Below are 57,671 nucleotides of genomic sequence, written 5' to 3'. Positions count from 1 at the left end.
CCAGATGCAGGTTCAGGGCGTTGCGGTAGGCCAGGTTCAGCGAGGACCTGCGCATGGGCACCTGGCCCACAACCGCCTCGGGTGCGCCCCCACGCAGCCCCAACGGCGCGTGTGGTTCCCACAGGCCGTCGGCGTTCAACCGCACCGGCAGATGCGCGGCGCTGTCAGGCCGGGGGTCGCGCAGCCGCCAGGTACGCTGCGCGCGATCCACGCTGACCTCGTAGGTGTGCCCTCCCTGCTCGATGTAGTCGCGGCCCGCGTTGTGGACCACTCCATTATCGGCCGCACGGATTCCGCTCAGGCTCACCGGCTGCGAGTAGCGTTCGGCCAGCTGCCGCAGCGGATCGGGGCCCTGCGGCAACACCGGGACCTGCAGTGCCGGGACCAGGCGGGCGCCTTCATGGTCCGCAAGCGCGGCCATCCGCGCAGTGCCCAGCGGCGCGGACAGCGCCAGGCCCAGCACCCCGACGGCCGCTGTGCGGGCGCCAGCCTCACGTGCCTCCTGCGTCTGGCCCGTGACTGCCTCGTGCACGCCCACACCGAGCTCGACGAGCCCGCCGACCGCCACCACGGGCAGCAGCGCCGGAATGAACACGCTGGCCAGGCCCACCGCGTCTTCGAGCTGCTCCAGGCGCGGCATCCAGCGTTGCCGGAACGCTTCCCATGGCGAGGTCATCAGCGTCTGCGCGTCGCGCCGCGAACGCTCGCGGAATCGGCGCACCAGCGCGACCGACGCCTCACCCTCGATGGGGCTGGTCAGGCGTCCATCATGGAACATCGCGCGTGCGCCACCGCCCAGCGCCGAATGCACACCATTGGAGACCCAACCGTCCTGGAGATCGGCCAGATCGAATGCCGATTCCAGCCACGCCTGCCCCGTGTTGCTGGCGGCCAGCCGTTGCACCCATCCCATCAGATCCGCATCACTTGAGAATTCATGGAACCGGCCGCCACGGTGCGGCACGAACAGCAGCACTTCGGGCCCCTGCGCGTCACTGATGTGCAACAGGGTCGAGGCCGTGCCGTGGATGTTCAACCACCCCGCCTGCGTACCATTGCGGGGCGTCGGGGTGTAGGCCGGATCCTGCGACTGCCGGGCATCCATGTCGCCGAACAGGCCCAGTGCCAGCTGCGTGCCGCGCAGCGACAACGAGCCCGCCGCATACAGTTGCCAGCACGAATGCAGGTAGTTCCCGCGCAGGATCGTCCGTACCCGGTCTTCATGCCGCCTCCAGAACGCCTCGAGTCTTGCCAGGTAGGCACTCTGTACATCCAGCCCGCGCACGACCGCCAGCAGCTGCGCCGGCAGCAGGTCGGCCACTTCGTTGCCTTCATCGAAGAAGTCTGCGTTGTCGCTGCGATACAGCCCCAGTCGTTCCATCGGGACATCGTCCAGGCCCTGCCCGCGGGACATGGCACATTCGGCGAATGTGATGGCGGACTGGCGCTGGGCGTGCGTATGGCGCCAGCCGCTGGCCGTCTGGTTGCTGGCGGTGCCCGCGCTGAAGAGCACGACGTAGGCCCCTTCGCTGTCAACGGCGGTGCCGTAGCGCTGCAGGATTTCACCCTCCAGGCACTGCCGCACGAAATGGCCCAGGCTCGGAAAGCTGCCTGCAAGCAGACTGCGCCCGGCAGTAAGCGCATGCAACCAACGCGCCCCCTCCATGCCCAGGTTACGCAGCGCTCCCGGGGTGTCGGCCGGAAACCGGGCCAGCCAGTGCGCAGCGCCCCGAGCTGCGATATCTGCCGGCGTCAGGGTAGCCAGCTCTGCCGCGGCGGCCAGTAGCGGGAGCGGCACCGGTGTCCGGGCCGACGTCAGCAGCCGCTCCAGCCCGTTGAAGTGGCGACGCACACGGTCCGGGCTGCGTGGTGCGGGCGGGCGCAGCTGCGCATGGCGCAGATCGAGAGAATGCCTGAACAACGTCCAGCGAAAATCGCCGTCGAGCATGTGCGCGGGCACCACCGGCAGGTGCCCGCGCTGCCATAGCGCATGCTCGTTGACTGCCACCCGCAGCGGGAGTTGCTGGCGCACTTCCGTGGCCAGCCGCTGCAGTGCGGCGCGGCGGGACGGGAATGCCTCCACCGCGGGGAAGCGGTTGTCGCTGATGAGCAGCACCTGCGACGTCACCGGCGCCGCCACGTCCGCCGCTGAAACCAGCAGTATCCCGTGCAGCGGCACCATGCGGCCGCTGGCATTGGCCGCCAATGCGTGCACTTCGATCTGCCGCCCCGGCATCGCCAGCGCACGGCCATTGGCGGGCTCGACCATGTCAAACCGCGCCGGGAAATCGACCAGGACCTGTACCAGCGCAAGGGCGTCATCGCTCAGCCGGCCGGCGGCATTCAACAGCGTTGCGGCACCGGAAAGGCGGCGACTCACCGCAGCCAGATAGTGCTGCGAGGCTGTACTGGGTTGACCGTGCCAAGCCGCTTCCACCACGTCGTCGAACCGGCGTCGGAACCCGGCCATGTAGTCCCGTCCCGCGACGGTATCGGTGAACTGCGCCAAGGTCAGTTCCCGGCACTCCTGGGCCGGAAAATAGGTATCCGGCGTACCCCGGTAATACAGCCCCGCGAACTCCGGATCGGGCGGGACGCTCGACAACGCGGCGCTTGCCAGGGTGCGCGAGCTGAGCAGGCCGCTGCGGACACGCTGGTGCAGCGCCTCCTGGCCCACACGGGGGTACAGCACGGTGCGGGGAGGCCGCAGCTGGCGCGCTTCCCACGCTTTCCAGGTTTCGCTGACCTGGAAGGTATTCAGCCGGATCTTCGACGGATCGATGGAGTGCCCGGTAACCGACTGCAGATCGGTGGCGACCTGTTCGGCCAGGTAGGCATCGAGATGCGGTAGCGCAGCCCACGCCTGCATCAGGTGCCGCTCGGAGACGGCAATATCCCGCGTAGCCGCACGCAGGCGCGCATGTTGCGCGCTGGCGTTGTCACCCATCGCCTGGACCCAGGTCAGCAGTCGCGAGCGCAGCAGGCCACCCTCCGCGTTTCCGCCACCCGAGAACGGCAGCGCGGCGGGCTCCGGGGCGCGGAGCGCGGCCTCGATCAACACTGCACTGGCATGCTGCAGCTGTTCGTGCCGCCGCTGCCCTGCATGGTCGGCCGGCGGCACCAGCATGGTTTCCGCAGCGCGGCGCATCCGGGGTGGGGCTGGGGTTTCGTCGCTGCCAGCACCCACACCGAGCGTTGCCACCACCGCACCGCCGATCTGGTTCGCCTGAAGCTGGTCGCCGATGGCAGACACCAGCACCTCCGGGCGCTCCCGTCGTGGACCCTGCACACACTGCCAGATCGCATGCCACAGAGACTCCCCGCCGTCGCGTGCGATGACACTGTCGAGCAGCCGGGTTGCGTCCTGCACTTCCAGAGGCAGCGGATCGCGGGGGAGCTGGCCCGCCGCCCAGCGCCAGCCCAGGGCCACCAGGCCTGCGCCACCGCCTACCAACCCCGCCGCCAGCGCCAGCAGGCCACGACCGCCGTGCGACGCTGCGCCCGATGTCGCGGCCGCGGTGGCGCCGGGTGGCTGCAGCAGCGGCACTGCAGCGGCGCCGCAAGGGCCGGGAGCGGCCACGCCACGCGCCGCCCGCGGCCCGGTGCTCAGCGTCCGCAGGCCGGGTATCACAGACAATGCGTACAGGAGCGCTTCACCCAGCGCCTGGGCACACCCCGGCAGTCGACCGGGACCAGGTGCGGCACGGTGGGCAACCGCCAACAGCCGTTGAGCCAAGGCATCACCGGGGCCGCCAGAGGTCGCCAACAGCGGTGCGGCCGAAGCGCCTGCCAGCGTCTCCAGTGACGACAGCACCGCCGCCCGCCCGGCGTCCGATATCACTGCGCGGTGTTCGGCATCCACGGCATCGAAGAGCGCGGGCAAGGCCATGCGCGGATCAATGCACGCCGCATCCCGATCGGCCACGGCGGCCATTTCTGAAATAGCACGCTCCAGCCGATCGACCGCGAGGCCGGGGACCCAGCACGCCACCTGCTCCCGGGCCATCGCGCATCGCGCAGCACCCGACCCGACCTGCAGGCTCCGCGCCACCTCGCGGCAATCGTGCACGCCGCGGCTGCGCTGCTCGTCCAACAGTGCATTCCACTCGCTGACGGACAGGTCATGCGGTCGATACAGTGCATCGCGCATCGCGCGCAACAAGGTATTGGTCATCGCAGCGGCATGGGTCAGGTGTGCGCGCATCGGCATGCAGGCAACTTCCCAGGCCGCGCGCGGCAGAACCAGCAGTCCAGCCAGGCATTGGCGCCACGCAGCAACCTGCGCACGTGGCAAGCCTCGTGGCAACAGGCGCGCCAGGGCATCGTCCACCAGCGGCTGTGCCATGGGCCCGGCCAACGCCGTGCGGTGGAAGGTTGGCGCAAGCGACAGGAAAAAATGCGCATCCAGCGGCCCGCGGCGCAATGCGGCCGCCAGTGCATCCAGTTCCCGCTGCGGCACATCCGACAGCCACAGAGCACATCCCTGCACCGCCGGACACCTGTTCTGGATCTGCTGCAGTGATGGCGCCGCTGCGCTGCGCAGATCAGCGCCGGGTATCGATTGTCGAGGCTCGCGCACGACCGGGTCGGAGGCAGGAAGAATCGGGTTCACCGTGGTCCTGTGGGCAGACGACAGGCGGTACCCTAGCCTGATAGCACGTCAATGCAACCCCGCCCCCGTGGTCACTGGCGGACAGGGCAGTGCGCGATGCCGATTGCGACCGTGCGGCAATCGTGGGGTGGTGCGCAACCTCACGGAACATGCTCGAAAAGGGATGTCCAGCCTCGGATTGCGGCCTGTGCGTGGAGGCGTCCTGTGTTCACTTGACGGAGGTGGAACTTGACCGTTTCATCAGTACCCTCGAAACCACCATACAGTTCCGCCAGTGTCTCCTGGACGCGCTGCGTCGCCACCGGGCTGTCGAGCCTGCTGAGATAGCGCGATGTGAGCAGGTGGGTGAGCGTCTGGTCGAAGCGCACTGCGTTGGAATGTGAAAAGAACCCCTTGTTCGGGTCGAAGAAAAAAAGCAGCCGTTCCCCGTTGTCGGCAACACGCACGGCGCAGGCCATGCTGTGGCGTGAACCACTGAGGATGAACTCGGCGCTCCCGGAGGTGGTGGCCAGCAGCCTGGCCAACTCTGTAATGCCGATCAGCGACGGGGCCGACAGCGAGCCGGGCAGCAGGCCCGCCCCCTGTGCATCGCGCAGTACCTCACGCACATTTGCTGCCAACGCACTTGCGGGACGGTGGATGGCACGGCGCAGCTGGTCCAGCAGCTGCGTCTCCTCCCCCTGGGCCAGCGCCACCGCCATGATGCGCGACAGCGCCGTGCACATGCCTGCGCCGCCGTCGGCGAGCAGTACCTGGGAAGCCGGAACGAAGTGGCCGCCGGCCTCCTCGATCGTCTTCTGCAGCGCGGCAGCGGAGCGTATGTGGCGCTCCGAGCGCAGCAGGTTGTCCAGCCTCGCGATCACCACCGACAACGCCCCCTGCTGTACCGGGTCCAGGTCGCCGGACACGAACAGCGCCTTCATCCGCTCCACCGACGCCGCATCGCCCACCGTCTCGGGCAGCACCACCCGCTGCCAGTGGTCCTTTCCCCATTTGAAGTCCAATGCGCCACTGCTCAGCGGGGCTCCCCGCAGCTGGTCTTCGCGGGCGGCCAGGGCGCCCCGATAGCGTCCTTCGGCCGACCCCGCAGGCCCGGCCCGGTTCGGCGCACCACCGCGCAGCCCGACGTCGCTGTGCGGCTCCCACCATCCCGCTGCGTTCAACCGCACCGGCTGATGATGGAAGCCGCCCGCCGGGTGCCGCAGCCGCCAGGTGCCGTGGGGATGATCGAAGAACACCTCGTAGGTTCTGCCGGCCTGTTCGATGTACTGCTTGCCCAGGTGATGGTGCACGCCGTTATCGGCCGCGCGTGGGCCGGCCACTTCCACCGGCTGTGCAAAACGTTCTGCAACGTGCTCCAGCGGGTCGCTCGCACCATCCAGCAGCGGCGCCTGCACTGCGGGCTGCAGGCGCGCCCCGTCGCTTGCGGCAAGCGAGGCGACGCGTGCGGTACCCAACGGCGCGGAGAGCACCACCCCGAGCAGGCCGCTGGCCGCTGCCACGGCACCCGCCCGCCGCGCCTGGTCGGTGTGCGCGTCGAGCGCCTCATCCAGGCCCAGCGCGAATTCCGCCGCCGAGCCCATGAACACCACGGGCAGCAGTGTCGGCATGACCAGACTGGCGATCCCCGCAGCCTCGTTGAAGCGCGCCAGGCGTTCAATCCAGCGGTGCCGGAACGACTCCCAGGGCGAGGTCAACAGCGTGATTGCATCGCGGCGCGACCGGTCACGCAGCCTGTGGACCAATGCCAGCGACGGATCCCCGGTGATCGGCGAACTCAGTGGCCCACTGCCGAACATGGCCACGGCACCGCCGCCGAGCGAACGGTGCACGCCGTCCGAAAACCAGCCCTGCTGGAGGTCGGCAAGGTCGAAGGCCGCTTCGATCCCGGCGCGGCCGTCCTCCTGTGCCGCGGTCTGCTCGAGCCAGCGCATCATCGCAGCGTCATGGGCAAATTCGTGGAAGCGGTGCGCATCACTGGCCCAGTAAAGGACCACCTCCGGCCCCCGGGCATCGGACAGATGCAGCATTGTGGAACTCACGCCATGAATCTGCAGCCAGCCTGCGCGTGCGCCGCCGACAGGCTGCAATGCATGCGCAGAATCCTGCGCCCTGGCGGCGTCGAGTTGACCGAAGCCTGCCAACGCCAGCTGCAGGCCCCGGCTCGACAGGGAACCTTCTGCATACTGCTGCCAACAGGAAAACAGGTACGAGCCGCGGACCACCGACAGCAGTTCGCTCTGCTGGGTCGTCCAGAACGCGTCCAGCGCCTGCAGATACTCGCGCTGCAGATCCAGCTCCCGGACAATCGCCAGCAGCTGGCTCGCCTCCAGGTCGGCCACCTCGTTGTTCTCATCGAACACCACGCTTTCGGGCGTGGTGTAAAGGCCCATGAAGGTGGCATTGCGGTCGATGAAAGCATCGCCGCGCGTCATCGCAAGGTAAGCGAAGCTCGCCGAACGCACCCGTTGCAGCGTACTGTGCACCCACCCGCTGCGGGTCTGAGGGCTGGGCACACCGCCATTGAATTCGACGATGTAGCAGCTCCGGCTGCTCAGCACCACCTGGTGTCGGCGCAGGATTTCCTGGTCAAGGCGCTGCTCGATGAACGCTGCCAGGCGGGGATAGCGTGCGTCCAGGAGCCCGCGCCCGGCCGCGAGGGCATGCAGCCAGCGTGCATCGTCGACCCCGGCATTGCGCAGGGTTCCTGGTCCGCCGGGTGGCAACCGCGCTGACCAGTGCACCCGATCACTGCCGGCCAGCGCTACGGGATCGCGTGCCGCCAACTCGGCGGCAGCGGCCATCACCGGCATCGACACCGGCAGGTGCAGCTGCGCCAGCTCGCGCTCCAGCGCGTTGAAGGCGTGTCGCCGGGCCGGCGCCGGACGGTCCCTGCGCTCATCCAGCTGGGCCATACGCAACTGCAACGCCTGCCGGAACAGCACGGCGCGGAAATCGCCCTCGATGACGTCCCCCTGTTCGATCGGCACCGCGCCCTGTCGCCACTGCGCGTGCTCTCCAGCCGGTACCCATTCGGACAGGCGCCGCGCCACCTCCGTGGTCAGCTGGCACAACGCGGCCTCCGCCGAAACGAACGGTTGCAGCGCAGGTGTCCGCGATGGGCTCAATACCAGCACCGGCGACCGGCCATCGTCAGGAGATCGCGCGGCATGGACCAGCAGGACGCCGTGGAGTGTCACCGGAGCACCCCCATCGACCGTACCCGTCAGCAGCCGTACGTGGACGCGCCCGTGGGACGCCCCTGCAGGGCGGCCTGGATCCGTTCCAGCCTGCTGCCCGGGCCCTTGCATCAGCAGGTCCGCCACAAGGGCTATTTCCTGGACGCCCAGCTGGCCGACGGCCTCGAGCAGCACCGCCGTCGCCGACAGCCGACGCGAGATCGCGTCCATGTACCGGTTGCGCACGGCCGTGGCCTGCCCGGCTGCGTCCCCGGCGGCGAAAGCACGATAGTGCGCTGCGAAAGCCGTCAGGTAATCGCGCCCGGCCACCGCCTGGTTGAACTGGGCAACGTGAGCGTCGCGCATTCCTGCTCAGGAAAATAGATCTCCTGCGCCGCGTTGTAGTACAGCCCGGAACGCTCGACATCGGCCTCCTGCGGCAACAGTGCGGCGCCAACCAGCGTATGCGCGCTCACCAGTTCGCTTCGCACGCGCATGTCAGGCGACACACGGTGCCCCGGGCGACGGAACGCCGCGCCTGGCGCGCGGAATTGCCTGGCCTCCCACGTTGCACGCGTTTCGCTCTGCGCGAAGGTGTTGAGATAGATCTGGCCGGGATCCAACCATTGTCCAGTGACGTTGCGGATGTCCGACGCCACGGACCGGGCCAGATGCCGGTCGAGCTGGGGCAACTCATCGCGTACCTGTTGCAGCGCCTGGTCGGAAAGCACCAGGTCGCGCCAGGCCGCCCGCAGTGCTGCATGCTGGACGGTAGCGTTCTCCCCGCTGGACCGCAGCCAGGCGAGCATCCGGGTCCGGACCGCGGCCAGCAGTGAGGGGTCGCCCTGGCCGAGCACTATTGCATCGAACGCGGCGGCAGGCGGCGGCGCCTGCCGTGCAGCCCTTGCCAACCGCAGGCTCGCCGCATGCAGGTCGAGGACCTCATGTGGTTGCAGCGTCGGCGGCACGGCCACCGCACGGCGCTGCCGTGTCGCGAAGGACGACGTATTTGATGGCCCCGCCCCGCTATGCGGATCGAACAGCAGGGCCACCTCGCGGGCGACGTCGTTGGCAAGCAATGTGGCGCTGACCGCTGCTGCCAGGGTTTCTGGATCGTCGCCTGGCGCTGCCTGGACCTGCTCCCACATCGAACGCCACACGGTGGCCGTGCCGTCGACCGTCACCAGCGTGTCGAGCAGCGCGATGGCTGCCCGGGTGCAGTCGCCTGGCGTTGCGGTGCCGGTGTCGGCTGGCGCGGATATCCAATGCCAGCCGGAGGCGGCCAGCGCCAGACCGCTCCCCACCAATCCACCCGCCAACGCCAGCAGGCCGCGCCCGCCGCGCGGCGGCGCAGCCGAGGCGACCGAAGGCAACATTCCCCCGCTGCCGGATCGCACGGCTGGGCCGACCACGGCGGGAAGATGTCCGGGTGTGATCGGACTCCACACACTATCCTGCGCAGCGCATGCGACTGACACTCCCCGGGCGCAGAGCGCCTGCATGCCAGTGCTCACCGATGCCGCGAACAGCAATGCCTCGGCCACGGCCTGGCGCAGGCCCGGTGCTGGTGGATCCCAGCGACCGGCGCGGTCTGCCACCGACAACAACCACTGCCCCAGATCGTCGCCGTCCCCGCCGCCGGTGCGCAGCAACGGTTCGACAGCGCCGCCAGCGAGCCTTTCCAAGTGGCCGAGAATATCGGCCCGCTGGGCGTCGGACACCCGCGCGCAGCGGTCTTCATCCAGCGCGTTGAACAGTGCCGGCAGTGCTGTACGTACATCAATGGCGGTGCCATCGCGGGCTGCCAGTGCCGTCGCACGTGCCAACGCGCTTTCGACTTCAGCCTGCGGCAGCCCCGGCAGCCAACCTCGCAGCTGCTGCAGCACGCGCGCACGCTGTGTTGCCGTCGGGGTGCGCTGCAGCGCGCAGGCTACCGTCCGACAGTCCATGCTCGCGGTCGGCCGCGCCGCCAGCGCGGCGTCCCAAGCGCGGCGCGGCATGTCCACGGGCCGATACAGGGCCTCGCGCACCGCCGCGAGCAGCGCATTGCGCCGGGCCACCGCGGCCGACAACTGCCCACGCAGACCGACGCACTCGACCTCCCAGGCGACCCGCGGCAGGGTCAGCAGCCCGGTCAGGCAGGTGCGCCACGCGGCGCGTTGTGCCCGCGTCAGTCCTGCTGGAAGCAGATGTCCCAAGGCGTCATCCACCAATGGCTGCGCCATGGGGGAGGCCAACACGGTACGGTGGAAACCGGGCTCCAGGGTCAGAAAGAAGTGCGCATCCAACGGCCCCTTCCGCAATGCCGCCGACAGCGCGTCCAGTTCCTGCTGCGGCACGCCTGACAGCCACTGGGTGCGGGCGGGAGCAACCCGCGCACCGTTGTCTACCGACACCGGCGCCGGGGTGGCCACCCTCCATGAACCCTGCCGGTCCGGCAGGCGCCGGAATGGACGATCAACATCGCCGGCAACACGTGGTGGGGTCAGGTTGGTCATGGTCCTGTAAGCCGGCGACTACCGACCGGACCCTACCCTGATCATCCACAAAAACCACCCATGCCATTGCACAGCCTGTGCCATGCCGGCCCGGGCAACGCCGAACACGACACTGCGTGCGATGCAGCCGGCGTGTTACCGCAGGCCTGCGCCCAGCTCGTACCAATCAATCCGGCGGGTGATCCACATCGCCGTGGCCAGCACCGCGAACAGCAGCAGCGAGCCCATCAGCAACGCGTTGTTCTCCGACACCAGCAGTCCATACAGCGCGCCATACAACACGGTGAGCATGCCGGCGAAGCCCAGGCCACGCACCCAGCTGCGCAGCACACCGGACAGATACACCGCCTGCAGTCCGATACAGGCAACCGCCGACACCACGTATGCGACCCAGAACGGGATGTGCTCGGACAGGCTCAGCAGCAGCAGGAAGAAGATCGCCAGCGCCAGGCCGACCATCAGGTACTGCAGCGGGTGGATGCGCAGGCGCTTGATCAGTTCGAACAGGATGAAGCCCACGAAGGTGAGTACGATGAACAGGATGCCGTATTTGCTGGCGCGGTCGGCCTGGGTGTAGATGTCGACCGGATTGACCAGCTCCACGCTTACCGTTTCCGGCTCCACGTCGCGGTTGTCGCGCAGCTGGCGCTGCGCTTCGGACGCCAGCGAGGACACTGCCCATTCCGCATCGAACCCCTTCTCGCCCACCTTGCGTTCGTTGGGCAGGAAGCTGCCACCGAACAGCGGGTGCGGCCAGGGCGAGCGGATCGCGATGCGGCTGTCATCGCCTACCGGCACCACCGCCAGCGAGCGCGTTCCATCCAGCACCAGTGACAGCTCGACCTTGCTGGACGCGAGCATGCCGCCGCTGCTCTCGGCAAAGCCCTGCAGCGGCACGTGCAGGCCCTTGCCGATGCCGGTGACATCTCCGATGCCGGGTTGCAGGGTAAGCGCCTCGCCGTCCACCTTCAGGTCGGGCGAGCCGACCAGGCCGCGCACATCCGCAATACCCACGGCCAGGTACGGTGTCCCGTACACCCGCCCCGCCTTCACTGGATAGTCGTCGTCGCTGAACTCGGCGCTGACCGTTGCCTTCCAGGTATAGACCGGGACGCGGAACAGCCCGACCCGGCGTTCGTCCGGCTGCATGCCGCCATCGACCACCAGCTTCGACGGCATCTGCAGCCAGTAGCTCTGCTCGACCTGCGTTTCGATCTTCTTGGTACCTGCCGCGTCGATCACTTCGACCTGGCGGGTGTCGGTCCACGGCACCACCCGGATCGGCCCGGTCAGGGTCTGCGCGCCGGCCCGGCTCTGCGCCACGCGCAGGTAAGCCTGGTCGCGGTACGCCTCGCGTTCGCTGATCACGCCCTTGATCATCATCAGCGGAATCAGCAGCAACAGGATCAGTCCGCCCACGATGGCGAACCGCAACAGCATCTTCAGGGATTTCATCACCCGTCCTCGGTTGGGAAGGGTGCCAGCTTCAGCACGGCCGGTGTGCGGGGTTTGTGCTCTATTTGAAGCGGATGTGAAGTGACGCCATGGCCCCACCGCCTTCGCGGTTGCACAACTCTGCCCGGCCGCCGTGCAGGCGCGCCACCTCCTGCACGAACGACAGCCCCAACCCGGAGCTTCGCTGGCCGGTGGCCGGCCGCGCCAGCGAATAAAAACGTTCAAACACCCGTCCCAGCGCGTATTCCGGCACCCCGCTGCCACGGTCGGCCACGCGCAGCACCACGCCGTCGCCCTCGCGCGATGCGCCGAGCTGGATCCGGCTGCCCGGGCTGGAGAATGCCACTGCGTTCTCCAGCAGATTGTTCAGGGCCTGCCGCAGCAGATACGCGTCGCCCTGGATCTCCAGGCCGTCGGCCACTTCGATGTCCACCGCGACCGCAGCGGCCTGCGCGCGCACCGCCACCGCATCGGCGGCGGCCTGCAGCAGCGGTGCCAGCGCGATGCGTTCGCGCTTCTGCAGCCAGCCGTGCTGTTCCACTTCGGCCAGCGCCAGCAGCTTGTCGATGGTTTCAGTCAGGCGCTGTTCCTGGCCCTGGATGCTTCGCGCGAAATGGACCCGGTCGGCATCGGGCAGCGGCTCCTGAAGCAGCTCGGCCGCGCCGCGGATCGCCGCCAGGGGGCTCTTCATTTCATGGGTCAGCGATTGTACGTACTGCTCTACATAGGCCTTGCCTTCCAGCTTGCGGCGCATGGTCTCCAGCGCCTGGCCCAGGTCCCCGATCTCGTCGCGGCGCGGCTTGGGCGGTGGTACCGGCTCACCGGCACTGACCGCCCTGGCGTAGCGGTTGAGCCGGTTCACGCCGTGCATGAGCCAGGCGGTCATCAGCAGCCCGACCAGCGCCGACAGCCCGATCAACCAGGCCCCACGCTGCAGGATGGCGCGCTGGCTGGCGGCGATGAACGGATCGATGCTGCGGTTGGGCTGGGCCAGGCTGAGCACGCCGATCAACCTGGTCGGATCGGCCGGGTCATGGATCGGCGCGGCCACGTGCATCACCGAATGCACCTCATCGCCGGGGGTTTCCGGGCTGGAGCGCGCGCCATACTCACCGCGCAGGGTGCGGTAGACATCGTTCCAGCGCGAGTTGTCGCGGCCGATGTCCTGCCCGGTGGAGTCGTACACCACGATGCCGCGCGCATCGGTGATGGTCACGCGGTAGTCGAGACTGCGCTTCGGAAAGCGCCACACCATCGCCTTGGGATCGCGCCGCTGCGCCCGGGCCAGGTTGGCCACGAACGGGCCCGTGCGGATCTGGCCGGCCTTGAGGTCGGCGGCTGCCATTTCCGCCAGCACATTGGCCGCATCCACCAGCGTGGACTCCATCGCCTGGCGCACCCCGGGCTTCACTTCATTGACGAAGACCCGCATCACGAAGAATGCGGCGATGCCCACGATCAGGAAAAAGCCCAGGAACAGTTTGAGGCCCAGCCGCACGCTACACCTCCAGCGCGTAACCCACGCCGCGATGGGTGCGGATCGGGTCGGGATCTGCCCCGGCGGCACGCAGCTTGGCGCGCAGGGTCTTGACGTGGGTATCCACGGTGCGATCGGCGCTGTCGGCGTCGGTGTCCCAGCCGCGATCCATCAGCTGGGCCCGGCTGAGGATCGCACCGGGGCGCTGCAGCAGCGCGGCCATCAGCGCGTATTCGTAGCGGGTCAGATCAAGCAGCCGCTCGCCAAAACGGATGCGGCGACCCTCGCGATCGATCGCGAAACTGCCGTGCTGCTGCCAGCCCGGCTCGGTGGCGCCCGGTGCCGACGCGCGGCGCAACCGCGCCCGCACCCGCGCCACCAGCTCGCGTGGCGAGAACGGCTTGGCCACGTAGTCGTCAGCACCGAGTTCCAGGCCCAGCACCCGGTCGAACTCGTCGTTGCGGGCGGTAAGGAAGATCACCGGCACGTCGCTGAAGGTGCGCAGCGTGCGGCACACCTCGAAACCGCTCATGTCAGGCAGCCCAACGTCCAGCACTACCACGTCCACCGGTTCCTGGCGCAGCAGCTGCAGCGCGTGCCCGCCCAGCAGGCAATGGCGCGCCCCGTAGCCTTCGCTGCGCAGCGCGTAGAGCACGGTATCGGCGATGGCGGCTTCGTCTTCGACGACCAGTACGTTGTGCAGGGGGCGGTTCATGCACGCAGCATAGCCGCTGGGGCCGCCGCCCCGTACACTGCGCCGATGAATTACCGCCACGCCTTCCATGCCGGCAACCACGCCGATGTGCTCAAGCATATCGTCCAGCTTGCCCTGCTCGACACCTTCAAGCGCAAGGACAGCCCGTTCTTCGTGCTGGACACCCATGGCGGCGCCGGCCGCTACCTGCTGGCCAGCGAGGAGAGCCGCAAGACCCTGGAGGCCGAGGACGGGGTGATGCGGCTGATGGCCCAGCCCAGCCTGCCGGCGGTGGTCGAGCGCTACCTCAAGGCGGTGCAGGCCGACAATCCGGTCGGCGCGATGATCAGCTACCCCGGTTCGCCACTGCTCAGCGCACAGACCCTGCGCGCGCAGGACCGCATGGCGGTGTGCGAACTGCAGGATGCCGAAGCCGCCTCGCTCAAGACCCTGTTCGCCCACGACAGCCGGGTGGCCGTGCTTCACGCCGACGGCTACGCCCAGAACAGGGCACTGCTGCCGCCGAAGGCCAATGGGGTGAAAATCGGCCGGGGCCTGGTCCTGATCGACCCCCCCTACGAGGGGCAGGATGCCGAGTACCAACGCATCCTCGCCTCGGTCAGCGAGATCCTGGCGCGCTGGCCGCAGGCCAGCTTCGCCATCTGGTTCCCGATCAAGCAGCGCCGCACCATCCTGCACTTCCTGCGCAAGGCCTGTGCGCTGCCGGTGAAGTCGGTGCTTACAGTAGAACTACTGGTTCGGCCCGATGACTCTCCCCTTCGGCTCAATGGCAGTGGCATGCTGTTGCTCAACCCGCCCTGGCAGTTCGACCAGGTGCTGGCCCCGGCCATGCCTGCGCTGAAGCAGTACCTGGGCGAAGCGGGTGCCAGTACCCGCCTGCAGTGGCTCAAGCAGGCCGAGTAACGCCACGACCGCCCGCTGAACGGCGTGAGTGTTTCGTTCACGGAATGCGCCCCCCGGGATGCGAGAATCCGAAGACCACCAAGGAACCACCGGTATGGCTACCCGTAACCGCATGCCGCCCTGGCACGAAATTTTCAAGGCTCCCAGCGGCCATGAGCTGCTGATCCGTCCCATCCGTCCCGAAGACGGTCCGCCCCTGAAGGAGGCGTTCAGTCTGTTCGGGCCGGAAGAAGTCCGTGATCGGCTGACGCAGTCCGTTGATGTGCTTTCAGACGAGGCGGCCTATCGGCTGACCCATCCCAACGTCAAGACCGAGATCACGCTGGTAGCGGCCGAGAATCTGGCGGCCGGTGATGCGGTGGTGGGGGCGATTGCCCGCGCATCCATCAATCCCGGCACCCGCGAAGCGGAGTACGCCATCCTGATCAGCCGCTTCCTGGTGGGTCAGGGCCTGGGACGGCAGTTGATGCGCAAGCTGGTGAAGTGGGGCCGTGGCAAGTACCTGGATCGTCTGTATGGCGACGTGCTGGAAGTGAACGAGCCCATGAAGCAATTGGCCGCGTCGCTGGGCTTCAAGGCAGTACCGCATCCGCAGGGGACGCCCGGGCTGGTCCGCATGGTGCTGGAACTCGGGTCCTGAGCGCCAGGACCTGTCCCTACCGACGGGTCCTATCCAGGCGAGGCGTGGCGGGTGTCCTTCAATGCCGCATCGGCTGAATCGGCCGTACTCCCCTGCCACCCGCAATAGGCCAGCAGCGACAGCGGCAACAGCGGCAACAGCCAGCGCCATCGGCGGATGTTCCTGGCCGGCGCCGCATCACGATCCTGCACCGCCGCAGGCTCCGCCTGCGCGCATGTGCGGGCCAAGGGCTCCAGGTCGGCGGGCATGGCCGTCGGCAGCCTGCCGCCGGGGGTTACCGCCCGAACCAGCTGCGGAACGGCTGCAGCCATGACCCCGGCAAGCACGGATTCCGGCAGCCCGGTTCTTTCCGCAATGACTCGCATATCGGCTACGCCCAAGGCGTGCCTCATTTCGTTGCCGTTGGTGTAACGCATGTTCGGATGGCCCCCCATCCAGGAATCGAACACGTCGCCAAGGCCAATGGCGCAGAACCTGTCCCGAAACGCCATGAAGCCTCCCGGCTCGGCGAACATGAAGCCGGCAAGCACGCCAATGAGCGTTCCGGCCTTGTCGCCCAGCCCCGATACCCGCGTTACATTCTCGATCAAGGTCCCGACAGGTGACATCAGGATCATCTCCGTTGGTAGGTAGCTGCGGCGCAGGTGGCCCGCCCCATCGCCCCCTGCAATGACGGGGGAGACATTGCGCAGATAACGATGTGACGGGCCGCAGGTCTGCTCTGGATGCGCGGCTTTCGATCACCGCGCAGAAATACGCGATACCGGGCACCGCTCCCGGTACCGCGTACCCTTACTGCAACCGCTCGTCAGTCCAGCAGCGCTTTCGCCAGCGCCTGGCTGAACGCCGGTAGATCCTTGGTGTGTCGCGTGGTGATGACCAGATCGTCGACGACCACCTCGCAATCCCTCCATGTCCCGCCCGCTGCATCCACCAGTGCCTGGTGCCTGGGGTCGGACGTGGCCTGGCGATCCTTCATCAGTTCGGCAGCGATCAGCACCGGCACCCCCTGGCTGGTCGCGCCGACCGGCTTGCCGGACTTCTCGAACGTGCGCAGGAACTCGAGCACCGGCTTCAGCGTTGCGATCTCCGCGCCGCCACTGACCACCACCGCGTGGTAATCCTCGGGATCGGCAACGGCCACTGCCTTGTCCACCTTGTAGGTTTCCTTCGTGTCGGTGACCAGGACATCGGGACTGGATGCGATGACGCTGATCTGCGCGCCCATCCGTCGCAACTCCTGCATGGGCTTGGCCAGGTGCGAATGCTCCACGCCCTGGCCTGCGATGAAGGCAACGTGTTTGCCGCTGAGGCGGTTCTGCATTGAGGAGGACCTCCGCTTGTGGTGGAGGCGTCATGTTGGTGACGCATACATGATGCTTTTGTCACTGCGATGTCGCGTTTCTGTAATGACGTCATCACCTCGATTTCCACATCACACTCACGCAGCATGTCGCTATCGGCGGCTTTTCCCGAGTTTCAGCACCCGCCCCTCAATTGGCTGACGTTTTTGACGAGTTCGCACCGTTGGGATAGTGTGATATTCATGCCACTTACCCACATTCGTAGCTTCTGATTTCAATCGCTGCTCCAAATCCGATCGACAAATTCGATGATTGACGGGCGGACCCGGCCCCAGCGCGCAGGGCGGGGCCGCGCTGAACAGTCCGTCCGCGACGGCAAAGGCGCCCATCGCGACAGGCTCTGGTAAAATCAGCGGTTCATGTCACCCACTCCCTATCCCGCACCGCCGCTGCCCCGTTCCGGCCAGCTCCGCGCCTGGTGGCGCGCTCCCGCATCGCCTACGGCGCTGGCGTGGTACATCGCCCGCGCTGCGGAAGCGCATGACGGGCCATTGCTGGTCATCGCGCGCGACAACCATGGCGCCAACCAGATCGAGTCGGATCTGCGCACCCTGCTGGGCAGCGCATCGGCGCTGCCGGTGGTGGCGTTCCCGGATTGGGAAACCCTGCCCTACGATGCGTTCAGCCCGCATCCGGACATCATTTCGCAGCGCCTGGCTGCCCTGCACCAGCTGCCGACGCTTCGCCAAGGCATCGTGGTGGTACCCGTACAGACCCTGCTGCAACAGCTGGCGCCGCTCAAGTACATCATCGGCGGCAGCTTTGACCTGAAGGTCGGCCAGCGACTGGACCTCGATGCGGAAAAGCGCCGCCTCGAAGCCGCCGCCTACCGGAACGTGCCGCAGGTGATGGATCCGGGCGATTTCGCCGTACGTGGCGGCCTGCTCGATGTGTTCCCGATGGGTGCCGATGCCCCGTTGCGGATCGAGCTGCTCGATGAGGACATCGATTCGATCCGCGCCTTCGACCCGGAGAGCCAGCGCTCGCTGGACAAGGTGGACGCGGTGCGCATGCTGCCCGGCCGCGAGGTGCCGCTGGACGAACTGAGCGTGTCGCGGGTGCTGGCCACCCTGCGCGAGCGCTTCGACGTGGATACCCGGCGCAGCGCGCTGTACCAGGATCTCAAGTCCGGGCTGGCGCCGGCCGGCGTGGAGTACTACCTGCCCTTGTTCTTCGACGGCACCGCCACCCTGTTCGACTACCTGCAGCCCAACGCGTTGCCGGTGATCGCGCCGGGCGTGGGTGAGGCGGCCGCCTCGTTCTGGGCGCAGACCGGGAACCGATTCGAACAGCGCCGCCACGACCTGGAGCGGCCACTGCTGGCGCCCACCGAGCTGTACCTCAGCCCGGAAGCCTTGAGCGCGCGCCTGAACTCACTACCGCGTATCGAGGTGTGGAGCGCCGACCACCCGCGCATCGACGAAGCAAAGCCGCTTGGCGACCAGCCGCTGCCGCCGCTGCCGGTGGCCGCGCGTGACGCGCCGACCGGGGAAGCGCTGAAGTCGTTCCTGGGCCACTACCCGGGCCGGGTGCTGATCGCGGCCGATTCGCCGGGCCGCCGTGAAGCGTTGCTGGAAGTACTGCTGTCGGCGGAGCTGAAACCGCCGGTGGTGGCCGACCTGCCCACCTTCCTGGCCGATGCGGGCCAGCGGTTTGCCATCACCGTGGCGCCGTTGGAAGACGGCTTCGCACTGGATCTGCCGCAATTGGCGGTCCTGACCGAACGGCAGCTGTTCCCCGAGCGCGCCGGCACCACCCGGCGCAGTCGCCGTGTCGGGCGCGAGCCCGAAGCGATCATCCGCGACCTGGGTGAGCTGACCGAAGGCGCACCCATCGTCCATGAAGACCACGGCGTGGGCCGCTACCGGGGATTGATCGTGCTCGATGCCGGCGGCATGCCCGGCGAGTTCCTGGAAATCGAATATGCCAAGGGCGACCGGTTGTACGTGCCGGTGGCCCAGCTGCACCTGATCAGCCGCTACTCCGGTGCCTCGCCGGAAACCGCACCGCTGCATTCGCTGGGTGGCGAACAGTGGAGCAAGGCCAAGCGCCGCGCAGCCGAGAAGGTCCGCGACGTGGCGGCCGAACTGCTCGAGATCCAGGCCCGGCGCCGAGCACGCGCCGGCCTGGCGCTGCACGTGGACCGGGCAATGTACGAGCCGTTCGCGGCCGGCTTCCCGTTCGAAGAGACCGGCGACCAGCTCGCCGCCATCGACGCCACCCTGCGCGACCTGGCCAGCAGCCAGCCGATGGACCGTGTGGTCTGCGGCGACGTTGGCTTCGGCAAGACCGAGGTGGCCGTGCGTGCCGCGTTCGCCGCCGCCAGCGCCGGCAAGCAGGTTGCGGTACTGGTGCCCACTACCCTGCTGGCCGAACAGCACTACCGCAATTTCCGCGACCGTTTCGCCGATTGGCCGCTCAAGGTGGAAGTGCTGTCGCGCTTCAAGAGCACCAAGGAAATCAAGGCCGAACTGGAGAAGGTGGCGGCCGGTACCATCGACGTCATCATCGGTACCCACCGCCTGCTGCAGCCGGACGTGAAGTTCAAGGACCTGGGCCTGGTGGTGGTGGATGAGGAGCAACGCTTCGGCGTGCGCCAGAAGGAAGCGCTTAAGGCGATGCGTGCCAACGTGCACCTGCTGACCCTGACCGCAACCCCGATTCCGCGCACGCTCAACATGGCCATGGCCGGCCTGCGCGACCTGTCGATCATCGCCACCCCGCCGCCGAACCGGCTGGCGGTGCAGACCTTCATCACCGCCTGGGACAACGCACTGCTGCGCGAAGCGTTCCAGCGCGAACTGGCGCGTGGCGGCCAGCTCTACTTCCTGCACAACGACGTGGAGAGCATCGGCCGCATGCAGCGCGACCTGGCCGAGCTGGTGCCTGAAGCGCGCATCGGCATTGCCCATGGGCAGATGCCCGAACGCGAGCTGGAACGAGTGATGCTGGATTTCCAGAAGCAGCGCTACAACGTGCTGCTGTCGACCACGATCATCGAATCGGGCATCGACATCCCCAACGCCAACACCATCATCATCAATCGTGCCGACCGTTTCGGCCTGGCCCAGCTGCATCAGCTGCGCGGTCGCGTCGGCCGGTCGCATCACCGCGCCTATGCGTACCTGGTGGTCCCGGACAAGCGCTCGATGACCCCCGATGCCGAAAAGCGCCTGGAAGCCATCGCTTCGATGGACGAACTCGGCGCCGGCTTCACCCTGGCCACCCACGACCTTGAGATCCGTGGTGCCGGCGAACTGCTGGGCGAGGACCAGAGCGGGCAGATGGCCGAAGTGGGCTTCAGCCTGTACACCGAACTGCTCGAACGCGCGGTGCGCAGCATCCGCCTGGGCAAGCTGCCCGACCTGGATGCGGGTGAGGAAGCGCGCGGTGCCGAGGTCGAACTGCATGTGCCGGCACTGATCCCGGACGACTACCTGCCCGACGTGCACACCCGCCTGACGTTGTACAAACGCATCAGCAGTGCACGCGACAACACGGCGTTGCGCGAACTGCAGGTGGAGATGATCGACCGCTTCGGGCTGCTGCCCGATGCCGCCAAGCACCTGTTCGCAGTGGCGGAGCTTAAACTGCAGTGCAATGCGCTGGGCATCCGCAAGCTGGAACTGGGCGAGAACGGCGGCCGCATCGTGTTCGAGGCCAAGCCCTCCATCGACCCGATGGCGGTGATCCAGATGATCCAGAAGCAGCCCAAGCTCTACACCATGGACGGCCCGGACAAGCTGCGGATCAAACACCCGCTGCCGTTGCCCGAAGACCGTTTCAACGCGGCCAAGGCACTTCTGGCAACCCTGGCGCCGAACTGACGGCCGGCGCTACGTAGACGGCCCGGCATCGCTGCCGGGCCGTTTTCGTTACCAGATCACCACACGCTTGTCGTCCGGGCGCACCATCGCGTCGCCCGGCTTGCAGTCGAACGCCTGCGCGAACGCCGGCATGTTCGACGGCGCACCATTGGCACGGAAGTTCGCCGGCGCATGCGGGTCGGTGTTCAGGCGCACGCGCAGTTCGCCATCGGTGAAGTTGCGGCGCCACACCGTGGCCCAGTTCATGAAGAAGCGCTGGTCCTGGCTGTAGCCATCCACGGCGACATTGGCCTTCGGGTTCTCCTTCAAGGCCATCTGCAATGCATCGTAGGCGACGGTCAGGCCGCCCAGGTCGCCGATATTCTCACCCAGGGTGAGTTTGCCCTTGACGTTCACGCCCGGCAGCGATTCGTAGCCATCGAACTGTGCCACCAGCTGGTCGGTGCGGCCAGTGAAGGCCTTGCGGTCGCTGTCGGTCCACCAGTTGTCGAAGTTGCCGTTGGCGGCAAACTGGCTGCCCGAATCATCGTAACCGTGCATCATTTCGTGGCCGATCACCGCACCGATGCCACCGTAGTTCAGTGCCGGGTCGGCCTTGGCGTCGAAGAACGGCGCCTGCAGGATCGCGGCCGGGAACACGATTTCGTTCTTGGTCGCGTTGTAATAGGCATTGACCGTCTGCGGGGTCATGCCCCACTCGGTCTTGTCGACCGGCTTGCCGATCTTGTTGAGCATGTAGCGGTAATTGAACGCGCGCGCGGCCTGCATGTTGCCCAGGTAGCTGTCAGCGTTGGTCTCCAAGCCCGACCAGTCGCGCCACTTGTCCGGGTAGCCGATCTTCGGGGTGAAGCTGGCCCACTTCTCCAGCGCCTTTTTGCGGGTGTCTTCGCCCATCCACTCCAGCTTCTCCAGGCGTGCCTTGAGTGCCACCGAGAGGTTCTCCACCAGGTGCTGCATCTGTTCCTTGGATTCGGCCGGGAACACAGCGTCAACATAAAGCTGGCCCAGGCCTTCGCCGATGGAGGTGTTGACCGACTCCAGAACGCGCTTCCAGCGCGGCTGCATTTCCTTCTGGCCACGCAGGGTGGTGCCGTAGAAATCGAAGTTGGCCTTCTCGAACGCGCTGCTCAGGTACGGCGCGGCGTCATCGACGGTATGGAAGCGCAGGTAGGCCTGCCAGGTCGACGCCGGCACCTCGGTGAGCATCTTGTCCACTTCGCTGAAGAAGCCCGGCTGGGCCAGCGAGAACTTCTGTGCGGCCGGCACCTTGAGGGTGTCGAACAGCGCGGTCCAGCTGAAGTTCGGGGTCAGCTTGTCCGCTTCCGCAGCGCTGACCGGGTTGTAGCGCTTGGCCGGGTCGCGCAGTTCGATGCGCGACAGCGAGGCCTTCGCCAGGCGGGTTTCGAAGTCCATCACCGACTGCGCCTGGGTCTTGGCCTGCGCGGCATCCACGCCGGACAGCGTCAGCGCCTGCGCGATGTAGGCCACATAGGCCTCACGGATCTTGGCCTGCGATTCGTCGAAATAATAGCCCTTCTCCGGCAGGCCCAGGCCGCCCTGGCCGACATAGGCGATGACGTTGGCCGAATCCTTGTAATCGGCATTGGCCGACAGCGAGAACAGCACGCCCTGGCCCTGTGCCTGGCTGTCGCGCAGATACTGGGTGATGGCGGCGGTGTCGTTCAGCGCGGCGATCTTGTCCAGCTGCGGCTGCAGCGGCGCGATGCCGGTCGCTTCGATCTTGGCTTCATCCGAGCCGGTCTTCCAGATATCGCCGATCTTGGCTTCCACCGAGCCAGCCTCGGCCTCGCTGGCGGCCGCCTGCTGGACCAGCGCGTGCTGCACTTCCAGCGAGCGCTCGCGCAGGATCTCGAAGCTGCCCCAGGTGGTCTGGTCGTTCGGCACCGGGTTGGCCTTGAGCCAGCTGCTGTTGACGAACCCGTTGAGGTCGGTACACGCAGCGATGGCCGGATCCAGGCCCGCGCTGTTGAGCGAGATCAGCGGCGTCTTGATCTGCGACAGATCGAACGCCGGCTTGGCATCGGCCACGGCGGCAGCCGGCGCGGTATCGGTCTTGCCACAGGCCGCCAGCGACGCGGCGATGGCAACGGTCAGGCCCAGCGGGACCAGCTTGGAAAACTTCATTCGTTTCTCCGGCTACAGATGGATGCATCGCCACAGGGCAAGCAATGGAGGAGGGTACCGTGATCATCGTCTCAGTAGACCCGTCAAAGGTCATGCCTGACCGGCGAAGTAACGTGACCGCGTAAGCACTCATGGGTGCGGGGCATTGGAACTCTGACAATTCCTATATCCGAGAATTGATCGGGCGCCGAACATTCACATCACCCGGCCCCGCTGCCATATCCAAGAAAAATAAGAGAATGAGCATCATAGAGGAGGCCGCTAAGCGCGGCGAACAGACCCTGGTCATCACAGTCCACAAGGCACTTGCTGGCGACCTTATCCACATCAACACGCCGTGCAAGAAAAGCATATTGGTGGACTGCGGCCATCATAAGGACGAAAGGATTCTCGATGACGTCATCAGTGCAAATGCATCGATTCACGCGATCATTCTCACGCATCAGCATCTCGATCACTTTGCTACGGCAGCCAAGTTCATCACGGCAAGTGCCACATCCCCGCAGCTGTTGCACTCTGGCATCTCATTTCCAACTGGTCATATACCAAGGACCAGCCTCAGCACGTGCCCGCACTACGACGGTCTCGAACAGTCACTCTGGCTGCAATACTCCGCACTCATTCAGGATCACAAGCGATGGTCCTCCGTAAGCGGCCTTAGTGGCGTGACCGTACACAACGCCATTCCGGAAGCAGATTTCCCAAACCCGACGGACCAGACATATCACGCCCTGAACAGGACAGCCACGCCGGTGGTTCTCGAGTTTCATGCACATAGGATTTTGATTGGAAGCGACATTGAGGGCGACCAGCTAGCAGCCATCGCGGAGAGGACGAAAGGCCCAATAACATTGTTCATTGGCAGCTCGCACGGAAGACCATCTCATAACCCCGACGTCGCACTTTCTACTCTCAAACCAAGGCACATATGCCTGACCGACTCTTTTGAAGGATCCGACTTCACCCATCATTTCAAGGCTTCCCAGCCAGATAGCGACGTGCGGAGCGTGAATATCGACGGAACCCAGCGCTACACGTTTCTATCCGGGGGAGCTTTGATCCGCGAGTCACTGCGAGGTGAGACTTGAAACCACAAATTGCACTGCTTGGAACCAGCTCCATTGGGGCGGGTGACGTGGAGCGAGCGACAGACATTCTGCACCAAGTCGGGCGCGTAGCCTCACACTACAACGCAAGTGTGCTAACAGGCACAGGCGGCGGAATCTCAACACTTGCAGCAGACATACTCTCCCGCCACGGCGTAGCCGTTATCGGCGTGTCTCCGTCAGCAAGTGCCGAGAAGCACGAGACAGAGACCAACGAAGATTCATCTATATATGGGAGCATGATATTCACCGGCATGGGATTCAAAGGCCGAAATGTCACCTTGGTTCGATCAGCTGACGTCGTCGTCGCAATCGGCGGCCAGACCGGAACTGTGAATGAGCTGACAATCGCCTGGGATGAAGGCAAGGTGGTTGCGCTTGGCGCCGACACAGATTTCCTTGGATGCGCCCCAACGGCGTTCCTGGAACTATCCAAGCAAGTCATCAAGAAGTCGCCGAGTGCTGCACTGTACTATTCCAACAGTGTTTCAACATCACTTGGCTCCGCCCTAAAGCATCATCTCGACAAACCTACACCGATTACTAGAATGTCGGTCGAGCAGCTATTCTCGGCCGCCGGCGCCATTCACCACGGCCACTTCGAGATAAAGTCCGGCCATCACACCACAGAGTTCTGGGAAAAGGCGATTCTACTGGAGAACGGTCAAATAGTAGCCGAGCTGGCAAGACGCCTCGCGGTGATAGTCAGAAGGCTAAAGCCGGACATCCTGGTGGGCCCACCCATTGGCGGCGCAATCCTCGCGCATGCACTCGGTGCGAAGACTCAAACTCGATCACTCTTCTTTGACAAGAATGATTCAGGACTGCCGGTTCTCGCGCGCTCGTACAGAATTGCAAAAGGCGCCAGAGTATTGATCGTAGACGACATTGTCTCGGCTGGCAGCACTATTGCGGCTGCAGAATCGGAGCTTGGGCGACTTGGGCTTCACTGTCTCGGCTCAGCTGTGCTCGTCGACCGACGAGGTGGCTCGCCCGTGTCTGATGTCACTCCAACCCGCCATCCCGTACATGCCCTGCTAACCAAGCGCACTCCTCAGAACGTGTCTGAAGCAGAGTGCGTCAACTGCGCAAAGGGCGACCGGGCAACAGCGAGCAAAGATACCCCGGTAATACTTACATGACTTCACAGCAGGATGATGAAAAGTGGATGCTGATGGCGCTCCTCGAAGGAAGGAGGGCACAAGGAAAATCGTATCCGAACCCACCGGTCGGCGCGGTACTAGTGAAGGACGGCAAGCTACTTTCGACCGGTCACACACAGAGCAACGGTAGCCACCATGCAGAGATTGATTGCATTCGCGCCTGCTTGAAGGAACCTCATGGCGCCACCCTGTACGTCAGCCTAGAGCCTTGCAGCCATGTGGGCCGAACAGGAAGATGCACGGATGCCATCAAACAGAGCCGCATCGACAGAGTGGTCGTTGGCCTCACAGATCCTAATCCACGTGTAGCGGGATCAGGAATTCGGCAACTTAGGATTGATGGCATCAAGGTGGATTCCGGAATCCTTGCTGAGCAATGCTCGATCGACCTTGAAGAGTATCTATGGAGAGCTCGGAATGGATTCGAAAAGGGCTTCTCCGAACACTCAGCGCAACAATGGAACATCCAATCATCGTCGTGGATGCAGCATCTTTCGACGGACAGGTGGGCACAGACTGTTATCCACCAGGATAGCCTGAGGGTCGAGCTCGGAGATTTGAACGGACTCGAAGTTCTGGACTTCGGAGGCGGCCACGGCGACATATCTGCTGTGCTTTGCGAAATGGGAGCAATCGTTACCTATACAGACCAGTCACAAGCAATGCTGGAGGCCGCTGCACGAAGGAATGCTGAGCAAAGACGCTTCAGAGTTCTTACCGCGGCTGAATTCAATCAACAGAAGCGGGCGGCTCGATACGACGTGATCGTAGCGAGCATGGTTCTGCACGACGTAGAGTACCTTGAACCACTCCTCCGCGAACTCAGTTCCCGCATGAAGCCGGGCGCTAGACTCTATGCAACAGCGCTACATCCCTGCTTCAAGTCAACCCATAGCAAATGGATCACTGGCAATGAAATGGAAGGCCAGATTATCGACCGTTATGGAAACTACGGCATCAATATGCAAGCGATAAGAGGCGGAGGCCCATCAGGCATTCCAACGCTAAACGTCCATAGGCGCCTTTCCGACTACATCAATTCCTTCCTAAGCTGCGGGCTGTCGATTGAAAGAATATTCGAACCGGACGGCCGTCATCATCCTGACTATTGCAGGAGCACTTTGAGCAATTCCGATCACTGGTTCAGAAAGTCGCCCGTACTTGGAATAGTCTGCCGGGCACCCTAACGGATGGCTAGAACTAAGGGAAGCTACACCACAATATCTTCTGCACCTTCCTCTGCACGCACCCAGCGAGGGCGCGAGGGCGCTTCTGATTCGCGGCTTTGGCCAGTCTACTTTGCGGCCCTCCTCGACCAGTGCGCACTTCTCATAGCAATTCCAGTTCTCCCACTAGCCTTCCTTGAGATTGGCTATTCAGCCACGGAAGCGGCATGGTTCACGGGAATTGCGGTGTCGGCCTTTGCTTGCAGTCAGCTGATCAGCTCCCCCATAAGCGGTTACTTGGCGGACCATCAACCGCGCGAGAAGGTCCTGGCCGGGTGCGGACTCATCATGGCGGCAGGCCTGATCGCATCGTGTCTGGCGTCAACGGCACTCACCGTTATTCTAGGACGGGTCGCTAGCGGGTTAGGTGCCGGCAGCCGGGGAATTATGGCAACCGTTGTGGGACAGGCAGCGGCTCCTGCGGCGCGACATGCGGCCTTCTCTCGATTGACCGCGTGCACCAGCGCAGCGTACATAGTTGCGCCGATGCTCGGAGGGATTCTTTCAGTACTCAGTTGGCGCCTACCGTTCCTGGCCGCCGGAATTCTCGCATTGCTCAGCTCTGGCCTTTGCCTCTTCGCCATTCCGCGACAGATCACGTGCGGCGCCGTCGAAGCTCCACATCAGACACAGAACCCACGAATGGGAGCGCTGCTCCCAATCGTGCTGATCTCCTTCTTCTGTAGCTTCGCGAACATATCCTTTCCGACGACGCTCACGATGATCAATAGTCTTCGCTTCGGGTGGTCAGCAATGGACACTGGAATTCTTTTCACTGCACTTGGCTTGGCGAGTCTATTCTTCCAACTGATCATAGTACCCAGGCTTTCTCGCAGAATTCCGCTTCAACACCTTCTGCCCATCTCACTCGGAGCAGGAATCATCGGACTGCTGATTTACGCCATGGCAGGATCAACGGCAACGTTCTATTCGGGAGTACCCATGATGGCTGCCCTTGCGATTGCTCCGGCTTGCGTACACGCTTTACTTTCGGCGTCTGCCCGACCGGAGGCTCAAGCGCGCGCACAATCCCTGGTAACAACTGGAGCTGCGCTGGCTGCGCTGGCAGCTCCATATCCCTTCTCTGCAGTGCTTGCTTGGCAGATTTCGCGCGATCCGCGACTCACCGACCTACCTGCGCTCCCGTTTCTTATGGCCGGGTTCTGCCTCACTTTGGCAATCGGGGTTTATGCTTGGAAAGTGAGAAAAATTACTTACTAGAGAGAACCAAGGACGAAAGCGATCAATGTCGGCCAGAATTTCCTGGCCCACCGGCCCGCAGACCTTGGTTCAAAGAGCGAAGGCCTGCTTGCCCCGGCCATGGCCCTCTATTTAGCTTTTCCTTGATTCGCTACGGCCTCAGCGGCCTTGCGCGCGGCTTCCGGGTCGCCCAGGTAGCGGAACGACTGCACCGTCAGGTCTTCGTTGAGCTCGAACAGCAACGGAATGCCGGTCGGAATGTTGAGTTCCAGGATGGCTTCCTGCGAGACGTTGTTGAGGTACTTGTACAGCGCGCGCAGCGAATTGCCGTGCGCGGTGACCAGCACCGTCTTGCCGTCCTTCAGCTGCGGCGCGATTGCATCGAACCAGTACGGCAGTACGCGGTCCAGCGTGGTCGCCAGCGACTCCGTGCCCGGCAGCGCGTTGCGGTCCAGCGTCGAGTAGCGACGGTCGTGGATCGGGTGGCCCGGATCCTCGCGGTCCATCGCCGGCGGCGGGACGTCGTACGAACGGCGCCAGATCTTGACCTGGTCCTCGCCGTGCCTGGCCGCCGTCTCGGCCTTGTCCAGGCCCTGCAGCCCACCGTAGTGACGCTCGTTCAGGCGCCAGCTCTTGCTCACCGGCAACCAGTCCTGATCCAGCTCGGCCAGCGCGCCCTGCAGCGTGTGGATCGCCCGCTTCAGCACCGACGTGTGCGCCACATCGAACTGAAGCCCCTCCTCGCGCATCAGGCGGCCGGCGGCGGCAGCCTCACGGCGGCCCTGCTCGGTCAGTTCCACATCCACCCAACCGGTGAAGCGGTTGTCCAGGTTCCACTGGCTCTGGCCGTGGCGCAACAGTACGAGTTTCCGGGTCACTGCGGTTTCTCCGAGGGGATGGCAAGGCAGACCCCCATTGTAGCGGGAGCAGCCGGTTCAGGGATGTGGATGCCCATGATGCCCCTGCGCGTCCGGGCTGCTGCGGCGTGGCTCGTGCGTCCGCCCGTGCGCGTGTCCCGGGTGATCATGTCCATGCGCATGGTCATGGGCGCCATGTGGCGCGCGACCCGCCGGCGTGCCATCGCCGCAATCATCCCCGCAATGGTCAGTCTCGACCTGCAGCGTCACATGATCGATGCCGAAATCCTCATGCAGCGCCGTGCCCAGCCGGCGGCGCAGGCCGTCCGCATCCACCCCTTCGGCGACCACCACATGCGCGGTCAGCGCCGGCGTGCTCGATGCAAGCGCCCACACATGCAGGTCGTGCACATCCTGCACGCCCGCATGCGCGCACAACCGCGCGCGCACCGCCTCCACCTGGATGCCCTTGGGCACGCCTTCCAGCAGCACGTTGATCGCCTCGCGCATCAGCACCCACGTGCGCGGCAGCACCCACAGCCCGATCAGCAACGCCAGGATCGGATCAATCGGCTTCCAGCCCGTCCAGCGGATCAGCAGCGCGCCGATGATCACCGCCACCGAGCCCAGCATGTCCGCCCACACCTCCAGGTACGCGCCTTTGACGTTGAGGCTTTCGCCACTGCCCGCACGCAGCAGCCGCATCGAAATCAGGTTGATGAGCAACCCGAACGCTGCGATCACCAGCATCCCGGTCGACGCGATCTCCTGCGGCTGGCGGAACCGGGCCACCGCCTCCCACAGGATGTAGCCGGCCACCACGAACAGCATGCCGCCGTTGATCATCGCGCCCAGCGCTTCCAGCCGCGCATACCCATACGTACGCCGCGCATCCGGCGGACGCCGGCTCAGCCGCACCGCCACCAGCGCGATCATCAGCGCCACCGTGTCGGTGGCCATGTGCGCCGCGTCGGACAACAGCGCCAGGCTGTTGGTCCAGAACGCGCCCACCACCTCGACGATGAGGAAGGTGGTCGTCAGCCCCAGCGCCCACCACAAAGGCTTCTCGTGGCGGATCTCGCTCGGCAGGTGATCGTGGTCGTGACCCATGGCAACAGCTCCTGTGCAATGGGCAAAGCCTACTGCGGCGATCGCTGGGGAGACTATTACGTTGTTTATAACGTTGCATCACAAACCGCCGGGCGGCGCATCCCTCGATGGAGGGATTCGACAGGGTGGCCCGCGTCAAATAATATTGATTCTCAATTGCTTTCCAGCCCGTCGCCACCGTGCCCCGTCCGCAATCGCCCTCCCCGTCCCCGACCGTACCGGCCGGTGCCACCCCACGCCGCGCATCGCCGCGCAAGGCCGGCAACGGCGTGCTCTGGGCGCGCGGTGGGCTGGCCCTGATCGGCGGCTACATGGTTGCGGCCACCTGGGCTGCCGCACTGGCGCGCCTGCTTCCCGGCAGCCTCGCCGATGCCGCATTGGCCGCCACCATGGCCTCGTTCGTGATCTACGCCCTGGCCGCGATCTGGGCCTATGCCGCGCGCAGCATCGCGCGCGCGGCAGTGGGGCTGGCACTCGCCGCCGCCGTCGGCGTGGCACTGTCCACCCTGCTGGCCGGGAGCGTGGCGTGAGCCAGGGCTTCCGCCAGTCGCAGGCGGTGCTGCACACCTGGTCCGGCTTGGTGGTCGGCTGGGTGCTGTACCTGATCTTCATCGCCGGCACCGCCAGCTACTGGCGGGTGGAACTGACCCGCTGGATGCAGCCGGAACTGACCCTTCCGGCCAGCTCAAGCGTCGCCTTGGAACAGGCGCAGGCCTTCCTGGCGCGCACCGCGCCGGATGCCGCGCGCTGGTCCATCGAACTCCCCGGCAGCCGCAGCAATGCCACCACCGTGCGCTGGCAGCCCAAGGATGCGCCGGAACCGAAACGCGGCCAGCCCAACCCGTGGCAGGCCACGCTGGATGCCAACGGCGCCCCGGTGCAGGCGCGCGACACGCGCGGCGGCGATTTCTTCTACCGCCTGCACTTCGACCTGCACTACGTGCCGGTGATCTGGGCGCGCTGGTTCGTCTGCTTCTGCACGATGTTCATGCTGGTGGCCATCGTCAGCGGCGTGATCACCCACAAGAAGATCTTCGCCGACTTCTTCACCCTTCGCCGCGGCAAGGGCCAGCGCAGCTGGCTGGACGGGCACAACGCACTGGCGGTGCTGTCGCTGCCGTTCCACCTGATGATCACCTACACCGGCTTGATCACGCTGATGACGGTGTACATGCCGTGGGCGGTGGATGCCAACTTCGGCGGGCGCGATGCGTTCTTCGCCGAGCTGTTCCCGCGCGAGGCCAAGGTTGAACCGCTGGGCCAGGCCGCCACGCCACCGGCGCTGGCGGCGCTGCTACCGGTGGCCGCACGCCAGTGGGGCGAAGGCCATGCCGCATCCGTGTTGGTCGACCAGCCCGGCGATGCGGCGATGCGCATCACCCTGCGCCGCGACAGTGGCGACCGCATTGCCGACAGCGGCGAACCACTGCGCTTCGATGCCCGCGGCGCGCTGCTGGGTGAGGCCCCACGACGCTCGGCCACCGTGTACACCCGCGATGGCATGATCGGCATGCACGCCGCCCGTTTCGCCCCCACCGCCATGCGTTGGCTGTTCTTCCTATCCGGCGTGGCCGGCACGCTGATGGTGGCCACCGGGTTGGTGCTGTGGACGGTAAAGCGGCGCGAACAGCTGCCCGATCCCGCCCGCCCGCACCTGGGTTTCCGCATCGTGGAGCGCCTGAACATCGGCTTCGTGGCCGGCCTGCCGGTGGCGATGCTCGCGTTCCTGTGGGGCAACCGGTTGCTGCCTACCGCACTGGAGCAACGTTCCAAGGCTGAAGTCAGCGTGTTCTTCGCGGCGTGGGCGCTGTCCCTGCTGCATGCCACGCTGCGCCTGCCGCGCCGCGCGTGGGTGGAACAGCTCGCCTGTGCAGGCGTGCTCGCCATACTGCTGCCGGTGTTCAATGTGGCGGTCTGGCACGGCGGCATGTTCACCGCCTTTGCCACAGGCGACCTGGCCAAGGGCGGCATGGATGCCGGCCTGCTGCTGATCGGTGCGGGCCTGCTGTGGGCCGCCCGCAGGGTCAACCGGCATGTGCCGGTGCCGCGCCGCGTGCGTGCGCCACGCGCCAGCGCGGCCACCGTGACCGGGCCCAGCACATGACCGTGCTTGCGCTGCTGCTGTCGCTGCTCGGCTTCCTGTGCCTGTCGCTGGCCATGGAACGCCACCACCGGGATGTCTTCGGTGCCGCCCCTGCGCTGGCGCGCCGCCGCCGGCTGCGGCTGCTCGGCTGGGTCGCATTGACCGCCGCCGTGGCCTGCAGCATCGGCGCCTGGGGTATCGCCTACGGCGTCATTGCCGGCTGCGGCATCCTCGCCGCCGGTGCCGCCCTGCCTCTGCTCTGGCTCAGCTACCGGACCGCGCCCACGGCGCGACCCTCGCCACGCCCCGCCGCATCGCGCGCGCCCGATTCCTGATCTTCGCTGCTACCGAGGTTTTCCCATGTCCCGCTTCCGCACCGCTGGCGCCCCGCGCCGGAACACCCTTGCCCTGTGCCTGGCGCTGGCCGCCACGGCACCCTTTCTGGCGCAGGCCCAATCGGTCGCCACGCCGGACGGGGACATCCCGAAGACCACCGAGCTGGACAAGGTGATGGTCACCCAGCGCACCGAGGGCTACCAGGTGTACGGCACCAACACCGCCACCAAGCTGCCGTTGACCCTGCGCGAAACGCCGCAGTCGCTCACGGTGTTCACCCGCCAGCGCATCGAGGATTTCAACCTCATCACCATCGCCGAAGTGCTGCAGCAGACCCCGGGCGTGACCGTGCAGTCGTATGACAGCAACCGCACCCTGTTCAATGCGCGCGGCTTCGCGATCAACAACTTCATGTTCGATGGCGTGCCGACCAACTACACCACCGGTGCCGGCGGCAACTCGATCCTCAGCGACACCTCGATCTACGAGCGCATCGAAATCGTGCGCGGCGCCAGCGGCCTGGTGACCGGCTCGGGGAATCCCTCGGCCACGGTCAACATGGTGCGCAAGCGCCCGACCGACACCTTCCAGGCCAGTACCAGCCTCAGCGCCGGCTCGTGGGACTACAAGCGCGGCGAAGTGGATGTCGCCGGCCCGCTGACCGGGAGTGGCCGGGTGCGCGGCCGCTTCGTCGGCGCCTACACCGACAAGGAAAGCTGGGTACGTTTCCAGCATGACACGTCGCCCAGCCTGTACGGCGTGATCGAAGCCGATCTGACCGACAGCACCCGGCTGCGCGCCGGCATCGATTACCTCAAGACCGAATCCGACGGCGGCGCCTGGAGCGCCTCGCCGCTGTTCTTCCGCGATGGCAGCACCGCGAAGATGCCGCGTTCCTACGGCGCCGCAGCGCGCTGGAACGAATGGAACCGCGAAAGCACCAACTACTTCCTCACCTTGGAGCAGCAGTTCGGGGCCGGGTGGAGCGGTCGCCTGGCCTACAACCGCCGCAACACCGATACCGACAGCCTGCTGCTGGCCGGCTCCAACACCGCCAACTGGGCCGACCCGGTCACCGGCCTGGGCCTGCGCATCGCCGATACCTATTCGGTGTCCGAAACCCGCGAAGATGCCTTCGACCTGTACGCATCGGGCCCGTTCCAGCTGCTCGGGCGCCAGCACGAACTGGTGGTGGGCGTGAACCACTACGACCGCGACCTGGACACCATCCGCGCCGGCATCACCTCGCGCCCGTACAACGTGGCCGCCTTCCCCAGCATCTACACATGGGACGGCAATATTGGAAAGCCGACCACGTTCAACTACGGCATTCCCTCCAGCACGACGACCACCGTTGAAACCGGCTACTACGCTGCGGTGCGGTTGAACCCGATCGACCCACTCAAGGTCATCGCCGGCGTGCGCTATTCGGACTACAGGAGCACCACTGACAATTTCGACGTCAACGGTGTGTTCACCGGACGCAGCGCGCGCACCACCGCGCATGAGCCGACCCCGTACCTGGGTGCCATCTACGATCTCAGCGCGAACATCTCCGCGTTCGCCAGCTATTCCGATGTGTTCCAGGCCACCGCGCTGCGCGACATCAACAACCAGCTGCTGGATCCGGTGACCGGCAGCAACTACGAGTATGGCTTCAAGGGCGAGTTCTTCGGCGGCCGCCTGTACGGCTCGCTCAACGGCTTCTACATGAAGCAGGACAACGTGGCCACGCGCGATCCGGCCGGGGCCGACATCGTGCTGCCCGACGGCAGCGTGCCCTACATCGCCAGCAAGGGCATTGAAACCAACGGCGCCGAGTTCGAACTCTCAGGTTCGATCACCGACACCTGGAGCATGACCGGCGGCTACACCTACGCCTACAGCACCAACCCGGACGGCAGCCGCTTCGCCAGCACCAGCCCCATGCAGCTGGCACGCTTCAACACCACCTGGCGCCACGGCAGGTGGATGGTCGGCGGCGGGTTCAGCGTGCAGAGCGGGATCTACCAGATGCAGCCGATCCCGACCGGACGCTACACCGCGACCGGGGCCCCGATCACCGCCACAGGCAAGATGCGCCAGGGCGGCTATGTGCTGTTCGACCTGATGGGGCGGTACCGGATCACCGACAACGTGAGCGTGGGGGTGACCGTGACCAACCTGTTCGACAAGGTGTATTACCGCAATGTCGGGTTCTTCAATTCGGGGTACTGGGGCGAGCCGCGGCGCGTGTTGTTCAACCTGCGGGCCAATTTCTGAGCGGTAGGCGACGACGGTGGGTCGTCGCAGCCACGTTCCGCATGACGGTCTGACCAATGGCGCATGCCGGCGCCTGTTGACGGCGGTTAGCATCAGGGGGCGGCTTACGGCCGCCTGCCCCCTTCCGCTGGAAGTCTCCGATGCCGCTTCGTGCCTGCTTCGCTGCCGCCCGCCTGGTCCTGGCCGGGCTTGTCCTGGTTCCCCTGCTTGCCGCCGCCCGCGAGGTTCCCGCGCCGGCCGAGCATGTGGACGCCGATGGCCCCTACGTGTTCATGACCCCCAAGGGCCACCAAGCGCAGTGGGTCTGCAATGACCACGTGGTCGAGCGTGACCTGCCGGCGCGCGGTGCCGGTACCGTGGTGCTGCCCGAATGCGGCTACCCGCATCCGTTGGCGGTGGCGGCGCCACAACAGGCCACCCCCGCGAAGTACCCGGCCACGCCGCGCATCGTGGCGCTGTCGGACATCCACGGTCAGTACGGCCTGCTGGTGAAGCTGCTGCGCGCTCATCATGTCATCGACAACGACGACCACTGGTCACTGGGCACTGCCACGCTGGTGGTGGGCGGCGATGTGTTCGACCGTGGCCCGCAGGTGACCGAAGCGTTCTGGCTGCTCTACAGCCTGCAGCAGCAGGCCGCTGCGGCCGGCGGCGCGGTGCACTTCGTGCTGGGCAACCATGAAACCATGGTGCTGTACGACGACCTGCGCTACGTCAACCAGAAGTACCTCAAGAGCGCCCAGCTGCTGGGCCGCAGCTACCCGGCGCTGTACGGCGCAGACTCGGTGATCGGCCAGTGGCTACGCACTCGCCCGGTGATGCTGCAGATCGGCGATACGCTGTTCCTGCACGGCGGCATCGCGCCGCAGAACCTGGACCTGGTGCGCGGGCTGGACGCCACCAACACCCTGTACCAAGCCTCAGTCGGCCTGCCCAAAGACCAGGTCAAGGCGGCACCCGACTCGGCGCGCCTGTTCGACGGCAAGACCAGCCCGATCTGGTTCCGTGGCTATTTCGACGGGCAGATGGCTACCGACCAGGTCGATACGCTGCTCAAGGACCTCGACCTCAAGCGCATCGTGGTCGGGCATACCTCGATGCCACACGTGAGCAGCTTCCACGGCGGGCGCATCATCGCCATCGACAGCAGCATCAAGAACGGCGAGAACGGCGAACTGCTGTTCATCGAGGACGGCGCGGTCAGTCGCGGCCTGCTGGATGGCTCACGGGTGCCGCTGGCCGAAGGCACCATCGGCCAAAGCGACTGACAGGCGTTCATGACGCCTGATCGGCGCGGACACGCGTGGCGTGCCCCTACGCTTCTGCAACCACCAGCGGCTTCACCCGCGCCGGGCGGCTGGGGAAGGCGTGGCGCACGATCCGCCACATCACCTGGCCGAACTGCTTCGGCAGCGAGCCAGTGTTGTAGTGCTGGCCGTAGCGTGCGCAGATGTCCTTCACGTCCACCGCAATCGCCGCGTAGCGGTTGGCCGGCACGTCCGGGAAGAAGTGGTGCTCGATCTGGTGGCTCAGGTTGCCGGTCATCAGGTTCATGACCTTGCCGCCGGCGATGTTGGAGGAGCCGCGCAGCTGGCGCAGGTACCAGTGGCCACGGGTTTCATCGCGCACGCATTCCTTCGGGAAGGTCTCCGCATCGGCGGTGAAGTGGCCACAGAAGATCACCACGTAGGTCCACACGTTGCGGATCAGGTTGGCCACCACGTTGCCCAGCAGCACCGGCAGGAAGAACGGACCGGCCAGTGCCGGGAACAGCAGATAGTCCTTGAACATCTGCCTGCCCATTTTCCGCCCGACCGGGCGCGCCTGCGCCAGCAGCTGGCGGAAGGTGATCTTGCCGGCAAACCAGCGGCCAAGGCGCAGGTCCTGTATCGCGATGCCCCATTCGAACAGCAGCGCGAACACCACCGCCACCACCGGCTGGGTCAGGTAGAACGGGCGCCAGCGCTGTTCGGGGAAGATCCGCAGCAGGCCGTAGCCGATGTCGTCATCCAGCCCGCGCACGTTGGTGTAGGTGTGGTGGCGGAAGTTGTGGGTCTTGCGCCAGTTGTCGGCAGTACCCACGATGTCCCACTCATAGGTGCTGCCCTGCAGCTGCGGGTCACCCATCCAGTCGTACTGGCCGTGGATGACGTTGTGCGCCAGTTCCATGTTCTCCAGGATCTTGGACAGTGCCAGCAGCACCACGCCTGCAATCCAGGCCGGGATCAGCACGCTGTGCACGAATGCGCCCAGGAACAGCAGCGCGCGGCCGGCCACACCGGTCCAGCGCACGCCGGCCACCACCCGGCGGATGTAGCGTGCATCGGCCGTACCCAACGTTTCCAGGTGACGCGCACGCAACGCGTCGAGTTCATTGCCGAACGCTTCCAGTTCGGTGGCGGACAACACGCGGTTCTGTACGGCAGCCATGCTCAAAGCTCCAGGATCAGGTCGGTGCTGGCGCTGTTCACGCACAGCTTCACTTGCGTAGCCGGTTCGGCCGCGTACTCGCCGGTCAGGGTATGGCGGGTCACGCCAGTGGCCTTGCCGCACACGCAGGTATTGCAGATGCCCATGCGGCAGCCGCTGGCCGGGCGCAGCCCTTCGGCTTCCAGCGCCTGCAGCAGCGAGGTGCCGCGCGGCAGTTCCAGGGTGCGGCCGCTGCGGCGCAGTTCGACCCACACCGTTCCGGTCTCCGCATCGGGCAGTACTGGCGGGGTGAAGGCTTCGGACTGCAGCCTCGCCACCTGCCCCTGCAGGCGCGCCTGTGCGGCCTCGACGAAGCCGCCCGGGCCGCAGACCATCACCTGCGCGCTGGACAGGTCGCCCAACCCGCTGAAATCGTAGTCGCCCACGCGCGCGGCCGGGGCAGCCGGATCGCGGGTCAGCGCCAGGTGCAGGCGGAATCCGGGATGACGGGCGGCGACGTCGGCCAGCTCATCGCCAAAGCACACCGCCCCGCGCTGCTGCGCCCAGTACACCAGGTCCACCTGCACCGGCATGCCGGCGGTCTCCATCTGGCGCACCAGCGCACGCATCGGGGTGATCCCGCTGCCAGCAGCCAGCAGCACGACGCGCGCGACGGGCACCGTGGGCAGGGTCATCTCACCGAAGGCCTGGCCCAGTTCGAATACCTCGCCCACCTCTGCGTGCTGCGCCAGGTGCTGGCTGACCTTGCCGCCCGTGATCGCCTTGACGGTGATCGCCAGGCAGCCGTCATCCAGGAGGGTCGGGCTGTAGCTGCGCGACAGGCGGCGGCCGTCCACTTCCACGCCCAGGTTCACGTGCTGGCCCGGGGCCACCCCGCGGAAGTGCCGGTTCGGACGCAGGACGAGGGTTACCGCGTCGGCGCTGGCGGTATGACGGGACACCAGCCGTGCGCGTGCCCGACGCAGGGTCCACAGCGGGTGCACGCGCGCGGCCCAGAAGTCAAAAAGCGCCTCGGACACCCATGGGCGGGGTGGGAGGGGCGAACGGCGGGCAGCAGGACGAGGAAGTGCGCTCATGACCCCACTATACGACCGAGCATACAGGTGTGTATACAGTTGTATATTGTCCAGACCGGCTATGATTCAGGGACTTGACCGTCTGGCCCCTGGATGACCCCGCCCGATTCGCACCTGTCCGTTCATGACGACGCCCTGCCGGCCCGCAAAGCCTCGATCTCACGCGAGGATCTGTTGGCCGCCGCGCTGACCTTGATCGGCCCGCACCGCAGCGTGTCGACCCTGAGTCTGCGCGAGGTCGCCCGCGAAGCCGGCATCGCCCCGAACTCGTTCTACCGCCAGTTCCGCGACATGGACGAATTGACCGTGGCCCTGATCGACCTGGCCGGCCGCTCGCTGCGCACCATCATCGGCGAGTCGCGGCAGCGCGCGGCATCGTCGGACCGCAGTGTCATCCGGCTGTCGGTGGAAACGTTTTTTGAACAGCTGCGCGCTGATGATCGCCTGCTGCACGTGCTGCTCCGCGAAGGCAGCGCCGGCTCGGATGCATTCAAGCAGGCCGTCGAGCGGGAACTGAACTACTTCGAAGAAGAGCTGTGCGTGGACCTGGTAAGGCTGGCCCATGCAGACAACGGTGCGGTGTTGCATGAGCCGCACCTGGTGGCCAAGGCCATCACCCGCCTGGTCTTTGCCATGGGTGGCACGGCCCTGGACCAGCCGCCCGAGCGCGACCCGGAGATGATCGAGCAGACCGCGCAGATGCTGCGGATGATCATCACCGGGGCGCGGACGATTGCCGGGTACCCGCCCCAGCGATGAGAATCATGGCTGCTCCCGAGGCGGCGCCATCGCAGGCGCGGCCTCAACCGGCATGTCCATCATGGTCGCCATGCTGGATATCTTGCCATCCAGCTGCTGCGAGCCAAAGCTCTCCACCTTGACATCACTGTCGGTGTAGCTTCTTTCGAAACTTCCGATGAGCACCGGCGCGAGGATGTCGCGGATCGCGGTGACGAATGCATAGCCCTGGTCCTTCATGTGGTCCCAGTTGCCGAAGACCCGGATCATCGTGCCCTTCTTCGCCTTCAGAATGCGCATGGAACGGATGTCATCGTTCTCGCAACCGATCGTTCCGGGAAGATTGAACGCTGCAAAAGGAAGCGGCGACTCGCACACGATATCGCCACCGGCATCATTTCCCTTGTAGAACACCACCCAAGGCTCGGACGGGGTGCCGTCCACGTCACCCATCGTGATGCTCGACACCTTGCCGTCGAGGATCGAGCTGCCGTGCTTTTCCACGGTGAAAGCCGAGTGCGTTGCCGTGCGATCAAAGCTCCCTACCGTCACTGGCAGGGTAATGTCCCTGGTCACCGTGACTGCTGCGTATCCCTGGTCCGGTTTGTGGTCCCAATTGCCATACAGACGAATGACCGTTCCCTCGGGGGCTTTCAGGATGCGCATGGACCTGGCTTCGTCGTTGCTGCATCCATGCGCTCCGGGCAGATTGAACTGGGTGAACGGAACGGGGATCCGGCAGACAACGTCCTGCGTGCCATCGTTTCCCTCGTCAAGCGCGATCAACGCGTCGGAGAAGTCGACCTCCGGCATCGGGGGAGCGCTTCTCAGGGTGTACTTTCCCACGAGCTGCCGGTTGGCATGCCCGGCCCCGGGCATGACCTTGTACACCGCGAACTGCCCTGCGTTCCTGAGCATCTCCACGATCAGGTAGCTTTGATTTGCCAACGCACCGCTCTGGAACACCGGTATGTTCCCGAACGACGGTGCCGACCCGCCGGCCAACCCCAGCTCGCCGTGTCGATGGCCGGCAAACACCGCCTGCACGCCGTAGTCCTGGAGCAGGCGCTTGAACCGTTCGGTGTCTCCGGGCGGCCACCCTTCGCGCCGGTGCATGTTGATGAAGATCGATTTGTTGCCGGACCTCGCCAGGCGCAGTGCCCCCTCCAGCCATCGCAGCGAACTGCGCACCTGGAACTGGGTGCTCTCCATGTATTCTCCGGGAATGTACACATGGCGCTCGTACAGCGGCGACAGGTTCAACTGGATCAATGCGATGTCGCCGACGTTCACCATGTAGGAATAGCTGCCTTCGTGCAGCTGGGTTCCCGAGTACATGCCCTCTTCTTTCTCCTGTACTCCATGGTGGTAGTCGCGCGTAACCGGCGACACCTCGTTGGTCCACTGCAGCACGTCGCAGATGCTGTCCCGGACACAGTCGTGATCACCGTCGGCAAAGCACGTGTCAACGTTGTCGTCGTAATCACGCTCGCCCAGGCCGGGCAGGAACAAGGGCTCTCCCCTCGACCCCGCAAGCAGGGGATACAGCGCCTGCATCGAGTACCGCTCATAGTCCAGGCCAGCGTCGGTGTTGTCACCGTTGATTATCAGCGGCACCGGACCGTCGACGCCCCGGGCCTTCCGGAAGCTTCCAATGTCAGCGAATACCGCCTTCAGCGCGTCGTAGACCGGATCGTCGAACTTCGCGCGCGGCAGGCCTCGCCGCGTCCCCGCATACTCTGTGTCCGAGCCCACCACGAGCCAGGTCGGCGCATTGGCATTCCATCCCGAACCGATGAAGCTCTTGTACGACCTCGTCAACGTGCGACTGCAGCCCCGCGTGGTATTGCGCGGCGGATACGGGAACAGGTTCTCCGCCCACATGCTGGAAATATCGCCATCGATGTCGCCGTGGCTTCTGATGGTGTACGAGCCGTCGGGCGCCGTGTAGTCGCTGTTGAACGAGTTTATGACCATCAGCGGCATGTCGCGGTGGGCATTGATGCAGGTGTGTCCCTGCCGGTGGCTCTGATCCGGGGCCGCGTAGTAGCACACCTCCATGCCCGCCTTGACCTTGAACCAGGCGCCCGACCGCGCTTCGTCGTCGTCACAGCCCTCGCCGCCGCCTGAGCCCATGTTGAAGCGGACGTCGTGGGCAATGGGCTTGGTGCACAGCACATCTCCGCCCAGGTTGTTGTCCTCGAACAGCGTCATCTCGCTGTTGCCGGCATTGTGATCCTTGAACATCGACATGCTGGAGACCTTTCCATCCAGCTGGCCGCCCCCAAACCTGACCAGCCGCCAGCTTTCGGTGTCCCTGCTGGTATCGAAAGTGCTGACAGTCTGCGGCAGGAGGATGTCGCGCTTTACGTAGATGAACGCATACCCTTCGCTCTTGGTGTGGTTGTAGGCTCCAAACAGCCGGATCATGGTGCCTTTCTTCGCCTTGAGAATCCTCAGGGAGCGCGTGTCATCATTGGCGCAGCCGGAGCTGCCGCCCATGTTGAAGGCGCCGAGCGGCAGTGACCTGCGGCATATCACCGCCTGGGAGGCGCCGTTGCCTTTGTAGAGGACAATTTCCGCGTCTGAAAAGTCGATCGCGGGCAGCTCGGGGGGTGCCACGAACGGGTATTCCCCGATTTTCTCCTTCCTTGCATGCCCTTCCCCGGGGTTGACCCGGAAGACGACGAACCGCGACGGAGCATCGGCGAACTCGACGATCAGGTAGCTCTCCTTCAGCAGTGCACCGCTCTGGAACACCGGCACCGACCCGAAATTACCCGAAGTGCCCTCCGCCAGACCAAGTTCTTCATGCAGGTGCCCGGCGAATGCAGCCTGGACACCATAGGATTCGATGAGTTGCCTGAAGCGTGCCGCATCGCCCGACGGCCATCCATTGCGCTTGTGGAGGTTGATGAAAATGCGCTTGTTGTCCTGGCGCGCCATGCGCAACGCGCCCTCGAGCCATTGCAGCGAACGGTTGACCCTGAATTCGCGCTTCGGGTCCGTGGGGTAGCCACCGGTCTCGAAGCTTCGGATGTACAGCGGAGAGTCGTTGAGCTGTATCAGCGCAATGCCGCCGCTGTAGACCATGTACGAGAAGCTCCCCTCGTGCAGCGGCTCGGCATAGTAGTAGTCCTGGGTTCGTGGGCCTATTTCCCCTACCCAGTACAGGTGGTCACAGACCGCGTCGCGCGCACAGCCATTATTGGCGCAATCTCCCACGTTGTTGCCATAGTCGTGATTTCCCAGACCCGGCAGGAACAGTGGCGCACCTGCACCTGTCTGCAGGAGCGGAAACAGGGCCTGGACGGCACCGCGCTCATCGCCATGAGCGAACTCCGTCAAATCGCCGTTGAGGCTCGTGGGTACCGCTCCCCCGACACTCTGCCGGTAGGCAGCGATATCGGTGAACACCCGCCTCAAGGCTGCCGATGAGCCGGCGGGATCATCGCCGCTGTTCAGGGTTCTGGGGTATTGACTGTCGGAGGCGATGACCATCGCCTTCGGCGCCGCCGCATCCCAGCCGGGCAGGATGTAGCCGCCGTAGGGCCGGGTCGAGGTCTGTCCGCAGCCCGGGGCCTGCGCCAACAGTGCCCCGTCGACGGGCTGCCCCAGCCCCGGCAACGGCAGGGCACACAGTACGGAAACGCAGACAAGCCATCGCACGATACGCATCGAGGGTTCCCCAGCGCAGCCGCAACGACCGTCCCTGTGGACGCCTTCGCGCCTGCACGATCAAATCCCCCGATTTGCCGGCAAACGATCATCCTGCAGGCGTTTATCCGGCGTGAAAAAAAAAGAGGCCGGCAGCAGCCGGCCCCTTCCTGATCCTCATGCCGCAGCAGGTATCAGCGGTAAACGCGTTCGCAGCGGCGTTCAACCACGCGGTCACCCTTCTTCTGCTGCTGGTTGCCCTGGATGTGACGACCCGCCGCGCCACCCGCGACCGCGCCCGCCACCGTAGCAACCTTCTTGCCATTGCCGCCGCCGACCTGGTTGCCGAGCAGACCACCAACGATGGCGCCTGTCGCAGTGCCGGCAATGCGGTTCGGGTCGCGGCTGTTGCGCTGCACTTCGACATTCTTGCATACCACCTTGCTGCCGTCGTTGAAGCGCCGGCCTTCATCCCGGGGGCCGTAGCTCTGGGCGGATGCGACCGACGCGGCGGCCATCAGCGTGCCAAGGCACAAAACGCGAATCGAGGTCTGCATGGTCGGCTCCTGTAGGAATTGCTGGATGCCAGTGTTGCCCTGCCGCTGAAAAGGCACGGTGAATTGGCGTCCACGTTGCGTCAAGAGCATCCATCCTGTTCAGCCGGCAGCCATCGGCGGAGAGTGGATCAATGCGTGCTGCTTCGGTAGGTTTTCTCACCGGCAAGCACCGCCAGTCGCGTGCGTGCACCGTCAGCGCCCTGCAGGACCAATCGGTTTTCCGGCGGCGGCAGGGGGCAGGTAGCGAACTCGGTGTATGCACAGGGCGGGTTGTGGGCGCGGTTGAAATCGATGTTCACCGTTCCATCCGCCGCGACGGGATCCGTGCGCAGGTAGCGCCCCACCCCGTAGGTAAGCCGGCCGGTGCTCTGGTCCTGGAACATCAGGTTCAGGCCTTTGGCCGGGTCGCCCAGTGCCTCCAGTCGCCACTCGTGCCCCTCCTTCTCGAACACCACATAGCCCGGGTTGGGATTGTCGGCGACCTCGCCGAGCACGTTCACGATGGGCAGGGTCTTGCCGGCCGGGTGCGCAACGAACCGGGCCTTTACGCGCCAGCCTTCATCTGCCGGAAAGAAGTCCAGGCCCGCGAAGTCCCGCCGTGCCGGCGCGTCGGCGTGGCGCACCCGCAGGGCAAGGCGCTGACCGCGCTTGATGGCGGTGATCTGGCCCCGGCCCTCGTCATAGACCAGCTTTGTTCCACCGCCCGCTCCCTCCGGATCCAGGCGCACATCGCCCTGCACCGGCTTGCCATCAACGGTGACCGGCACGCCTGCGGCGACCTGGAAGTACAGGCCATCGGCGCGCTGCTCCACCTCGCCCAGTCGAGCCGGCGCGATGGACAGGCGGATGGCGTTGTCGGGGCCGCCTCCCACGCTGCGCTTGCCTGCTTCGATCCAGTGCAGCCCGATCAGGCTGGTCCAGCCGTCAGGTTTACCCAGGTCCGCGCTGCGTTGGCGCACCCACTGGGTGTGTTCGTCCTGGAAATGCAGCGCAGCGGCCGCGGCTGCGGACGCGGACGGCACCCCGGTCGACTCGCCCTGCGCAGTGCATGCGGTAGCGAGCAGGGTGACCAGGAACAGCGAAACGATTGCGTGCGTCTTCATGATGTTCACCAGGTCTTCGAAATACCGAGGTGGAGGTAGCGTCCGTAGGATTCGTGCAGCGCGCTCAGGTAGTTGCCGGTGGCGCTCAGCGGTGGCTCCTTGTCGAACAGGTTTCGCGCGCCCACTTCCACTGCGGTGCCACTGAGCCGACCCCGTGTGAACGCCTTCCTCACCGACAACGCCCAGCGTTGCGTGGAACCGACCACGAACGGTGTGCGATCGGCATAAGCGCCAGCGGTCACGCTGTCGATGTAGTCATCGCGCAGGCGCACCGTCCAGTCCTGGAGGTTCCAGATCAAGGTCGCGCTGGCCCGCCATTCCGGCTTCGCGCCGTTGATGCCCACCTCGTTGGCCGCCCCCAGGTCGGGCACGAGGATGTTCAGCTGCCCGCTGGCGATGGCCGCGGCCACCTGCTGTATCTCGGCCGGTTTCTGTTGGGTGTATTCCTTGAGCTGGCTGGCACTGATCTGCAGCGAGAAGTTGCCCCACGACGTTTCCGGCAGCCGCCAGCCGAGGTTGTAGTCCACGCCCGACGCGGTGAGCGGCCGGCGATTCTGGTAGCGGTTGTAGATGTGCGTCACTACGCCCGCCGGCGCCAGGCCGGAGCCTTCGAACTGCGCGACATCCTCCGCCGTCACCTCCGCCCGCACCACGTTCGGGTTGCTGCTGCCTTCCACCACGCGCAGGTAGGCGTCATACAGCAGTTCCTCGCCCATGGTGCTGATGGGGTTCTCCACCTTCACCCGCCACGCATCCACGCTCAGGCTGATCGCCCCCAGCCCTGCGGGCAGGAACTGCGGCTCGAACACCACGCCCCACGACGATTGCCGGGTGGTTTCCGGCTTGACGTCGTCGCCGTAAGAGGTCACGGAACTCACCGAGGGCTTCACCGACGAGCCGCTGCTGAAGGCATTCAAGCAGGCGCTGTAATCCGGCTGCGCGCCCTTGGTGACCAACGCATGGCAGCGGACCGCGTCGTTGTTGAAGCCAAAGCCATAGGTCGGGGGTGAGTTGACCAGCTCCAGCCCGGGGGCACGGAAACCGCCACTCACCGAGCCGCGCAGCAGCAGGCTGTCCACCACCTTCCAGGCCGCCGCCAGTTTCGGCTTGCCGACCTTGCCGGCATCGCTGTAATCCTCCCAGCGGCCGGCGATCTGCAGGTCCAGCGACTGCACCAGCGGAATACCCTGCGCCGGGGACACCAGTGGCACCGCGAACTCGATCAGCGCCGATTTGACGTTGCGGCTGCCGCGCACGTCCGGCCGCGGGCTGTGGGTAAAGAAGTTGCTGGCCGCCACCGTGCCGGTGTACCAGTCGGCATAAGGATTGCTGCCGTCGATGTTCTCGTCGCGGTCGTCCCGGCGGCTTTCATAGCGGTACTCCACCCCTGCCGCCATGCCGATGTCGCCGGCGTACCAGGTCAGCAGGTCGGAACGGTTCACCTTGAAGTCCCACAGCGCCAGTTCCGTGGTGCCTTCGCGGGTCGCCTCGCCAATGAATGACGAGGTATCGTAAGGCGTGGCATCCCCTACCCGGATGCTGGCGGGGTCGCCGCCGCTGAACGGGTTGTAGGCGCTGGCGTCGGTGCGGTTCACCGCTTCAATGAAGGCATCGGTCAGCCCGCCCTGCTGCGTATCGGTGCTGCGCGCGCGTGAGTACAGCAACGCGGTTTCCCAGTTCCAGCCGCCCTCGGTCCAGCCGCGCACCCCCAGCAGCACCCGCGACTGGTCGTTGTCGACCTTGACCCGGCGGATGCCGGAATCGGCGAACTGGTAGTTGAGCAGCCGGATCGCATCGGCACCGCGCAGTGCTTGCGGAACCCAGTACGCATCCGGGCGGATGTGCAGCAGGAAGCCATCACCGCCAAAGCCCGATTCGCTGCTTACCCACGACTCGGAGGAGGCGCGGTAATAGCCCAGCTCACCGAACAGCTGCAGGCTGTCGTTGACATCGAAGCGGCCGGTGGCAAACACATTGCCCTTGCGGATGGCCGGCGACGTGGTGATCCCCGGCTCGGCCGCCGAATCGTAGTGATAGCGCGTGGGCACCGTGCCCGAGGTCAACGCACCGGTGGTGGGACTGACGTACCAGCTGCCGGTGCGGCGGCTGCCGGTATAGGTATCGAAATGGCCCCACGGCGTTCGGGTGCTGAACCCGGTGGTGCCGTTCGGATCCGGCACGCTGGTGCCATCGCCCACTGGGCGGCGGCCGTCGGTGGCGGTGAACCAGGCATCGGAATTGAGCTGCGAGGTCCGCTTGGAGAAGCCATAAAGCACCGACAGGTTGCCGCGCCCTTCGCTGAAATCGCTGCCGAAGTACCCGTCCAGCGATACCTCTTCGCGGTGGCCATCGGCTACCTTGCCGTAGTTGAGCCGCACGCCGCCGCCATCTGCCAGATTGCTCGGCATCACCAGGTCGACCACGCCGGCCACCGCATCGGAACCGTAGATGGACGCCGCGCCATCCAGCAGCAGGTTGACCCGCTCCAGGCCGAAGACCGGAATGGCGTTGGCGTTGTAGGTGGTGTCATCGCCGCTGTTGCTGATCGGGTGCTGCACGGTGCGGCGGCCGTTGACCAGCAGCAGCGTGTACTTCGACCCCAGATTGCGCAGGTTGATGGAGCCCACGTCACCGCGTGCGACGTTGGAGTTCCGGCCTGCGTTGGTGGTGCCCTTTTCCGTAATGGCCACATCACCGAACTGCGGCAGGCTGCGGAACAGCTCGTTGCCGTTGGTGGCAAGGGTGGCATCGATCTGCTCGCGGTCCACAGCCACCACCGGCAGTGCCGCCTGCGCGCCGCCGCCAGCGATCTGCGAGCCGAGCACGGAGACCTTGTCCAGCGTGCGCGCGTTGGAACCCGGCGTCTGCGATCCCGTTGCAGCGGCTTCTTCAGCCGCTTCTGCCGGCTCGGCGGCCTCCGCCGCCCCGGTCGGCGCAAGCAGCGTGCACAGGGCGAGCGCCAGATGACTGCGCTTAGCGCGTGGCTTCCGCATATGCGCCTCGCACGATGCTGCCTTCCAGCTTCTGCTCGTCCTTGACCAGGTTGTACAGCGGGCAGGTCGCCTCCACCGACTGGCGCAGCGCATCGATCTCCTGCTCCGAGGCCGGCGATTCAATCCGCACCTTGTAACGGATGTCGCTGTACCGTGCCGGCGAGCGCACGTTGTTTCCGAAGCGCGGGCTCACCTGACCCTCCACGGTCAGCTCCAGCGAATCCAGCAGCACATTGCGCGACGCAGCCTGCACTTCAAAGATGTGGGTCAGGCAGGTACCCGTCACGCCGAGCAGGTGTTCCTCAACCGTCGGGGCAAGGCCGTAGCCCAGCAGTCCCGGCGCGCTGTCGTGCAGCTGCTGGTGGTAACCGTCCCTGCCCAGGAACACCCGACGCAGCCCGGTTCGCGGCTCAACGTGGGCGCGGGCAACCAGGGTGTCCGGCTCGGCCGGCCTGGCTTTGCCCGCACCGGGCTTCACCTGCCGGGCCAGCACGGCCGGGCGCTTCTCCTCGGTGATGAAGTCGCGCAGGCCCGGCGGCAACTTCGGATCACGCTCGGCCGCGCTGTGGATGTACTCCACATCCGCATGGCTGACTTGTTGCGGACGGGTGACCAGGTCGATGGCCGAGGAGTTCTCATGCACCGCCCGCTTGAGCGCCTGCAGCTGCGCATCGGTGGCCGGCGAATTGATATAGGCCACATAGGAGAGATTGTTGGGGTAAGCGAGGGTCTCGCTCTTGCGCTCGGGGATGCTGGTGAACACCACGTCCAGGCCATCCAGCGGCACACCCTGCACCGCCGCCTGCACGATGTACTCATCCGCCACCGCGCTGGCCAGCGTTCCTACCAGCGAATCCCAGGAGCCCGCGCCAAGGTTGTAGCCGGCGTAGTTGCGGCCACTGTCGCTGATGTACTGGAATTCGCCGGTGGGCCCGATGCGCAGGCGGCGAACGCCGGAGCGGCTTTCGGCGGTGACCTTGGCATGGATCACGGTAGGCGTGCCGGGCCTGGCCGACTGGGCTTCGATGGCGTCGCGCTTGGCTGCGAGGTAAGTGCGCAGCGGCGAGGCCTGGTCCTCAGCCGAGGAAACCAGCGGCGCCAGCAGCAGCATGGCGCACAATGCGGTGGTGCCGATTACCTTGAACGGCGTCGTGCAGCGTGCGATGGACATGGGCGAACGGCCTCCGGAGTGGTCCGTGAATGGAAGCCCACTCTTTCATGTCGCATCGCCGCATTTAAATAACCGTTGGCAATTCCCATATACATGCCCGACGCCGCCGCGATTCGACGGGTGGGTGCCACTGCTAGAGTCGTGTGCTGACCAGGAATAGAGGGAAAGGACTGAATGGCCACCACCGATCCACTGGTACTGGTGCTGCAAGGCAGTGCGGTAAGTGACATCCCCAGCTTCTACGCCGAGATCAACCGGGTCTTCATGGCCAACGAGGATTGGGAGCTCGGGCACAGCCTGGATGCACTGGATGACATGTTGTACGGCGGCTATGGCGTATTGGCCGGGCACGAAAGCGCGACGGTCATCTGGCAGGACATCGAGCACACCCGCAGCGCGCTGGGAGGGGAGACCACCCGCGCATGGCTGCAGGCGAAGCTGGATGCAGAAGGCACGTTCAACGTACGCACGATCGCCGCTCAGCTCGAGGCGCTCGATGCCGGCGAAGGCCAGACTTACTTCCAGATTGTCATGGAGATTTTTGCGGCGCATCCCTGAATCCAGCTGGAAGGTCGCTGAGCCTCCCTGGCCGAAGGGCCCCGATGGGTAGGGTCGATTCCCAAACGACTGCTCGTAGACGAGCAACGCGCGGTGGCGCATGGACGCGACCGGAGGAACGGTTCCGTTCAAGGTCATGCGTTACCGGGCGTGGATTTACCATCGGCAGTCGTCTTGCGACCGACCCTACCCTTCAGTCAGCCAACCGTTTAGGTGCGCAGGCCGCAGCCGCAGCTGCGGCCCTCCCCTACAATGTGGAGTCCGGCCTGCCCAAGGCCCCGCCACCGATGGACCCCGCGTGACCCAGAAGCCCGCTGAACACACCCCGTTGATGAAGCAGTTCTTTGCCGCCAAGGCTGGCTATCCGGACCTGCTGCTGTTCTTCCGCATGGGCGACTTCTACGAGCTGTTCTACGACGACGCCCGCAAAGCGGCCCGGCTGCTGGATATCACTCTGACCCAGCGCGGCAGCTCCGGTGGCGCGCCGATCCCGATGGCCGGCGTTCCGGTGCATGCCTACGAGGGCTACCTGGCGCGGCTGGTAGCGCTGGGCGAGTCGGTGGCCATCTGCGAGCAGATCGGCGATCCGGCGCTGGCCAAGGGCCTGGTCGAGCGCAAGGTGGTGCGCATCGTCACCCCCGGTACCGTCACCGATGAGGCGCTGCTGGATGAGCGCCGCGATACCCTGCTGATGGCGCTGTCGCGCGGAAAGCACGGTTACGGCATGGCCTGGGCCGACCTGGCCGGCGGCCGTTTCCTGGTCAACGAGGTCGATTCCGACGACGCGCTGGAAGCCGAGCTGGCCCGACTTGAGCCGGCCGAGCTGCTGGTGCCGGATGAAGAGAACTGGCCGGAATTCCTCAAGCAGCGCAGCGGCATCCGCCGCCGCGCACCCTGGCTGTTCGATGCCGACAGCGGTCGCCGCCAGCTGCTCGCGTTCTTCAAGCTGCATGACCTGACCGGCTTCGGCATCGACGATAAGCCACGCGCCACCGCTGCGGCCGGCGCCCTGCTGGGGTATGTCGAAGAAACCCAGAAACAGCGCCTGCCGCACCTGACCTCGATTTCAATCGAAACGGCGAGCGAGGCGATCGCGATGAACGCGGCCACCCGCCGCCATCTCGAGCTGGATACGCGCGTGGACGGCGATACCCGCAACACGCTGCTGGGGGTGCTCGATACCACCGTCACTCCCATGGGCGGCCGCCTGTTGCGCCGCTGGCTGCATCGCCCGTTGCGCCTGCGCGAGGTGCTGGTGCAGCGCCACGATGCGGTGGCCACGCTGATCGACCGCGGCGCGGACAGCGATCTGCGCGACGCGTTCCGGGCGCTGGGCGATCTGGAACGCATTCTCACCCGGGTGGCGCTGCGTTCGGCGCGCCCGCGCGATTTCTCCACGCTGCGTGATGGCCTGGGCCTGCTGCCGGACGTACGTGCGGTGCTGGCGCCGCTGGACTCCCCGCGCCTGGTGACACTGCGCGAGTCTCTGGGCTCGCACGACGAATGCGCACACCTGCTGGCCTCGGCCATCGCCCCTTCGCCGCCGATGAAGCTGAGCGACGGCGGCGTGATCGCCGAAGGCTACGACGCCGAGTTGGACGAGCTGCGCCGACTGTCGACCCATGCCGATCAGTTCCTGATCGACCTGGAGCAGCGCGAACGTGCCAGCAGCGGCATCGCCACGCTGAAGGTGGGCTACAACCGCGTGCACGGCTACTACATCGAAATCAGCAAGGGCCAGAGCGACAGGGCGCCCGTGCATTACACCCGCCGCCAGACCCTGACCAATGCCGAGCGCTACATCACGGAAGAACTGAAAACGTTCGAAGACAAGGTACTGTCCGCGCGGGAACGTTCGCTGTCACGCGAAAAGCTGCTGTACGAACAGCTGCTTGATACGCTGGCGGGCGAGCTGGAACCGCTCAAGCAGTGCGCCGCCGCGCTCAGCGAACTGGACGTGCTGGCCGGCTTCGCCGAACGCGCGCAGGCGCTGGACTGGGCGCGCCCGGAGTTGGACACCGCCCCGTGCCTGCGCATCGAGCGCGGCCGCCACCCGGTGGTGGAAGCGGTGCGCGAGCAGCCGTTCGAACCCAACGACCTGGACCTGCATCCGGACCGTCGCATGCTGGTGATCACCGGCCCGAACATGGGCGGTAAATCCACCTACATGCGGCAGAACGCGCTGATCGTGCTGCTGGCCCACATCGGCAGCTTCGTGCCGGCCAGCCGCGCGGTGATCGGCCCGATCGACCGCATCCTGACCCGCATCGGCGCCGGAGACGACCTGGCGCGCGGGCAATCGACCTTCATGGTCGAGATGAGCGAGACCAGCTACATCCTGCACCACGCCACGGCACAGTCGCTGGTGTTGATGGACGAGATCGGCCGCGGCACCTCCACCTACGACGGCCTGGCCCTGGCCGATGCGGTGGCCCGCCACCTGGCGTACGAGAACCGCTGCTACACGCTGTTTGCCACCCACTACTTCGAGCTCACCGCGCTGGCCGACGAGCAGCATCAAGGCGGCACCAGCGGCATCGCCAACGTGCACCTTGACGCGGTGGAGCACGGCGAAACACTGGTGTTCATGCACGCGGTGAAGGACGGCCCGGCCAACCGCAGCTTCGGGCTGCAGGTGGCCGCCCTGGCCGGCCTGCCCCGCGCCACGGTGGCCCAGGCCCGGCGCCGGCTGGCTGAGCTGGAGCAGCGCGGCGGCGAGACCGTGGCGGCCACCATGGCGCCCCAGGCGCTGGATGCGCCCCAGCAGTTCGGGCTGTTCACCACGCCCTCCAGCAAGGCGCAGGAGGCGTTGGCGGCGCTTGATCCGGATGAGCTGACCCCGAAGCAGGCGCTGGAGGCGCTGTACCGGCTTAAAGCGCTGGTGTAGTTGGCGCGGGTCACGACCAACGGTCGTGACCTACCGCGTTCGCGGGGGTCGGGTGGGCCGAATCTGCGGTTGCGCCCGACCGTTAATCGGGCGACCGGCGCGGCCGGGCGCGTGAAGCCTTCGCATTCCCTTCGTGCACGCGGCGTTATGCTCCGTCGGTCCCATCCCGGGTCGAAGGAGTCGATCGTGAACACGAATTCGCTCACCGCATCCCTTTTCTCGCAGTTGCAGGGCACTGGCGTCCAGCAGGTTTCCCGGCAGCTCGGCCTGGACCCCAACCAGGCCACCCAGGCGGTCAGCGCCGCTCTGCCCCTGTTGATGGGCGCGCTGGGCAGCAACGCCAGCCAGCCGCAGGGCGCGCAGTCGCTGCTCAATGCGCTCCAGAAAGATCATCTCGGCGGCAGCGGCGGTGGTTTCGACCTCGGCGGAATCCTGGGGGCCGTGCTGGGCGGCGGCGGCGGAGGTGCGGCCACCAACGGCGCGGGCATCCTCGGCCACGTTTTTGGCGGCCAGACCAATCAGGCGGCCCAGGTGCTGGGCAACAAGACCGGCCTCGACAGTGGCCGCGCCGGCCAGCTGTTGGCAATCCTTGCGCCCATTGTCATGTCGTTCCTGGCCCAGCGGTTTGCCCAGCAGGGCAACGCAAACGAGCTCGGCCAAGCGCTGGGCGCCGAAGCACCACCGGCGGCTGCCGGGGGCATTGGCGGCCTGCTCAACGCGTTCGACCAGGATGGCGACGGCCAATTCGGCCTCGGCGATGTCATGGGCATTCTCGGCAAGCGCTGACCTGCCCGGGCGCCTGCCTCATGACCGTCGCCCATCGATAGTCCATCCCTATCAATTCGGTCAATTCAATTGAATTTACCAACCGCAGAAGGGCGCATAGGGTAGTCGGGCTGCCCTCGCGTCTTCACGCGGGGCCCATTCCACATTCGCCAGTCCACAGGTGCTACCCATGAAAAGCGAAGCGAAGTGCCCGTTCAACCACGCCCTTGTCGGCGATGCCACCACCAACCGCGACTGGTGGCCCAACCAGCTCCGCGTGGACCTGCTCAACCAGCACTCCTCGCGGTCGCACCCACTGGGCGCTGACTTCGATTACGCCCAGGCGTTCTCCAAGCTGGACTACGCCGCGCTCAAGGCCGACCTCACCGCGCTGATGACCGATTCGCAGGACTGGTGGCCGGCCGACTTCGGCCACTACGGTGGCCTGTTCGTGCGCATGGCCTGGCACAGCGCCGGCACCTACCGCATCGGTGACGGTCGCGGCGGCGGCGGCCGGGGCCAGCAGCGCTTCGCTCCGCTCAACAGCTGGCCGGACAACGTCAGCCTGGACAAGGCGCGCCGCCTGCTGTGGCCGATCAAGCAGAAGTACGGCCAGGCCATTTCCTGGGCCGACCTGCTGATCCTCACCGGCAACGTCGCATTGGAATCGATGGGCTTCAAGACGCTCGGCTTTGCCGGCGGCCGCCCCGATACCTGGGAACCGGACCAGGACGTGTACTGGGGCCGCGAAACCACCTGGCTGGGCGGCGATGTGCGCTACGCGCACGGCTCCGAAGGCGTGGTCGAAGACCATGGCGTGCTGGTGTCCGATGACGACGCCGACGGTGACATCCACTCGCGCAACCTCGAAAATCCGCTGGCCGCCGTGCAGATGGGCCTGATCTACGTGAACCCCGAAGGCCCGGATGGCAACCCGGACCCGGTCAAGGCCGCCATCGACATCCGCGACACCTTCGGCCGCATGGCCATGGATGACGAGGAAACCGTGGCCCTGATCGCTGGTGGCCACAGCTTCGGCAAGACCCACGGCGCCGGCCCGGCCGACAACGTGGACGTGGAACCCGAAGCGGCTGGCCTTGAACACCAGGGCCTGGGCTGGGCCAACAGGTTCCGCAGCGGCAAGGGCGGCGACACCATCACCAGCGGCCTGGAAGTGACCTGGACGCGCACCCCGGCGCAGTGGAGCCACGACTTCTTTGAGATCCTGTTCGGCAACGAATGGGAACTGACCAAGAGCCCGGCCGGCGCCCACCAGTGGGTGGCCAAGAACGCCGATGCCGTGATTCCCGACGCGCACGACCCGTCGAAGAAGCACCGCCCGACCATGCTCACCACCGACCTGTCGCTGCGCATGGATCCGGCCTATGAAAAGATCTCACGGCGCTTCCTGGAGAATCCGCAGCTGTTCGCCGATGCCTTCGCGCGTGCATGGTTCAAGCTGACCCATCGCGACATGGGGCCGCGTGCCCGCTATCTGGGCCCGGAAGTACCGGCCGAAACCTTCATCTGGCAGGACCCGGTGCCGGACGCGCCGAAGACGCAGATCAGCGCGACCGATGTGGCGGCGCTGAAGCAGCAGATCGCGGCTGCCGGGTTGAGCGTAGCCGAGCTGGTCTCGACAGCTTGGGCCTCGGCCTCCACCTTCCGCGGTTCGGATAAACGCGGTGGTGCCAACGGCGCGCGCATCCGCCTGGCCCCGCAGAAGGACTGGGCAGTGAACCAGCCCAGACAGCTGGCCAAGGTGCTGGCAGCGCTGGAGCAGATCCAGACCGGCTTCACGGGTGAGGGTGGCGCGCAGGTCTCGCTGGCCGATCTGATCGTGCTGGCCGGCAATGTCGGCGTGGAGCAGGCCGCCAAGGCCGGTGGCCATGACATCAGCGTGCCGTTCACCCCGGGGCGTACCGATGCCAGCCAGGACCAGACCGACGTCGAATCGTTTGCAGTGCTGGAGCCGTATGCCGATGGCTTCCGCAACTACGTGAAGGGCCGCTACAGCGTGCCGGCCGAGGCACTGCTGATCGACAAGGCGCAGCTGCTGACCCTGACCGGGCCGGAGCTGACCGCGCTGGTGGGCGGGCTGCGCGTGCTGGGTGCGAACGTGGACGGCAACACCCAGGGCGTGCTGACCGATCGCCCGGGTACCCTGAGCAACGACTTCTTCGTCAACCTGCTGGACATGCGCACGCAGTGGAAGGCCAGCGGCGATGGTTACGAGGGCGTCGACCGCAACGGCGGCGGCAAGCGCTGGACCGGCAGCCGTGCCGACCTGGTCTTCGGCTCCAACTCGGTGCTGCGTGCGGTGGCCGAGGTGTATGCCAGCGCCGATGGCGAGAAGAAGTTCGTGCACGACTTCGTTGCCGCCTGGGCACGGGTGATGGAGCTGGACCGGTACGACCTGCACCGGTGATGCGGATCTGCATGGCGCACGACCAACGGTCGTGCGCTACCCGCGTCAATCGGGTCGTTTCATGGCGCACGACCAACGGTCGTGCGCTACCCGCGTCAATCGGGTCGGTTCGTCGGTAGGTACCCACCGTTGGTGGGTACGTTGCTTCAGATCGCGTCGATATCGCCCAGCGCGCGGATCAACCGCCGCGCGCGTTTGTCGGGGCGGTGCTCCGGCGGTTGGTAGCCATTCTTCGCGGCCGCACGCTGCGCGCGCAGCTCGGCGCGGCGCGCGCGGGAGGCTTCGCTTTCCTCATACAGCTGCTGCGCCACCGGCGCCGGGCCACGCAGGTCGCTCAATCCGCGCACCTGCACCTCATACACTTCGTCGCCGCGGCTGATCTGCAGCTGCTCGCCCACGCGCACGGCGCGCGAGGACTTCGGGCGCTGCCCGGCCACGTCCACCTTGCCTGTTTCCACCGCCTGCTTGGCCAGGCTGCGGGTCTTGAAGAAGCGTGCGGCCCACAGCCACACATCCAGCCGCACGGCGGAAGGCTCGAGCGTTTTTGTTTCAATCATGCGGTGGGTTCAGCTCCCCGGCTCAGCCGGTCGTCGGTTCAGCGGTTGCGGCGCCGACGGATTGCCACGGCACCCGGTGCCACCGATCAGCACGGGTACCCCCGCATCCAGATCGCGGCGCTGGCTGCCGACCTGGCATTCCGGTCGGTCCATCGGCCGTACCTGCGCATCGCGCAGGCGGTCGTCTGTAGTCGAACATGCGGGCAGCAGCGCGGCAATCAAGAGTGCCGCGAGTGCGGGGATGAACCGGTCAGGTGTACGCATCGCGATATCCCGGTTACGGGGTTGGTGCTAGTGTGCCGCTCTCCGGGCTTGATCTCCAGAGCACATGGCCAAAGCGCCGCTTGACCTGACTACCGGCCCGATCGGGCGCAATCTGTTCCTGTTTGCCCTGCCGATCCTGGCGGGCAACATTGCCCAGTCGTTGAACGGCTCGGTGAATGCGGTGTGGGTGGGCCGCTTCCTCGGCGAGGCAGCGCTGACTGCTACCGCCAACGCCAACAACATCATGTTCTTCCTGATCGGTTCGGTGTTCGGCATCGGCATGGCCGCCACCATCCTGATCGGCCAGGCGATGGGCGCCAAGGACATCCCGCAGGCGCGGCGGGTGATGGGCACCAGTGCCACCTTCTTCATCGGGTTGTCGGTGGTGATCGCCATCGCCGGCTGGTGGCTGTCGCACCCGCTGCTGGCGGCGATGGGCACGCCGGCCGCGTCACTTCCGCTGGCCGAGGCCTACCTGCGCATCATCTTCCTGGCGATGCCTACGCTGTACGCGTTCGCCTTCCTCAGTTCGGCGCTGCGCGGCGTCGGCGATTCACGCACGCCGTTCCGCTTCCTGCTGCTGTCGGTGGTGCTGGATATCGGCTTCAACCCGCTGCTGATCTTCGGCATCGGGCCGTTCCCGAAGCTGGGCATCGCCGGTGCGGCGTGGGCCACGCTGATCGCGCAGACGCTGTCGCTGATCGGCCTGCTCTGGTACATGCGCAACAAGCGCCATGTGCTGTGGCTGGGCCGTAAGGACATGCGACTGTTCAGGATCGACACCGAGATCCTGCGCGCACTGGTGGTCAAAGGCGTGCCGATGGGCCTGCAGATGGTGCTGATTTCGCTGTCGATGATCATGATGATGACCATGGTCAACAGCTATGGCACCGACACCGCCGCAGCCTATGGTGCGTCGCTGCAGCTGTGGACGTATGTGCAGATGCCGGCCATGGCGATCGGTGCGGCGTGTTCGTCGATGGCGGCGCAGAACGTGGGCGCGGGCAACTGGTCGCGGGTGCGGGGTACCGCGCGCAGCGGCGTGCTGTACAACTTCCTGCTGACCGGTGTGCTTATCCTGCCGCTGATCCTGCTGGACCGTTACTCGCTGGCGCTGTTCCTGCCCAGCGGCAGCGAAGCGCTGGACGTGGCGCGCCACCTCAACCACATCGCGGTATGGTCATTCCTGTTCTTCGGGGTGAACTTCGTCATTTCCGGCGTGGTGCGCTCCACCGGTGCGGTGATACCGCCGCTGCTGATCCTGGCGGCATCGCTGTGGGGCATCCGGGTGCCATTCGCCGAACTGCTGCAGGATCGCCTCGGTGCGGACGCGGTGTGGTGGAGTTTCCCGGTGAGTTCGTTCTGCGCGATGCTGATGTCGCTGGCGTATTACCGCTGGGGCGGCTGGCGCAAGGCGCGCATGCTGCCGAGCCGCCGCGAGGAAATGGCCGCGCCGGCGGAGATTCCCGCATCGCCGCCCTCGCCGGTTGCCGATCCGGATCCGCACCCAACGCGGTAGAGCCCGCCCTGCGCGGCTGCGACGGCCAGCAGGCGCTCATGGCGCCGCACGAAGAGCAGCCACGCAGGGCGTGGCTCTACGAGCAATTCGATCAATTTGCATACATCCGGAAACGCAGACGGCCACCCGAAGGTGGCCGTCTGGTGGGGTAGGTACCGACCGTTGGTCGGTACACCACTCCAGAAGATTACTGGGCAGCCTTGGCAGCCAGGCGGGCGACCTTGGCCTGCGCAGCAGCGGCCAGATCTTCCTTGATGCGGGCAGCCTTGCCTTCCAGGCCACGCAGGTAGTACAGCTTGCCGGCGCGGACCTTACCACGACGCTTCACTTCGACCGAGTCGATGATGGCGCTGTGGGTCTGGAAGACGCGCTCGACGCCGTAGCCGTGCGAGATCTTGCGGACGGTGAACGCGGAGTTCAGGCCAGCGTTCTTGGTGCCGATCACGACGCCTTCGTACGCCTGGACGCGCTCACGGTTGCCTTCCTTCACCTTCACGTTCACGACAATGGTGTCGCCCTGGCTGAACTTCGGCAGCTCACGGGTGATCTGGGCGGATTCGAAGTCCGAGAGGATGGATTTGTTCAGCTTGCTCATGGGTGCACCGATTGTGTTCGTTCGGGTGGGCGTGTCGTTTCGACAACGTAGGCTCATGCAGTCACCGGACTGTGCTGCACGTTTTTTGTAGGGTTTCCACCGCCAGGCGTGAAAGGCCTGATGGGAATCCGCAATTCTAACCAGTTTCTGCATGTGATACCAGTCCGGTAGCGGGGGGGGGGGGGGGGGGGGGGGGGGGGGGGGGGGGGGGGAAG

General features: G+C 65.8%; 39 protein-coding genes (1 of these 39 running past the window's edge). 18 read left to right on the top strand and 21 right to left on the bottom strand.

The genetic code is table 11. The annotated features are described in order from the left end of the window. The 6 genes from ACTJI4_RS14720 to creB all read right to left on the bottom strand — a co-directional run. Positions 1-4,489, bottom strand: partial view of a dermonecrotic toxin domain-containing protein gene (locus ACTJI4_RS14720; protein ID WP_440869787.1) — the 5' portion only. Its footprint begins 929 nt before the window's first position; only the first 4,489 of its 5,418 coding nucleotides appear in the window; the start codon lies at positions 4,487-4,489; its stop codon lies beyond the left edge, outside the window. 263 nt (positions 4,490-4,752) lie between these two features. Continuing rightward, positions 4,753-8,157 (bottom strand): dermonecrotic toxin domain-containing protein, encoded by a 3,405-nt coding sequence (locus ACTJI4_RS14715; protein WP_440869786.1) that lies wholly within the window; start codon positions 8,155-8,157, stop codon positions 4,753-4,755. Further along, positions 8,100-10,289, bottom strand: coding sequence for a hypothetical protein (locus ACTJI4_RS14710; protein WP_440869785.1), 2,190 nt, complete (start codon positions 10,287-10,289; stop codon positions 8,100-8,102). The genes ACTJI4_RS14715 and ACTJI4_RS14710 overlap by 58 nt, the downstream gene beginning before the upstream one ends. Positions 10,290-10,424: 135 nt before the next feature. After that, complete coding sequence (creD, locus tag ACTJI4_RS14705) at positions 10,425-11,744, bottom strand: cell envelope integrity protein CreD (protein ID WP_392915896.1); 1,320 nt, start codon at positions 11,742-11,744, stop codon at positions 10,425-10,427. A 61-nt stretch (positions 11,745-11,805) separates the two neighbouring features. Next, positions 11,806-13,242: a two-component system sensor histidine kinase CreC gene (creC, locus tag ACTJI4_RS14700; protein ID WP_440869784.1), complete on the bottom strand. Its 1,437-nt coding sequence runs from the start codon at positions 13,240-13,242 to the stop codon at positions 11,806-11,808. 1 nt (position 13,243) lies between these two features. Beyond that, positions 13,244-13,936 carry a two-component system response regulator CreB gene (creB, locus tag ACTJI4_RS14695; protein WP_440869783.1) on the bottom strand — a complete coding sequence of 231 codons (693 nt, stop codon included), beginning with the start codon at positions 13,934-13,936 and terminating at the stop codon, positions 13,244-13,246. Positions 13,937-13,981: 45 nt separating this feature from the next. On the opposite strand from creB, the gene ACTJI4_RS14690 reads away from it, so the two are divergent. Together ACTJI4_RS14690 and ACTJI4_RS14685 are read left to right on the top strand one after the other, a co-directional pair. Continuing rightward, positions 13,982-14,839, top strand: coding sequence for a 23S rRNA (adenine(2030)-N(6))-methyltransferase RlmJ (locus ACTJI4_RS14690; RefSeq protein WP_392915888.1), 858 nt, complete (start codon positions 13,982-13,984; stop codon positions 14,837-14,839). 94 nt (positions 14,840-14,933) lie between these two features. Then, a complete protein-coding gene (locus ACTJI4_RS14685; RefSeq protein ID WP_440869782.1) occupies positions 14,934-15,479 on the top strand; it encodes an N-acetyltransferase family protein in 546 nt (181 codons plus the stop codon). A gap of 29 nt (positions 15,480-15,508) precedes the next feature. On the opposite strand, the gene ACTJI4_RS14680 is transcribed toward ACTJI4_RS14685, so the two are convergent. Then, complete coding sequence (locus tag ACTJI4_RS14680; protein ID WP_440869781.1) at positions 15,509-16,096, bottom strand: YidB family protein; 588 nt, start codon at positions 16,094-16,096, stop codon at positions 15,509-15,511. Between the two features lie 191 nt (positions 16,097-16,287). Further along, complete coding sequence (locus ACTJI4_RS14675) at positions 16,288-16,803, bottom strand: DJ-1/PfpI family protein (RefSeq protein WP_440869780.1); 516 nt, start codon at positions 16,801-16,803, stop codon at positions 16,288-16,290. 399 nt (positions 16,804-17,202) lie between these two features. Between ACTJI4_RS14675 and mfd the strand changes: the two genes are divergently transcribed. Further along, positions 17,203-20,670 (top strand): transcription-repair coupling factor, encoded by a 3,468-nt coding sequence (mfd, locus tag ACTJI4_RS14670; protein WP_440869779.1) that lies wholly within the window; start codon positions 17,203-17,205, stop codon positions 20,668-20,670. 48 nt (positions 20,671-20,718) lie between these two features. On the opposite strand, the gene ACTJI4_RS14665 is transcribed toward mfd, so the two are convergent. Further along, the gene (locus tag ACTJI4_RS14665) at positions 20,719-22,815 is read right to left on the bottom strand and encodes a M13 family metallopeptidase (RefSeq protein WP_440869778.1); all 2,097 of its coding nucleotides are present in this window, start codon (positions 22,813-22,815) and stop codon (positions 20,719-20,721) included. 239 nt (positions 22,816-23,054) lie between these two features. Here ACTJI4_RS14665 and ACTJI4_RS14660 point away from each other — a divergent pair, with 239 nt between their 5' ends. Genes ACTJI4_RS14660 through ACTJI4_RS14645 form a run of 4 tightly spaced genes read left to right on the top strand, consistent with a single transcriptional unit; the run spans position 23,055 to position 27,531 of the window. Next, positions 23,055-23,903 carry an MBL fold metallo-hydrolase gene (locus ACTJI4_RS14660; RefSeq protein WP_440869777.1) on the top strand — a complete coding sequence of 283 codons (849 nt, stop codon included), beginning with the start codon at positions 23,055-23,057 and terminating at the stop codon, positions 23,901-23,903. Continuing rightward, positions 23,900-25,063, top strand: coding sequence for a phosphoribosyltransferase family protein (locus tag ACTJI4_RS14655; protein ID WP_440869776.1), 1,164 nt, complete (start codon positions 23,900-23,902; stop codon positions 25,061-25,063). The genes ACTJI4_RS14660 and ACTJI4_RS14655 overlap by 4 nt, the downstream gene beginning before the upstream one ends. Beyond that, positions 25,060-26,271: a methyltransferase gene (locus ACTJI4_RS14650; protein ID WP_440869775.1), complete on the top strand. Its 1,212-nt coding sequence runs from the start codon at positions 25,060-25,062 to the stop codon at positions 26,269-26,271. The genes ACTJI4_RS14655 and ACTJI4_RS14650 overlap by 4 nt, the downstream gene beginning before the upstream one ends. Before the next feature lie 3 nt (positions 26,272-26,274). Beyond that, positions 26,275-27,531 carry an MFS transporter gene (locus ACTJI4_RS14645; protein ID WP_440869774.1) on the top strand — a complete coding sequence of 419 codons (1,257 nt, stop codon included), beginning with the start codon at positions 26,275-26,277 and terminating at the stop codon, positions 27,529-27,531. A gap of 107 nt (positions 27,532-27,638) precedes the next feature. On the opposite strand, the gene gpmA is transcribed toward ACTJI4_RS14645, so the two are convergent. Both gpmA and ACTJI4_RS14635 read right to left on the bottom strand, forming a co-directional pair. Continuing rightward, on the bottom strand, positions 27,639-28,388 hold the full coding sequence (gene gpmA / locus ACTJI4_RS14640) for a 2,3-diphosphoglycerate-dependent phosphoglycerate mutase (RefSeq protein ID WP_392915871.1): 750 nt from the start codon (positions 28,386-28,388) through the stop codon (positions 27,639-27,641). A gap of 57 nt (positions 28,389-28,445) precedes the next feature. Further along, positions 28,446-29,477 carry a cation diffusion facilitator family transporter gene (locus ACTJI4_RS14635; protein ID WP_440869773.1) on the bottom strand — a complete coding sequence of 344 codons (1,032 nt, stop codon included), beginning with the start codon at positions 29,475-29,477 and terminating at the stop codon, positions 28,446-28,448. A gap of 179 nt (positions 29,478-29,656) precedes the next feature. Here ACTJI4_RS14635 and ACTJI4_RS14630 point away from each other — a divergent pair, with 179 nt between their 5' ends. From ACTJI4_RS14630 to ACTJI4_RS14610, 5 genes are all read left to right on the top strand, one after another. Further along, positions 29,657-30,007: a hypothetical protein gene (locus ACTJI4_RS14630; RefSeq protein WP_440869772.1), complete on the top strand. Its 351-nt coding sequence runs from the start codon at positions 29,657-29,659 to the stop codon at positions 30,005-30,007. Further along, positions 30,004-31,581 (top strand): PepSY-associated TM helix domain-containing protein, encoded by a 1,578-nt coding sequence (locus ACTJI4_RS14625; protein ID WP_440869771.1) that lies wholly within the window; start codon positions 30,004-30,006, stop codon positions 31,579-31,581. Before ACTJI4_RS14630 ends, ACTJI4_RS14625 begins: the two co-directional genes overlap by 4 nt. Further along, entirely contained in the window at positions 31,578-31,895 is a 318-nt protein-coding gene (locus ACTJI4_RS14620; protein WP_440869770.1) for a DUF3325 domain-containing protein, read from the top strand. Before ACTJI4_RS14625 ends, ACTJI4_RS14620 begins: the two co-directional genes overlap by 4 nt. A 25-nt stretch (positions 31,896-31,920) precedes the next feature. Then, entirely contained in the window at positions 31,921-34,158 is a 2,238-nt protein-coding gene (locus ACTJI4_RS14615; protein WP_440869769.1) for a TonB-dependent siderophore receptor, read from the top strand. A 140-nt stretch (positions 34,159-34,298) separates the two neighbouring features. Beyond that, the gene (locus ACTJI4_RS14610; protein ID WP_440869768.1) at positions 34,299-35,426 is read left to right on the top strand and encodes a metallophosphoesterase; all 1,128 of its coding nucleotides are present in this window, start codon (positions 34,299-34,301) and stop codon (positions 35,424-35,426) included. 46 nt (positions 35,427-35,472) lie between these two features. On the opposite strand, the gene ACTJI4_RS14605 is transcribed toward ACTJI4_RS14610, so the two are convergent. After that, positions 35,473-36,588, bottom strand: coding sequence for a fatty acid desaturase family protein (locus ACTJI4_RS14605; protein ID WP_440869767.1), 1,116 nt, complete (start codon positions 36,586-36,588; stop codon positions 35,473-35,475). A 2-nt stretch (positions 36,589-36,590) separates the two neighbouring features. Next, positions 36,591-37,664, bottom strand: a complete 1,074-nt coding sequence (locus tag ACTJI4_RS14600) for a ferredoxin reductase (RefSeq protein WP_440869766.1) — start codon at positions 37,662-37,664, stop codon at positions 36,591-36,593. A 93-nt stretch (positions 37,665-37,757) separates the two neighbouring features. Between ACTJI4_RS14600 and fabR the strand changes: the two genes are divergently transcribed. Next, entirely contained in the window at positions 37,758-38,423 is a 666-nt protein-coding gene (fabR, locus tag ACTJI4_RS14595; protein WP_392915849.1) for an HTH-type transcriptional repressor FabR, read from the top strand. A gap of 3 nt (positions 38,424-38,426) precedes the next feature. Here the strand turns inward: fabR and ACTJI4_RS14590 are convergent, their stop codons facing one another. From ACTJI4_RS14590 to ACTJI4_RS14570, 5 genes are all read right to left on the bottom strand, one after another. Beyond that, entirely contained in the window at positions 38,427-42,080 is a 3,654-nt protein-coding gene (locus tag ACTJI4_RS14590; protein WP_440869765.1) for a metallophosphoesterase family protein, read from the bottom strand. 173 nt (positions 42,081-42,253) lie between these two features. Next, positions 42,254-42,616 (bottom strand): glycine zipper 2TM domain-containing protein, encoded by a 363-nt coding sequence (locus ACTJI4_RS14585; protein WP_392915844.1) that lies wholly within the window; start codon positions 42,614-42,616, stop codon positions 42,254-42,256. Positions 42,617-42,744: 128 nt separating this feature from the next. Next, the gene (locus tag ACTJI4_RS14580; protein ID WP_440869764.1) at positions 42,745-43,719 is read right to left on the bottom strand and encodes a DUF1684 domain-containing protein; all 975 of its coding nucleotides are present in this window, start codon (positions 43,717-43,719) and stop codon (positions 42,745-42,747) included. 5 nt (positions 43,720-43,724) lie between these two features. Continuing rightward, a complete protein-coding gene (locus tag ACTJI4_RS14575; protein WP_440869763.1) occupies positions 43,725-46,712 on the bottom strand; it encodes a TonB-dependent receptor domain-containing protein in 2,988 nt (995 codons plus the stop codon). Then, positions 46,693-47,883: an OsmC family protein gene (locus tag ACTJI4_RS14570; RefSeq protein ID WP_440869762.1), complete on the bottom strand. Its 1,191-nt coding sequence runs from the start codon at positions 47,881-47,883 to the stop codon at positions 46,693-46,695. Before ACTJI4_RS14570 ends, ACTJI4_RS14575 begins: the two co-directional genes overlap by 20 nt. A 174-nt stretch (positions 47,884-48,057) precedes the next feature. Here ACTJI4_RS14570 and ACTJI4_RS14565 point away from each other — a divergent pair, with 174 nt between their 5' ends. From ACTJI4_RS14565 to katG, 4 genes are all read left to right on the top strand, one after another. Continuing rightward, positions 48,058-48,441 carry a barstar family protein gene (locus ACTJI4_RS14565; RefSeq protein WP_440869761.1) on the top strand — a complete coding sequence of 128 codons (384 nt, stop codon included), beginning with the start codon at positions 48,058-48,060 and terminating at the stop codon, positions 48,439-48,441. Positions 48,442-48,772: 331 nt separating this feature from the next. After that, positions 48,773-51,328 carry a DNA mismatch repair protein MutS gene (gene mutS / locus ACTJI4_RS14560; RefSeq protein WP_392917538.1) on the top strand — a complete coding sequence of 852 codons (2,556 nt, stop codon included), beginning with the start codon at positions 48,773-48,775 and terminating at the stop codon, positions 51,326-51,328. 186 nt (positions 51,329-51,514) lie between these two features. Further along, positions 51,515-52,114 (top strand): DUF937 domain-containing protein, encoded by a 600-nt coding sequence (locus ACTJI4_RS14555; RefSeq protein WP_440869760.1) that lies wholly within the window; start codon positions 51,515-51,517, stop codon positions 52,112-52,114. 169 nt (positions 52,115-52,283) lie between these two features. Continuing rightward, complete coding sequence (gene katG / locus ACTJI4_RS14550; RefSeq protein ID WP_440869759.1) at positions 52,284-54,521, top strand: catalase/peroxidase HPI; 2,238 nt, start codon at positions 52,284-52,286, stop codon at positions 54,519-54,521. 146 nt (positions 54,522-54,667) lie between these two features. Here katG and ACTJI4_RS14545 read toward each other — a convergent pair whose 3' ends face one another. After that, positions 54,668-55,078, bottom strand: a complete 411-nt coding sequence (locus ACTJI4_RS14545; protein WP_440869758.1) for an RNA-binding S4 domain-containing protein — start codon at positions 55,076-55,078, stop codon at positions 54,668-54,670. A gap of 9 nt (positions 55,079-55,087) precedes the next feature. Further along, positions 55,088-55,342: a hypothetical protein gene (locus ACTJI4_RS14540; RefSeq protein ID WP_392915822.1), complete on the bottom strand. Its 255-nt coding sequence runs from the start codon at positions 55,340-55,342 to the stop codon at positions 55,088-55,090. Positions 55,343-55,406: 64 nt separating this feature from the next. On the opposite strand from ACTJI4_RS14540, the gene ACTJI4_RS14535 reads away from it, so the two are divergent. Continuing rightward, positions 55,407-56,861, top strand: coding sequence for an MATE family efflux transporter (locus tag ACTJI4_RS14535; protein ID WP_440869757.1), 1,455 nt, complete (start codon positions 55,407-55,409; stop codon positions 56,859-56,861). 187 nt (positions 56,862-57,048) lie between these two features. Here ACTJI4_RS14535 and rplS read toward each other — a convergent pair whose 3' ends face one another. Beyond that, positions 57,049-57,456 (bottom strand): 50S ribosomal protein L19, encoded by a 408-nt coding sequence (rplS, locus tag ACTJI4_RS14530; RefSeq protein ID WP_339445816.1) that lies wholly within the window; start codon positions 57,454-57,456, stop codon positions 57,049-57,051. Positions 57,457-57,671 lie beyond the last annotated feature (215 nt).

The organism is Stenotrophomonas sp. 22385 (genome assembly GCF_052045085.1).
Taxonomy (GTDB): Bacteria; Pseudomonadota; Gammaproteobacteria; order Xanthomonadales; family Xanthomonadaceae; genus Stenotrophomonas.
The sequence above is the reverse complement of the archived record's forward strand: the minus strand, read 5'-3'. Positions and strand labels throughout refer to the sequence as shown.

Excerpts from the sequence above, each read along its gene's own strand:
- mfd (WP_440869779.1), top strand. The coding sequence starts at position 17,203 with ATGTCACCCACTCCCTATCCCGCACCGCCGCTGCCCCGTTCCGGCCAG.
- ACTJI4_RS14645 (WP_440869774.1), top strand. The coding sequence starts at position 26,275 with ATGGCTAGAACTAAGGGAAGCTACACCACAATATCTTCTGCACCTTCC.
- ACTJI4_RS14665 (WP_440869778.1), bottom strand. The coding sequence starts at position 22,815 with ATGAAGTTTTCCAAGCTGGTCCCGCTGGGCCTGACCGTTGCCATCGCC.
- ACTJI4_RS14540 (WP_392915822.1), bottom strand. The coding sequence starts at position 55,342 with ATGCGTACACCTGACCGGTTCATCCCCGCACTCGCGGCACTCTTGATT.
- creB (WP_440869783.1), bottom strand. The coding sequence starts at position 13,936 with ATGAACCGCCCCCTGCACAACGTACTGGTCGTCGAAGACGAAGCCGCC.
- ACTJI4_RS14660 (WP_440869777.1), top strand. The coding sequence starts at position 23,055 with ATGAGCATCATAGAGGAGGCCGCTAAGCGCGGCGAACAGACCCTGGTC.
- ACTJI4_RS14710 (WP_440869785.1), bottom strand. The coding sequence starts at position 10,289 with ATGACCAACCTGACCCCACCACGTGTTGCCGGCGATGTTGATCGTCCA.
- ACTJI4_RS14675 (WP_440869780.1), bottom strand. The coding sequence starts at position 16,803 with ATGCAGAACCGCCTCAGCGGCAAACACGTTGCCTTCATCGCAGGCCAG.
- mutS (WP_392917538.1), top strand. The coding sequence starts at position 48,773 with ATGAAGCAGTTCTTTGCCGCCAAGGCTGGCTATCCGGACCTGCTGCTG.
- ACTJI4_RS14590 (WP_440869765.1), bottom strand. The coding sequence starts at position 42,080 with ATGCGTATCGTGCGATGGCTTGTCTGCGTTTCCGTACTGTGTGCCCTG.
- ACTJI4_RS14545 (WP_440869758.1), bottom strand. The coding sequence starts at position 55,078 with ATGATTGAAACAAAAACGCTCGAGCCTTCCGCCGTGCGGCTGGATGTG.
- ACTJI4_RS14575 (WP_440869763.1), bottom strand. The coding sequence starts at position 46,712 with ATGCGGAAGCCACGCGCTAAGCGCAGTCATCTGGCGCTCGCCCTGTGC.
- ACTJI4_RS14685 (WP_440869782.1), top strand. The coding sequence starts at position 14,934 with ATGGCTACCCGTAACCGCATGCCGCCCTGGCACGAAATTTTCAAGGCT.
- ACTJI4_RS14580 (WP_440869764.1), bottom strand. The coding sequence starts at position 43,719 with ATGAAGACGCACGCAATCGTTTCGCTGTTCCTGGTCACCCTGCTCGCT.
- katG (WP_440869759.1), top strand. The coding sequence starts at position 52,284 with ATGAAAAGCGAAGCGAAGTGCCCGTTCAACCACGCCCTTGTCGGCGAT.
- ACTJI4_RS14620 (WP_440869770.1), top strand. The coding sequence starts at position 31,578 with ATGACCGTGCTTGCGCTGCTGCTGTCGCTGCTCGGCTTCCTGTGCCTG.
- ACTJI4_RS14650 (WP_440869775.1), top strand. The coding sequence starts at position 25,060 with ATGACTTCACAGCAGGATGATGAAAAGTGGATGCTGATGGCGCTCCTC.
- ACTJI4_RS14600 (WP_440869766.1), bottom strand. The coding sequence starts at position 37,664 with ATGAGCGCACTTCCTCGTCCTGCTGCCCGCCGTTCGCCCCTCCCACCC.
- ACTJI4_RS14605 (WP_440869767.1), bottom strand. The coding sequence starts at position 36,588 with ATGGCTGCCGTACAGAACCGCGTGTTGTCCGCCACCGAACTGGAAGCG.
- rplS (WP_339445816.1), bottom strand. The coding sequence starts at position 57,456 with ATGAGCAAGCTGAACAAATCCATCCTCTCGGACTTCGAATCCGCCCAG.
- ACTJI4_RS14615 (WP_440869769.1), top strand. The coding sequence starts at position 31,921 with ATGTCCCGCTTCCGCACCGCTGGCGCCCCGCGCCGGAACACCCTTGCC.
- ACTJI4_RS14680 (WP_440869781.1), bottom strand. The coding sequence starts at position 16,096 with ATGATCCTGATGTCACCTGTCGGGACCTTGATCGAGAATGTAACGCGG.
- ACTJI4_RS14565 (WP_440869761.1), top strand. The coding sequence starts at position 48,058 with ATGGCCACCACCGATCCACTGGTACTGGTGCTGCAAGGCAGTGCGGTA.
- ACTJI4_RS14715 (WP_440869786.1), bottom strand. The coding sequence starts at position 8,157 with ATGCGCGACGCTCACGTTGCCCAGTTCAACCAGGCGGTGGCCGGGCGC.
- ACTJI4_RS14635 (WP_440869773.1), bottom strand. The coding sequence starts at position 29,477 with ATGGGTCACGACCACGATCACCTGCCGAGCGAGATCCGCCACGAGAAG.
- ACTJI4_RS14585 (WP_392915844.1), bottom strand. The coding sequence starts at position 42,616 with ATGCAGACCTCGATTCGCGTTTTGTGCCTTGGCACGCTGATGGCCGCC.
- creD (WP_392915896.1), bottom strand. The coding sequence starts at position 11,744 with ATGAAATCCCTGAAGATGCTGTTGCGGTTCGCCATCGTGGGCGGACTG.
- fabR (WP_392915849.1), top strand. The coding sequence starts at position 37,758 with ATGACCCCGCCCGATTCGCACCTGTCCGTTCATGACGACGCCCTGCCG.
- ACTJI4_RS14610 (WP_440869768.1), top strand. The coding sequence starts at position 34,299 with ATGCCGCTTCGTGCCTGCTTCGCTGCCGCCCGCCTGGTCCTGGCCGGG.
- ACTJI4_RS14690 (WP_392915888.1), top strand. The coding sequence starts at position 13,982 with ATGAATTACCGCCACGCCTTCCATGCCGGCAACCACGCCGATGTGCTC.
- ACTJI4_RS14570 (WP_440869762.1), bottom strand. The coding sequence starts at position 47,883 with ATGTCCATCGCACGCTGCACGACGCCGTTCAAGGTAATCGGCACCACC.
- ACTJI4_RS14535 (WP_440869757.1), top strand. The coding sequence starts at position 55,407 with ATGGCCAAAGCGCCGCTTGACCTGACTACCGGCCCGATCGGGCGCAAT.